We start from the raw sequence: 56,433 nt of genomic DNA, 5'->3' as shown, positions 1-56,433 counted from the left end.
CCTCCGACGCCTGGCAGGAAGGCTGCGCCAACACCCTGCTGGTCGCGCAGCAGATCGACACCGAGGGCATGTTCCAGGAGCGGAACCTGATGCCCAAGTTCGAGGTGCCGGAAGGCTTCACCGAGGTCACCTGGTTCAAGGAAGAGACCATGCGCGGCATGGCCCGCCGCTATCCGAACGGCATCCCGGACGACCGGCAGAAGCAGGTCGAGTACGAGATGGGCATCATCATCGAGATGGGCTTCCCCGGATACTTCCTGGTGGTGGCCGACTTCATCATGTGGGCGAAGAACAACGGCATCGCGGTCGGTCCCGGCCGTGGTTCCGCCGCCGGTTCGATCGTCTCGTACGCGATGGGCATCACCGACCTCGACCCGATCGAACACGGTCTGATCTTCGAGCGGTTCCTCAACCCCGAGCGCATCTCGATGCCCGATGTCGACATCGACTTCGACGAGCGCCGGCGCGGTGAGGTCATCCGGTACGTCACGGAGAAGTACGGCGCCGACAAGGTCGCCATGATCGGCACATACGGCAAGATCAAGGCCAAGAACGCGATCAAGGACTCCGCGCGTGTGCTGGGCTATCCGTACGCCATGGGTGACCGGCTGACCAAGGCGATGCCCGCCGATGTCCTGGGCAAGGGCATTGATCTCAACGGCATCACCGATCCCAAGCACCCGCGCTACAGCGAGGCCGGCGAGATCCGTGGGATGTACGAGAACGAGGCGGATGTGAAGAAGGTCATCGACACCGCCAAGGGTGTCGAGGGCCTGGTCCGGCAGATGGGTGTGCACGCCGCCGGCGTGATCATGTCCAGCGAGACGATCACCGACCATGTCCCGGTCTGGGTCAGGCACACCGACGGCGTCACCATCACCCAGTGGGACTATCCGAGCTGTGAGTCGCTCGGCCTGCTGAAGATGGACTTCCTGGGTCTGCGCAACCTCACGATCATGGACGACGCCGTCAAGATGGTGAAGGCCAACAAGGGCGTCGCCCTCGACCTGCTCGCGCTGCCGCTGGACGACCCCAAGACATACGAACTGCTCTGCCGGGGAGACACGCTCGGTGTCTTCCAGTTCGACGGCGGGCCGATGCGTTCGCTGCTGCGGCTGATGAAGCCGGACAACTTCGAGGACATTTCCGCCGTCTCGGCCCTGTACCGGCCGGGCCCGATGGGCATGAACTCGCACACGAACTACGCGCTGCGCAAGAACGGCCAGCAGGAGATCACGCCGATCCACCCGGAGCTGGAGGAGCCTCTCAAGGAGGTCCTCGGCCTCACCCACGGCCTGATCGTGTACCAGGAGCAGGTGCAGAAGGCCGCGCAGATCATCGCCGGCTACTCCCTCGGCGAGGCCGACATCCTCCGCCGCGTCATGGGCAAGAAGAAGGCCGACGAGCTGGCGAAGAACTTCGTCCTGTTCCAGGCCGGCGCCAAGAAGAACAACTACTCGGACGAGGCGATCCAGGCCCTGTGGGACGTCCTGGTCCCGTTCGCCGGATACGCCTTCAACAAGGCGCACTCCTCCGCGTACGGACTGGTCACCTACTGGACCGCCTATCTCAAGGCGAATTACCCGGCCGAATACATGGCGGCCCTGCTGACCTCGGTCAAGGACGACAAGGACAAGTCCGCGGTCTATCTGAACGAGTGCCGCCGCATGGGCATCAAGGTGCTGCCGCCCAATGTGAACGAATCCCAGGCGAACTTCGCCGCGCAGGGCGACGACGTGATCCTCTTCGGTCTGACGGCCGTGCGGAACGTCGGACAGAACGTGGTGGACTCGATCATCCGCTGCCGCAAGGCGAAGGGCAAATACTCCAGCTTCCCCGACTTCCTCGACAAGGTCGAGGCGGTCGTCTGCAACAAGCGCACCGTGGAATCGCTCATCAAGGCCGGTGCCTTCGACGAGATGGGTCACACCCGCAAGGGGCTGGTCGCCCACCACGAGCCGATGATCGACAACGTGGTGCAGGTCAAGCGCAAGGAGGCCGAGGGACAGTTCGACCTCTTCGGCGGCATGGGCGAGGAGGAAACCAGCGAGCCGGGCTTCGGACTCGACGTGGAATTCTCCGACGTCGAATGGGACAAGGCGTATCTGCTCGCGCAGGAACGCGAAATGCTCGGGCTTTATGTCTCCGACCATCCGCTCTTCGGTATCGAGCATGTGCTGTCCGACAAGTCCGACGCGGCGATCTCCCAGCTCACCGGAGGTGAGCACGCGGACGGCGCGGTCGTCACCATCGGCGGCATCATCTCCGGCCTGCAGCGCAAGATGACCAAGCAGGGCAACGCCTGGGCGATCGCCACGGTCGAGGACCTGGCCGGCTCCATCGAGTGCATGTTCTTCCCCGCCACCTACCAGCTCGTCTCCACCCAGCTCGTCGAGGACACCGTCGTCTTCGTCAAGGGACGTCTCGACAAGCGCGAGGACGTGCCGCGGCTCGTCGCGATGGAGCTGGCCGTCCCGGACCTGTCGTCCGCCGGGACCAACGCGCCCGTCACCATCACCATCCCCACGGTGAAGGTCACGCCGCCGATGGTCAGCAGGCTCGGCGAGATCCTCAGCCACCACCGCGGCAATTCCGAGGTGAGGATCAAGCTCCAGGGCGCGCAGAAGACCACGGTGCTCCGGCTCGACCGGCACCGGGTACAGCCCGACCCGGCGCTCTTCGGTGATCTGAAAGTCCTGCTCGGCCCGTCCTGTCTGGCCGGGTAATCCATCCGGACAACCGGATACCGGATAATCCATCCCGACAACCGGATAGACAACCGGATAAAGGGGCACAGAGCAGGCCCCGGACAAGTGAGGGGCACGCCCGGAATCGGGCGTGCCCCTCACTCATCTGATGTTTCTCTGGTTCCCCGCGCGTCAGTTGTGGCCGAAACGCTTCTGCCGCCCCTTGTGAGGAGCTTCCGCCGGCGCGATCCTCGACTGCATCTGCTCAGCCTGGTCCTCCATGGAGGACTTCGCCTGCTCGGCGCCCCGCTGGACGGCCGACCGGCTTTGCTGCTTATTGCGATCTCGGTTCTTGTTCTTGGCCATGATGTGCCTCCTGCGCGGATTAGCGGCCAGGACCGCGTTCAGAGTCACATAGGGTTTGAACAGTCGCATTTTGGATCATTGCCGTGTGTAGTGGGAGCCTGTCAGCGCGTTGTCCGGAGATACGCCACGCCGATGATCGAGTTCCGGACGTTAAGCCTGTTGCCGTCGGGCAGACTCGAAGGAAACCCGAAGCAACTTCCGATGATCCCGAGGTTCCCGAAAGAAGGTGGAACACGTGGACCGCTGCGTCGTCCTGGTGGACGCCGGCTATCTGCTGGGCGCCGCCGCGAGTCTCCTCGCCGGAGAACCGGCCCGTTCCCGTATCACCGTCGACCACACCGCACTCATCCAGGGCCTGCGCGAGCGCGCGGAAGCCGATACGGAACAGCCGCTGCTGCGCATCTACTGGTTCGACGGCGCTCCCGACCGGGTCCCGCAGCCCGAGCACCGGCGGCTGCGCGTCATGTCGCGGGTCACCGTACGGCTCGGCGCTCTCACCCGCAGCGACGGCCGCTGGGCGCAGAAAGGCGTCGACGCGGCCATGCACGCGGAACTGACCGAACTGGCCAGAAACCGCGCCTGCTCGGATGTGGTGCTGGTGACCGGAGACGGCGATCTGCTGCCCGGTCTGATGTCCGCCAAGGAGCATGGCGTCGCCGTCCACCTCTGGGCGGTACAGGCCGCCGACGGCGACTACAACCAGTCCGAGGACCTGGTCGCCGAGGCCGACGAACGGCGCGTGCTCGACCGGGCCTGGATCACCAAGGCCGTCCGTGCCAAGGAACTGACCGGCGTCTGCGCGCCGCCGCCGGCCCCGCGGCCGGAAATCGCGGCGATCCTCTCCGCCCCGCTGCCCGAGTCGGCGCTCGCCGCCTCCGCCGAGCGCGCGGCGGAGGCCCAGTCCCCGGCCGCGCGCAACGGCTCGTCGGCCCCGCCGGAGCAGCACGGCTCGGAGGCCCATCCCGTCCCTTCGGGTACCAAGGGCGTCCCCACGCCCAAGGACCTCGCGAGCCTGCGCGGCCCCGGATCCCCGCCGCCCGCCCAGCAGCCGGCGGGCGCGACGCTCCGCTGGTCCTCCGACAAGGGCTGGGTCGAGCGCCCGGGCGGTGTCGGTGGCGAGCCGCCGGAGACCGCCACACTGCCCACGCTCGCCCAGCTCACCAGCGCCGAGCAGCGCTGGGCCGACCGCGAAGAGGACATCACCGCCGTCGGCGGCGACCCCTTCGAGGTCGGACAGGTCTTCGCCCGCCGCTGGATGGAACGGCTGCCGGACGCGAACCATGTCCAGAGACTGTCCGTGATGTACCCGCGCGTCCCGCACCGTATCGACGGCGAGCTGCTGCGCTACGCGGCGCGCTTCGGACTGCTGGCACACAAGGACGACCAGATCGACGAGCACGACCGCTATGCGATCCGGGCCGGCTTCTGGCGCGAGATCGACGTCAGGGCGGCCGCGGATCACGCGTCCACGGCGGAGTGAGGCCCGCCGGGCCGCTTTTTCGCGGCTCGGTCCGCCTCCGGGGCGTGGGACCCGAAATGGGGCCTGCCGGCCGGACCCCGTAGGCTCGTCCCTCGTGAGTACGGTGTGCGTGGTGCGCGATCTGGTCAAGACGTACCCCGCCGCGCGCGGCAGACGCGGTGCCGGCGGGATGCCGGAGGTACGCGCCACCGACGGGATCTCCCTCGATGTGCGGCGCGGCGAGATCTTCGGCCTGCTCGGACCCAACGGCGCCGGCAAGTCGACGCTCGTGCGACAGCTCACCGGCCTGATGCGGCCCGACTCCGGCACCGTCGAGGTCCTCGGCCACGATCTGGTGCGCCATCCCGAGCGGGCCTCCCGGCTCATCGGCTACCTCGGCCAGGAATCGACCGCGCTCGACGAGCTGACCGTCGCCCTCGCCGCCGAGACCACCGGCCGGCTGCGCGGACTCGCGCTGCGCGCCGCGCGGGCCGAGCGCGACACGGTGCTCGCCGAGCTGGGTCTCACCGAGATCGCCGGGCGTCCTCTGAAGAAGCTCTCCGGCGGCCAGCGGCGGCTGGCCTGCTTCGCCGCCGCGCTGGTGGGAGAGCGGCCCGTGCTCGTCCTCGACGAACCCACCACCGGTATGGACCCCGTCGCGCGGCGCGCGGTGTGGGCCGCCGTGGACCGGCGGCGGGCCGAGCACGGCGCGACCGTACTGCTCGTCACGCACAACGTCATCGAGGCCGAGACCGTGCTCGACCGGGTCGCCGTGCTGGAGCGCGGCAAGGTCATCGCCTGCGACACCCCGTCCGGCCTCAAGGAACAGGTCGCCGGTGAGGTACGGGTCGAGCTGGTGTGGCGTGAGCGCGCGCCGCTCGACGTGCCCGAGGTCGCGGCCCTGCGCGGCTCCGCCCAGGAGTCGGGACGGCGCTGGGTCCTGCGGCTCGCCCCGGACGAGGCACGCGCGGCGGTCGCCGCGGTGACCGGCGGCGCGGCCTTCGCGGCACTGGACGACTTCACCTTGGCCACGCCCAGCCTGGAGGACGTCTATCTGGCGCTCGGCGGCCGTGCGCCGGGGCTGGTGAAAGCGTGAGCGGCGCTCCGGGCGGCGCCCGGAGCGGTACGGCGGCCCCGGACCACTCCATGACACCGTGGGGCCGGACGGCCGCACCTCCGCGCCGTAACGTGGCCCGCACCCGCCCGTACCGAACGAGGAGCAGCGCCAGGTGAGCATCGTGCCTGTGGAGGCCGTGGCCGGCAGCGTCCGGACGGCAGGAGAGAGCCCGGCCGGGACGGCCGCCGCGCCCGCGCCCCTCGCGCCCAGGGCCCGGCTGCTGCCCTCGCTCGCCGCCGTCTACCGCGCCCAGCTCTCCCGGGCCCGGGTCGCCCGGATACCGCTGCTCTTCGTCGCGACCTTCCAGTCCGTCGGGATCATGGTCCTGATGCGCGGCGTCGTCGACGGCGGTGACGAGGCACGGGCCGTCGTCGCCGGGTCGAGTGTGCTTGTCGTCGCGTTCGTGGCGCTCAATCTGCTCGCTCAGTACTTCGGCCAGCTACGGGCCGGCGGAGGCCTCGACCACTACGCCACGCTGCCCGTGCCGCCCGCCGCGGTGGTGCTCGGTACGGCCGGTGCGTACGCCTCCTTCACGGTGCCGGGGACGGCCGTCACCGCCGTCGCGGGAAGCGTGCTCTTCGATCTGCCCCTGACCCATCTGTGGGTGCTGGCCGCGGTCATTCCGCTGGCCGGCGCGGCCCTCGCGGGTCTGGGCGGAGCGCTCGGCCTGCTGGCGCCGCGCCAGGAGCTGGCCACTCTGCTCGGCCAGCTCGGGATGTCCGCGGCGCTGCTGCTGGGTGTGCTGCCGGCGGACCGGCTGCCGGGACCGGTCGCGTACGCGCGGGATCTGCTGCCGTCCACCTATGGCGTCGAGGCGCTCGCCCGTACGTTCGACGCGCATCCCGACTGGGCCGCCGTCGGTCTCGACCTCGCGGTCTGCGCGGCTGTCGGCGTCTTCTCGCTGGCCGTCGCGACCTGGGCGTACCGGCGGGCAGCGGTCCGGTGAGGCGGCCCCTGGCCGGGCCTGGCACGATGGCGGAGTGACCGCACCTCTGACGCCGCCCCACCAGCCGCCGCACGACCCCTGGCAGACGCCGGAGGACGGGGGATCACACCCCGCTTCCCTCGCCGCGGCGAAGGAGGGCCCCGACATGAAGACCGAGGTACGCCAGGCCGTCCTGGTGACGGTGGCGGTCGCGGTGGCGGGCGTGGCGCTCGGCCTGCTGTGGCTGTGGCTGGCGCCGCGCATCCCGTTGATCTCGGACGACACGGCGGTCTTCCTCAAGGACACGGAGGGCGAGGAGGCGATCGGCGCGGACGGTACGTTCGCGCTGCTGGCCCTCGCCTTCGGCGCGGTCAGCGCCGCACTGGTCTTCCTGGTGTTCCGCAAACGCGGCGGTGTCGGACTGGTGGTGGGCCTGGCGCTGGGCGGAGTGCTCGGCGGGCTGCTGGCCTGGCAGTTCGGCGCGTGGCTCGGTCCCACCTCGGACGTGGTGGCGCACGCCAGGGCGGCGGGCAAAGGAGTCACCTTCGACGCGCCGCTCGAACTGAACGCGAAGGGCGCGCTGCTGGCGTGGCCGGTCGCCGCGATGGTGGTCCATCTGGCACTGACGGCCCTGTTCGGCCCGCGGGACCCGGAGCCGGAATGGGACTGGGGCACGGCGTACGGTCCCCGGCCCGGCGAGGAGAACAACAGGGCGTGGGGCGGCCCGGAGAAGTAGCCGGTGTCAGGCGCGGCCGATGGGAGCCAGCACCGCCGCCGTGAGCGCCGCCAGGTCCGCCGGGGACAGTTCGACCTCCAGACCGCGGCGGCCCGCCGAGACACAGATCGTCGGATGGGTCTGGGCCGAGGCGTCCAGGACCGTGCGCAGCCGCTTGCGCTGGCCGAGCGGAGAGATACCGCCGCGGACATAGCCGGTCGTACGCTCCGCGGCCGCCGGGTCCGCCATCGACGCCCGTTTGCCGCCGACCGCCGCCGCGAGGGCCTTGAGGTCCAGTGAGCCGGCGACCGGGACGACGGCCACGGTCAGCTCGCCGTCGACGTCCGCGACCAGGGTCTTGAAGACCCGGTCCGGAGAGACGCCCAGCGCCTCGGCCGCCTCCTCGCCGTAGGAGGCCGAGGCGGGATCGTGCTCGTACGCGTGCAGGGTGTACGCCGTGCCGGCGGCCGTCAGCGCGACCGTCGCCGGAGTGCCGCCGGACTGCTGCTGTTTCTTGGCCTTCTTCGCCAACGCGCTTGTCCCTTGTGTCAGTTGGGGCTGGTCGGTGTCTGGGTCAGATCCACGGCGGGCAGCGAAGGGAGATGACGGATCACCGCGGTCTCGGAGCGCAGCAGCTTCAGCTCCGCGCGCAGCCGGGCCGCGACGTCCGGTGCCTCCAGCAGCCGCTGCCTCGTCGCGGTGTCGAGCATGGCCGCCGCGGCGACCAGATAGGACACCACCGAGGGCTCGTCCGGCAGTTCGTCGCTCGTGGAGAGCGAGCGCTCGCGCGCTCCGGCCAGTCTCTTCTGGTAGTTGACGAACGCCCGCATCACGCCTTCGGCGAGCGCGCCGGCGCCGTCTCCCGTCTCCTCCGGCAACTCCTCGGTCTCGGCCGTCAGATACGGGCCGCTCGCGTCGACCGAGAGCAGCCGGACCCGGGTGGTGCCGGTGGCCAGTACCTCGAAGCTGCCGTCCGGGCGCTCGCGGATCGTCGCCGCGTCGGCGACACAGCCGACCGGGTGGAAGGAGTCGAGCGGCGCGGGACCGAAGCCGGCGGCGGGGCCGCGGTGGAGCGCGGCTGCCGGGTCCGGCATCCCGGGTGCGGTCATCGCGAGCTCGTGGCCGTCGCGGATGGCGACCACGGCGAACAGGCGCGGTTCGGACTCGTCCGTCTTGAGCAGCTCACGCATCATCGCGCGATAGCGCTCCTCGAAGACGTTCAGCGGCAGGACGAGGCCCGGGAACAGCACCGCGTTCAGCGGGAAGAGAGGGAGGCGTGCGGTGGTCACAGCGGTCAAGCGTAATGGCCGCCGGGCCCTCTCCGGTCGGCCCGGCTCCGCAAAGGCATCGCGGAGGCCACCTGGAGCCGCACGCCGTCGCGTGTTTCAAGGAACTGACCGAGCGGATCGTCGGTGACCGAGGTCCAGGGAAAGGAGGTCGCGTACGGTCCGATCAGCCGGAACTGTTCCAGCGCGGCGGTCCAGCGGCCCCGCCCCACCAGCACGTACGCCAGCAGATTGCGGACCTCGGCCGGCCAGGGGTCGCCGGCGTCGTACTCGGCGGAGACCGCGATCGCGAGATCGGCCGCCGCGTCGATGCGGTCCGCCTGCACGGGCGTGGTCGGATCGCCGTTCAGTATCTGGGTGAACGCGGCCCGGACGGGCAGCGCCCGCACCAGGGAGCCGGGCAGGGCGTCGTGCGCCGCCTGTTCGGCGAAGTCGAAGCACTCCCGGTGCGAGCCGTACCACTGCGCCGACAGATACTGCAGCGCCGCGACATGGCAGCCGTAGTGGTGCGAGGAGCGGCGCACGGCCTGCGCCCACAGCGACTCGAAGGCGGTGTGGCCGGCGTGGGTGCCGCGCGCGTGGTCGAGCGCGATACGCCAGGGCACCGGATCGCGCGGATCGCCGTCGGCCGCCGCGTCGATCAGCGGGCCGGTCTCCCGCAGCCGTTCCGCGCGCGCCGGTGACTCCCAGGCCCTGCGGACGGCCAGTTCGGCCCTGACGAGAAGCGCGTCCGGGTCACGCGGCGCGGCGCGCAGCCACGCGGCCAGCCATGTGTCACGGCCGTGGGCGAAGGCGGCGAGCCGTGTCACATAGCGGTCACGGTTCTCCCACTCGGCTGATTCGCGTGTGGTGGCGAGCAGTTCCGCCGCGCTCTCGTACTCGCCGAGAGCGGCCGAGACCAGCGCGGGAGCGAGCCGCCCGTCGGGGGCGTCGAGCAGCACCGCGTCGTCCGGCGGCAGCCCGGCGGCGAGCTGCGGGGTGTGCCGGACCATACGCGCGGTGCTGATCAGGGCGCGGAGCAATGACATGGTGCGGACCATTGAAAACCGCAGGTCGCGGACGCGCCAGTGGGTGGCTGTGAAGCTTTCGTATCGGGCGGAAAGGTTGTCCTGGCCGAAGTCAAGGGAGAGTAAAGAAAGCAGGTTCAGCCGCGACGCAGGAGACGGGAGGTGCCCGCGGCGACCGTTGTGGCGAGAACCCAGCCGAGCAGGATCAGCGCCGCCGCCGCCCACTGCCAGCCGCCTTCCAGCCGCCAGTAGCCGTCCTGGCCGAGATTGATCACCGGCACCAGCAGATCCAGGGCGTAGAGCGCCGGATTCCACTCGGGATGCTGATCGGCGTGGAGCGCCGGCGGCGGATGGAGGTCGAAGGCGACGGTGCCCGCGCCCCACAGCACCGCCATCCACAGCGCCGCCCGTCCGGGCCGGTAGCCGTAGGCGACCGTCCAGTCCTGGAGGTAGCCCCAGAGCTTCGGCGCCAGCGGCATCGTCTCGCGCCGCCGGCGCTGCTTGGCGAGCAGCACCTCACGGGCGTCGGCGTCCTCGCCGCTGTTCCGCAGCACCTGTGCCAGCCGCTCGTAGGGCTCGGGAGCGTATTCAGGGGTCGCCGCGGCCAGCCACTCCAGCCGCCGGGCGAGCGGAAAATGCCCGAACGGTACGAGGTTCTCGTACACCAGCCCGCCCATGGCGAGCCCGCCGGGACCGGGCCAGCTCGTCGACATGTCGACCAGCGTGACGATCTTCGCGCCGTTCAGCACGACCCGGCCCTCCTCGACGCGTTCGCACTTGAACCGCAGCTCGGGTGTGACGATTCTGCGCAGCGACAGCTCCTCCGTGGCCGTCATGGTGAACCGCGCCTGTTCCAGATCGACCGCGTCGCCGAACCGGCCGTCGTCCAGCCGCACTCCGCCCCGGCATTCGAAGCGCCGCAGCCGGGTGCCGTCGCCCGGTGCGGCCGGATAGGTGAGGCCGTGCGGAGGAGTCGTGCCCGCCGGGCCGGTCTCCTCGGTCACCCACGCGCCCGTCATATGGAGTGTCCGCTCGACCGTCAGCCGCGGCGCGTTCAGCGCCCGCAGCTCGCGCGCCGCGCGCAGTCTGCTGCCGCGCAGGCTCAGCGACACGCCGACCTTCGCGCCGCGGAGACTGACCTCGCCATAGGTCTCGATCCGGTCGGCCTGGAGATCCTGCGCGACACACAGCCCGTCGGCGGCGATCGCGCGGCCCTTCCGGTCCGGACGCACCCGGATCTGGCTGATCAGCAGATCCGTACCGATCTGGGCGTCGGTGAGCCGGATGCCGCGCTCCACCCTGCAGCGCGGCAGATGGAGATCGCCCTCGGTGCGCAGCCGCGCGGCCTCCAGCCGGGGCAGCGCGCAGCCCACCATGCGCAGCGTGGTGAAGTGCGACTCGGGCAGCACCACCTCGTTCTCGAAGAGACAGTCGTTCAGCTCGACATACGGGTTTATCGTGCCGCCCGCGAGATTGAGCGTCCCGGTGATCCGCACCCCGCTGAGCTTGAGCGCCGCGACCCGGCCGGGCAGCGCCGGCGGACCGCTGAGCAGCAGCAGGGCGATGACCCGGGCGCGCACACTGCGCTCCGTGCCCCAGGCGGGCGCGGAGAAGGGATCGTCCAGCGCCGGGTCCGACGTGCTCAGGTCGTACGTGCCGCCGTTGCGGAACGCGTGCCACATGCCCAGCTCCGCGGCGCTGAGCCAGTCGGGAGATTCGTCGTTCCGCGGCTCGGTCACGGCCGCCCTCCGCTTCCCGTTTGCGTACAGATCGTTACAGATGGGTCCGTACTCCTTTTGTGCCCACTGGGTGACGTGCTGAACGCGAGGAGTGAGAGGCGGTGTCCACGGCGAGTATCAGCCAGTGATACTGGCGTCCGGCCGCCCGATCCGGTCTGCGAGAATTGACCCCGTGATCTCACGAATCGATCTGCGCGGCGACGCCCTTCCCGAGGGCGGAACGCTGCGTGACCTGCTGCCCCGAGCCGAGTTCGACGTGGAAGCCGCACTGGAGAAAGTGCGTCCGATCTGCGAGGACGTACATCATCGGGGCACGGCGGCGCTGATCGAGTACGCGGAGAGGTTCGACGGCGTGAAGCTGGAGCGGGTGCGGGTGCCCGCGACCGCGCTCGCCGACGCGCTGGAGCGGCTTGATCCGGCCGTACGGGCCGCTCTGGAGGAGTCGGTCCTGCGGGCCAGGCTCGTCCACCGCGCGCAGCGGCGCGAACCGCACACCACGCAGGTCGTGCCCGGCGGCTCGGTCACCGAGAAATGGGTGCCGGTCGGCCGCGTGGGCCTCTACGCGCCGGGCGGACTGTCCGTCTATCCGTCGTCCGTGATCATGAATGTGGTTCCCGCGCAGGAGGCGGGCGTCGAGTCCATCGCCCTCGCCTCACCGCCGCAGCGGGAATTCGGCGGTCTGCCGCACCCGACGATCCTGGCCGCCTGCGCGCTGCTGGGCGTCGACGAGGTGTACGCGGTGGGCGGCGCCCAGGCCGTCGCGATGTTCGCGTACGGAACGGACGAGTGCGCCGCGGCCAATATGGTCACCGGCCCCGGCAATATCTGGGTCGCCGCCGCCAAGCGCTACTTCACCGGCCGGATCGGCATCGACACCGAGGCGGGCCCGACCGAGATCGCGGTCCTCGCGGACGCGACCGCCGACCCGGTGCATGTCGCCGCGGATCTGATCAGCCAGGCCGAGCACGACCCGCTCGCCGCGGCCGTCCTCGTCACGGACTCGGCGGAGCTGGCCGACGCCGTCGAGAAGGAGCTGGAGCCGCAGGTCGCGGCGACCAAGCACGGCGACGACCGGATCCTCCCGGCCCTGTCCGGCAGGCAGTCCGCGATCGTCCTGGTCGACTCCGTCGAGGACGGCCTGCGGGTCGTCGACGCGTACGGCGCCGAACACCTGGAGATCCAGACCGCCGACGCGGCCGCGGTCGCCGCGCGGGTCCGCAACGCCGGCGCCGTCTTCGTCGGCCCGTACGCCCCGGTCTCCCTCGGCGACTACTGCGCGGGCTCCAACCACGTACTGCCGACCGGCGGTTGCGCCTGCCACTCGTCCGGTCTCTCCGTCCAGTCCTTCCTGCGCGGCATCCACATCGTGGACTACAGCAGAGAGGCGCTCGCCGGTGTCGGCCACCATGTGGTGACGCTGGCCGAGGCGGAGGACCTGCCCGCACACGGCGCGGCGGTCCGGGCCCGGTTCGGATGGCAGGTGCCCGGCAAGTGACCGACCCCGCGACCTTCGGCATCGACGACCTGCCGGTACGGGACGAACTGCGCGGCAAGACCCCGTACGGCGCGCCGCAGCTCGACGTCCCCGTACAGCTCAACACCAACGAGAACCCGTACCCGCTGCCCGAGCCGCTGGTCGAGCGGATCACCGAGCGCGTCCGCGAGGCGGCCCGAGGACTCAACCGCTATCCGGACCGGGACGCCGTCGAGCTCCGCACCGAGCTGGCCCGCTATCTGACCCGCACCGGCAAACACCCGCTGACCCACGCGAACGTCTGGGCCGCCAACGGCTCCAACGAGGTCATCCAGCAGCTCCTGCAGACCTTCGGCGGCCCGGGACGCACGGCGATCGGCTTCGAGCCCTCGTACTCGATGCACGGTCTGATCGCGCGCGGCACCGGCACCGGCTGGCTCTCCGGACCGCGCCACGAGGACTTCACCATCGATGTGGCGGCGGCGCGCAAGGCGATCGACGAGCACCGTCCCGATGTCGTCTTCATCACCTCGCCCAACAACCCGACGGGCACCGCCGTCGACGCGGAAACGGTCCTCGCGCTGTACGAGGCCGCCCAGGCGGCCAAACCGTCACTCGTCGTCGTCGACGAGGCATACGTCGAATTCAGCCACCGGCCCTCGCTGCTCCCGCTCATCGAGGGCCGGCCGCGGCTGGTCGTGTCCCGCACGATGTCCAAGGCCTTCGGCGCGGCCGGGCTGCGCCTCGGCTATCTCGCCGCGCATCCGGCCGTGGTGGACGCCGTCCAGCTCGTACGCCTGCCGTACCACCTCTCCGCCGTCACCCAGGCCACCGCGCTGGCCGCGCTGGAGCACACCGATACGCTGCTGGGATACGTCGAACAGCTCAAGACCGAGCGGGACCGCCTGGTACGCGAGTTGCGGGCGATCGGTTTCGAGGTCACGGAATCGGACGCGAACTTCGTGCAGTTCGGCCGCTTCGAGGACGCCCACGCGGCCTGGCGGCGGATTCTCGACAGAGGTGTCCTGATCCGCGACAACGGCGTACCGGGACGGCTGCGGGTCACCGCGGGCACTCCGGCCGAGAACGACGCGTTCCTCGACGCGGTACGAGACATGCTGAGTTACGTGGGAAACACGCCCACACCCCCGAAGGAGCAGAGCGCATGAGCCGCATCGGCCGCGTGGAGCGCAGTACCAAGGAGACCTCCGTCGTCGTCGAGATCGATCTCGACGGCAGCGGCAGGGTCGATGTGTCGACCGGGGTCGGATTCTTCGACCACATGCTCGACCAGCTCGGCCGGCACGGCCTCTTCGACCTCACGGTGAAGACCGAGGGCGATCTGCACATCGACTCGCACCACACCATCGAGGACACGGCCCTGGCCCTCGGCGCCGCCTTCAAGCAGGCGCTCGGCGACAAGGTCGGCCTCTACCGCTTCGGCAACTGCACCGTCCCGCTGGACGAGTCGCTCGCCGAGGTCACCGTCGATCTCTCCGGCCGTCCGTATCTGGTGCACACCGAACCGGCGAACATGGCGCCGATGATCGGCGGCTATGACACCACGATGACCCGGCACATCCTGGAGTCCTTCGTCGCGCAGGCCCGGATCGCGCTGCATGTCCATGTCCCGTACGGCCGCAACGCGCACCACATCGTGGAGTGCCAGTTCAAGGCGCTCGCCCGTGCCCTGCGGTACGCCTCCGAGCGCGATCCGCGCGCGGTGGGAATTCTTCCGTCTACCAAGGGCGCCCTGTGACCGGTCTGTCCACCATTCTGATTGTCGTGGGACTCTTTCTGGCCGGAGGTGTCTACTCCTTCTCCAAGCAGAAGCTGCCCAAGGGCGTGATCGGGCTGCTGGCCCTCTGCTCGGTGCTCTGTCTGGTCGCGGGAGTCCTGCGTATCCAAGGGATCTGGGAATGAGCAAGAGCGCCAGCGTCGTCGTATTCGACTACGGATTCGGCAATGTCCGTTCCGCGGAACGCGCCCTGGCCCGGGCCGGTGCCGATGTCGAGATCACCCGTGACTTCGACCGGGCCATGAACGCCGACGGACTGCTCGTTCCCGGTGTCGGCGCCTTCTCCGCCTGTATGCGCGGGCTCAAGGCCGCCCGTGGTGAGTGGATCATCGGCCGCAGGCTGGCCGGCGGCCGTCCCGTCATGGGCATCTGCGTCGGTATGCAGATCCTCTTCGAGCGTGGCATCGAACACGGCGTGGAGACCGAGGGCCTCGACGAGTGGCCCGGCACGGTCGGTCCGCTCCAGGCCCCGGTCGTCCCGCACATGGGCTGGAACACGGTCGAGGCGCCGGAGGACAGCGAGTTGTTCGCCGGGCTCGACGCCGATGCCCGCTTCTACTTCGTGCACTCGTACGCGGTGCACCAGTGGAGCCTGGAAGTCACCAACCCCAAGATCCGTGGCCCCAAGGTCGCCTGGTCCTCCCATGGCGAGCCGTTCGTGGCCGCCGTGGAGAACGGCGCGCTGTGGGCCACCCAGTTCCACCCCGAGAAGTCCGGCGACGCCGGTGCCCGGCTGCTGACCAACTGGATCGGAACCCTCTGAGATGTCATCTGTGCCGAAGCTCGAACTCCTCCCCGCCGTCGACGTCCGCGACGGCCAGGCCGTGCGGCTCGTGCACGGCGAGTCCGGTACGGAGACGTCGTACGGCTCTCCGCTGGAAGCGGCCCTCGCCTGGCAGCGCGCCGGCGCCGAGTGGCTGCATCTCGTCGACCTCGACGCGGCCTTCGGCACCGGTGACAACCGTGAGCTGATCGCCGAGGTCACAGCGTCCTTCGCGGACCTGAACCTCAAGGTCGAACTGTCCGGCGGTATCCGTGACGACGCCTCGCTCGCCGCCGCCCTCGCCACCGGCTGCACCCGCGTCAACCTCGGCACGGCCGCGCTGGAGACACCGGAGTGGGTCGCCAAGATCATCGCTGAGCACGGCGACCGGATCGCGGTCGGCCTCGACGTACGCGGCACCACACTGCGCGGCCGCGGCTGGACCCGCGACGGCGGCGACCTCTACGAGACCCTGGCCCGCCTCGACGCCGAGGGCTGCGCGCGCTATGTCGTCACCGACATCGCCAAGGACGGCACCCTCCAGGGCCCCAACCTGGAACTGCTGAAGAGCGTCTGCGCCGCGACCGACAAGCCGGTCGTCGCCTCGGGCGGAGTCTCCTCGCTGGACGATCTGCGCGCGATCGCCACGCTGGTGCCCGCCGGTGTCGAAGGCGCCATCGTCGGAAAGGCGCTGTACGCCGAGGCGTTCACTCTGGAAGAGGCGCTCGCGGCGGTGTCCGGATGAACGACGTGCGGAAGATCTCGTCGGGCGGCCCGTGGGAGGAGACCTTCGGTTACTCCCGGGCCGTGGAGCTCCCGAACGGCCTTGTCCTGGTGTCCGGTTGCACCTCGGTGGTCGGCGGCAGGATCGCGGAGGGCGGACCGTACGAGCAGACGAGGACCGCCTTCGGCGTCGCCGTCAAGGCGCTGGAGGAGCTGGGCCTCGGTGTGGCGGACGTGGTACGCACCCGGATGTACATCACCCACGCCCGGGACGCGGACGACATCGGCCGCGCCCACAAGGAACTCTTCGACGCCGTACGGCCGGCCGCTTCGATGGTCATCGTCGCCGGCCTCATCGATCCGAGCCTGGTCGTCGAGGTCGAGGTCGAAGCCTTCCGGGGAGCGCCGGCATGACACTCGCGGTCCGAGTCATTCCCTGCCTGGACGTGGACAACGGCCGGGTCGTCAAAGGCGTCAACTTCCGTAATCTGCGCGACGCCGGAGACCCGGTCGAGATGGCCAAGCTCTATGACGCCGAGGGCGCCGACGAGCTGACGTTCCTCGACATCACCGCCTCGTCCGGCGACCGCGAGACGACGTACGACGTGGTGCGCCGCACCGCCGAGCAGGTCTTCATCCCGCTCACCGTCGGCGGTGGTGTCCGCGCGCCCGAGGACGTCGACAAGCTGCTCAGGGCAGGCGCCGACAAGGTCGGTGTCAACACGGCGGCCATCGCCAGGCCCGAGCTGCTCCGGGAGATCGCCGAACGCTTCGGGCGCCAGGTGCTGGTGCTCTCGGTCGACGCGCGCCGGACCGCCTCGGGCTCCTTCGAGGTCACGACACACGGCGGCCGCCGGGGCACCGGCATCGACGCGGTCGAGTGGGCGCACCGGGCGGCGGAGCTGGGCGCGGGAGAGATCCTGCTCAACTCGATGGACGCCGACGGCACGAAGGACGGCTACGACACCGAGATGATCGCGGCCGTGCGCAAGCATGTGACCGTGCCCGTCATCGCCTCCGGCGGAGCGGGACGGCTCGCGGACTTCCCGCCGGCGATCGACGCGGGCGCCGACGCCGTACTGGCCGCGTCCGTCTTCCACTTCGGCGATCTGCGGATCTCGCAGGTCAAGGACGCGCTGCGGGGAGCGGGACACCAGGTCCGCTGACACCTGGTGCCGGCCGCCGGGCGCGAGAACCGCGCTCGGCGGCGCTCCGGTGTTCCGGTTTTTTGGCGTACACCTCCGCCTTCGCGTACCAGATCGTGCAACTTTTATTGTGCAATTTATATTGCGCAACTTTTCTTTTCTGTCTAGGCTCACGGTCATGCCGGACACCAATCCCCGCAGGATCACGGATCTCGACACCCTCAAGGCGTTCGGGCATCCGCTGCGCATGAAGCTCTACCGAGCGCTGTACATCGCGCGTACGGCCACCGCCTCGCAACTCGCCGACCAGGTGGACGAGGCCGTGTCGCTGGTCAGTTACCACCTGCGCAAGCTCGCCGACCACGGACTGATCGAGCAGGCCGAGCCGCAGGGCAGGGACGGGCGCGAGCGATGGTGGCAGCTCGCGTCGCAGGGGCTGAGCTTCCATGACGAGGACTTCAGCGACGCGCCCGAGAAGGCCGCCACCCATGCCGCCGTCGGCCGGATGTCCTTCGAACAGCGCTCCGATCTCTACCGCCGCTATCTCGACACCCAGAGCGCCTGGGACGCCGACTGGCGCCGCGCCGCCTTCAGCAACGAATACCTGGCACCGCTGACGGCGGCCGAACTCGTCGCGTTCACCAGTGAGATGCACCAGCTCGCCAAGAAGTACGAGGCCGCGGGCCGGGCCGCCGAGGAGGCCGGTGACACCGACGGACGCGAGCACGTCGCGCTGCACCTGTACGGATTCCCGTTCCGGACCTGAACCGGCGAGCCCGGAAGGATCACCTGACCATGAGCGAGACCGCCCTGCCCGTCTCCGCACTCGCGTCCGCACCCGTCGCACCGGCTCCCCAGCGGCCCGCCCACCGTGACGGCAATGTCCTGCGCTGGCTCAGCGCGTACACCGCCTCGATGGTCGGCGACAGCGTCTACTACCTGGCGCTGTCCTGGGCCGCGACCCGCACCGGCAGTCCCACCCAGGCCGGCCTCGTGCTCGCCGTCGGAGCCGTACCGCGCGCCGTGCTGATGCTCGGCGGCGGAGTCCTCGCCGACCGGTTCGGTCCACGCCGGGTGGTCATCGGCAGCGACGCGGCGCGCTGCCTCTTCATCCTGGGCATGGCCGCCGCGCTGCTGTTCACCACTCCCACCCTCTGGCTGCTGGCCACCGTCGCGCTGGTCTTCGGCGCCGTGGACGCGCTCTTTCTGCCGGCCGTCGGGGCTCTGCCGCCTCGTATCACCACGCCCGGCCAGCTCGCACGAGTGCAGGGACTGCGCGGACTCGCGGCCCGCGTCGCCAATGTGACCGGGGCGCCGCTCGGCGGACTCGCGGTGGCCCTCGGTGGCTCGGTGACCGCGTTCGCCGTGGCCGGGGCGCTGTTCGCGGTGTCGCTGCCGCTGCTGCTCGCGCTACGGATCGCTCCGGAGCCCGCCAGGGAGGCGGCCGGCCAGGCCGGCACCGCCTGGAGCGAACTGGTCGACGGCCTGCGCTACATCCGCCGCCACCGGGTGCTCGCTCCGCTGCTGCTGGTCGTCGCCGTCGGCGAACTGGGCTTCGTGGGTCCGCTCAACATCGGTCTGACCCTGCTCGTCCAGGAACGCGGCTGGGGCGCCGACGGCATGGGCTGGATCGTCGCGGCCTTCGGCGCCGGCGCCGGCGCGAGCTCCCTGGCCCTGGCGGTGAAGGGACGAGTGCCACGCGCGGGACTCGTCCAGGCCATCGTGCTCAGCGCCGGATCGGCCGCCGTCGCCGCACTGGCCTTCGCGCCCTCCATCGGCGCGGCCGTCGTCGTGGGCGTCCTCATCGGACTGCTGGCCGGCCTGAGCGGCGCGCTGAACGGAGCCCTGCTCCAGACCGCCTCCGACCCCGCCTACCTGGGACGGGTCACCTCGGTCGCGACCCTCTTCATGCTCGGGATCGCGCCGCTCTGCTATCCACTCACCGGCGCGGCGGTGAGCCTGTGGGGCACCGGGCCGGTCTTTGTCGTCAGCGCCGCCGTCTGCGGCACGGGCGGCCTGCTCGGCTTCGCGTTCCCGGCCGTCCGCCGCGCCGAACTCCCGGACTGACGGCCACGCACCGCGCCCACGGCACGCCGCGGCGGGCTCAGACGCCCAGCTTCGCTTCCTGAAGCCGCGCGACCGCGTCCTTGTCGCCGTCCAGCCGCACATCCGCCGCGCCCTGCCGGCCGAAGGCGAAGAGCACCAGCTCGCCCGGCTCGCCGGTGACGGTCACCACCGGAGCGCCGCGATGGGCGACGGCCGTCTGGCCGTCCGGGCGGCGCAGCACCAGACCGACCGGCGACTTCCGGCCCAGCAGCCTGGCGGCCTTCTCCAGCCGCGACCACAGCGTGTTCGCGAACACGCTGTCCAGCTCCCGAGGCGACCAGTCGGGCTGCGCCCGCCGGACATCCTCCGCGTGGACATAGAACTCGACGGTGTTCGCCGCCTCGTCGACCTGCTTGATGCCGTACGGCGACATCCGCGGCGGTCCCGTACGGATGAGCTGGATCAGCTCCTCGTACGGCTTCGAGACATACTCGCCGTGCACCCGGTCCAGCCGGTTCCTGAGCAGCGAGACCATCGTCCCGCCGGCCGCGTCCGGGCGGCGCTCGCGCACCACCACATGGGCCGCCAGATCCCGGGCCAGCCAGCCGTCGCACAGCGTCGGAGCATCGGGGCCCGCCGCCTCCAACAGGTCGGCGAGCAGGAGTCGTTCACGCTTGGCATGGGTCGACATGTCCGTAACCCTACGGTGGCCGCACCGAGTCCGGCCAGTGGACGTCCGGCCCGGTGACCCGAGCGGGCGCGGCACAATGGCCGTATGACCAGTACGACCGCGGCCCAGGGCCCGACCGCCGGACTCGCCCCCGCCATCGCCGACCGCCTCAAGCGCAGCGCAGACGGACTGATCCCGGCCATCGCGCAGCAGTACGACACCGGCGAGGTGCTGATGCTCGGCTGGATGGACGACGAGGCGCTGCACCGCACGCTGACCACGGGCCGCTGCACCTACTGGTCGCGCAGCCGCCAGGAGTACTGGGTCAAGGGCGACACCTCGGGCCATGTCCAGCACGTCAAGTCCGTCGCCCTGGACTGCGACGCCGACACCGTCCTCGTCCAGGTCGACCAGGAGGGCGCGGCCTGCCACACCGGAGCGCGCACCTGCTTCGACGCGGATGTCCTTCCGCTCGGCCGGTGACCGGCCGGAGTGTGGCCTTCCCAGCGACTTCCCAACGAGTAGGGTCAGCGGCCATGGATCTTGAGACCTTCCGCAAGCTGGCGGTGGACCGCCGTGTCATCCCCGTCAGCCGACGGCTGCTCGCGGACGGCGACACTCCGGTCGGCCTGTACCGGAAGCTGGCCGCCGAGCGTCCCGGCACCTTTCTGCTGGAGTCCGCGGAGAACGGCCGCTCCTGGTCCCGCTACTCGTTCATCGGCGTGCGGTCCTCCGCCACGCTCACCGAGCGCGACGGACGCACACACTGGCTCGGCACTCCGCCCGTCGGCGTGCCCGTCGACGGCGACCCGCTCACCGCGCTGCGCGCCACCGTGGAGACGCTGCACACGCCGCGCGACCTCGCCGCCGGAATGCCGCCCTTCACCGGCGGCATGGTCGGCTATCTCGGCTACGACATCGTCCGCCGCCTGGAGAAGATCGGCGATCACGCCCGCGACGATCTGCGCATCCCCGAGCTGACCATGCTGCTCACCTCGGACCTGGCCGTCCTCGACCACTGGGACGGCACGGTCCTGCTGATCGCCAACGCGATCAACCACAACGACCTGGACACCGGTGTGGACGAGGCGTACGCCGACGCCGTCGCCCGCCTCGACGCCATGGCCGCCGACCTCGCCCAGCCCGCGCACTCGGCGCCCACCGCGCTGCCCGCCTCCGAGCTGCCCGCGTACACGGCGCTCTGGGGCGGCGCCGCCTACCAGGCCGCCGTCGACGACATCAAGGAGCGGATCCGCGCGGGCGAGGCGTTCCAGGTCGTGCCCTCCCAGCGCTTCGAGACCCCGTGCACCGCGAGCGCGCTGGATGTCTACCGGGTGCTGCGGGCCACCAACCCGAGCCCGTACATGTATCTCTTCCGCCTTCCCAGCGAGGACGGCGGGGCCTTCGACGTCGTCGGCTCCAGCCCCGAGGCGCTGGTCAAGGTCGAGAACGGGCACGCGATGGTCCACCCGATCGCCGGGACCAGGCCGCGCGGCGCCACTCCGCAGGAGGACCAGGCGCTCGCCGACGAGCTGCTCGCCGACCCCAAGGAGCGCGCCGAACATCTGATGCTCGTCGACCTCGGCCGCAACGACCTGGGCCGGGTCTGCGAGCCCGGCAGCGTCGAGGTCGTCGACTTCATGTCCGTCGAGCGCTACTCGCATGTGATGCACATCGTCTCGACCGTCACCGGACGGGTCGCCGAGGGACGCGGCGCCTTCGACGTGCTGACCGCCTGCTTCCCGGCGGGCACGCTCTCCGGTGCGCCCAAGCCGCGCGCCATGCAGATCATCGACGAGCTGGAGCCCACGCGGCGCGGACTGTACGGCGGCTGCGTCGGCTATCTCGACTTCGCCGGAGACTCCGACACCGCCATCGCCATCCGTACCGCACTGCTCCGCGACGGCACGGCATATGTGCAGGCGGGAGCGGGCGTCGTCGCCGACTCCGACCCGGTCTCCGAGGACACCGAATGCCGCAACAAGGCGGCCGCGGTGCTGCGCGCCGTGCACACCGCGAACCGGCTGAACGAGGTCTGACCCCGAGGCCGCCCGGTGTCCGGCGGCCCGAGGGACAACCCGGGCCTCCGGACGCGCGGACCGGTAGGGGATAGTGGGGGTCGTGAGTGCCGTACCCGTACCCCAGCCCCGCACCGCCGTCCCGGCCGACAACGCCGCGAGCGGCCGTCGCAGTCTCGCGATCGCGCTGCTCCTCGGAGCTCTCGGCGCCGCCGTGGTGCTGATCGCCTCCGGCCAGATCTGGGCCGAGGGCACGGCGGCCGTCGGCGGCGGCTCCGTACCGCTCGACGCCAACGGCCGTGACATCACCGGCGTCCCCGCGGCCCTCGCCGTCGTCGGCCTCGCGGCCCTCGTCGCCGTCTTCGCCGTGCGCAGCGCGGGACGGCTGCTGGTCTCCGCGCTGCTCGCACTGAGCGGCGCGGGCGCGGCCGCCGCCGCGTACACCGGCGCGTCGGACAGCGCGGCCCTGGACGAGAAGGCCGCGCAGACGACCGGCGACGCGGCCGCCACCGTCGAGGCCCTGACGCACACCGCGTGGCCCTATGTGACCGCTGTCGGCAGTGTGCTGATCCTGGCGGCGGGGCTGCTGGCCGTCGGCTACGGCCGGCGCTGGCCCGCCATGTCCCGCCGTTACGAGCGTCCCGGCGCGGGCGTGGCCGCCGACGGGCACGGGCCCTCCCGCGCCGCCGGCCGGGCGCCCGTCGTGGATCCCGACCGTCCCGAGGACCTGTGGAAGGCACTGGACCGCGGCGAGGATCCGACGCGCGAGAGCTGAGCCCACGACCGGCCGAGCGGAACCATCCGTACGGACTGGGCCGTATGGGGTGTGCCACATGTGGTGGTTCCGGCCGACCCCCCGGCGCTGTACGAGGCGCGTATGCGGGACAATGTTGGTTGAGTGTCCGACTCACATAGCGCAACAGCAACTGAGGAGCAACTCATGGCGGGCAGCAGCCACGGACATACCCCGGCGGCCTGGACCGGTGTCACCATCTCCTTCTTCGGCTTCTGCATCGCGGGAGTCTTCATGGTGGCGGCGAACCAGGCCGGGTTCTGGGCCGGCATCGCGGTCATCCTGCTCGGCGGCGTCGTCGGTCTGGCCATGAAGGCCGCCGGTCTCGGCATGCCCAAGGAGTCCGCCGCGATGGTGCAGGCCAGGGCGCAGGCCGCGAGCGAGCAGGTGCAGGCGCGGTCCGAGCCGGGGACCCAGGGCCAGACGCAGGCGCAGACCGTCTGATCCGGCAGAGGCTCCACAGCGGGACACGGTGCGCGGGAGCCGGCAGAGGCGGTCTCCGGGAGCCGCGGCCCGGAGCGTGCTGCGACTTTCGGTACGGGCGGCGACAATCACCGGATGGACCCCATGCCAATCCCCGCAGCGCCGGAGCCGGACGGGCCCGGCCGGGCCGCGCCGGGCCCGCCGTACTCCGGCGACGGGCCCGTCCCGGCCTCCTGGTCCCCGGCTCCGTCTCCGCCCGCCGGGCCGCCGGCCTCGCTCGTCCGCCGGCTGCTGCCGCCGCTCGCCACCCTCGCCGTGGTCGCCGCCGCGTTCACCTACGTCGGCCTGGTCGATCCGAATGAAACCGGCCACTATCCGGTCTGCCCGCTCTACGGCCTCACCGGCGTCTACTGTCCCGGCTGCGGCGGGCTGCGCAGCGCGCACGCCGTCGCGCACGGCGATCTGTCCGGGGCCCTCGGCGACAACGCGGTGGCCGTCCTCGGTTACGCGGCCTTCGCCGTCCTGTGGGTGGCGTGGGTGGTACGGGCCCGGAAACGGCTGCCTCTGCGGATCGCTCTGGCGCCCGCCTGGTGGTGGGCGCTCGGCGGGCTGGTCCTCGCCTTCAGCGTCGTCAGAAACCTGCCCTTCGGCTCGTCACTCGCACCGTGAAGGCCCAGGTGGTGGCATGCTCGGCCAACCGGATGCGGGTCCTTCGGCCTCTTCCGGCTAGCATCGATATGGCTGATCCTGATCCAATGACTGACTTGATCACCACACGTACGTGATTCGCTCCCGGGTCCATGCCGTATCCGGTTCCGAACCAACATCCCAACATCACTGTCCTGGAAGGGGGCCCGCTCGCGTGAGTGTGCTCGACGAGATCATCGAAGGCGTCCGCGCCGACCTCGCAGAGCGGCAGGCGCGCGTCGGCCTTGACGAGCTCAAGGAGCGCGCGGCCAAGGCGCCCCAGGCCAAGGACGGCGTCGCCGCGCTGCGTGGCGAGGGCGTCCGGGTGATCTGCGAGGTCAAGCGGTCCAGCCCGTCCAAGGGCGCGCTCGCCGCGATCGCCGACCCGGCGGCGCTCGCCGCCGACTACGAGGCGGGCGGCGCCGCCGTCATCTCCGTACTGACCGAGCAGCGGCGCTTCGGCGGTTCGCTCGCCGACCTGGAGGCCGTACGGGCCAAGGTCGACATCCCGGTCCTGCGCAAGGACTTCATCGTCACCTCCTACCAGCTCTGGGAGGCGCGGGCCTACGGCGCCGACCTCGTGCTGCTGATCGTCGCCGCCCTCGACCAGCCGGCCCTGATCTCACTGATCGAGCGGGCCGAGTCGATCGGGCTCACGCCGCTCGTCGAGGTGCACGACGAGGACGAGGTGGAGCGGGCGGTGGACGCCGGCGCGAAGATCATCGGGGTCAACGCGCGTGATCTGAGGACGCTGCAGGTCGACCGAGGCACATTCGAGCGGGTCGCTCCCGAGATCCCGGCCGGCATTGTGAAGATCGCCGAGTCCGGTGTGCGCGGACCGCACGACCTGATCGCCTACGCCAACGCCGGGGCCGACGCGGTGCTTGTCGGCGAGTCGCTGGTCACCGGGCGCGACCCGAAGGGCGCGGTGGCCGATCTGGTCGCCGCGGGAGCGCACCCCGCGCTGCGGCACGGGAGGGACTGACCGCACCGTGAGCGCCGCCGTCGCAGTCCGTATGCCTGGTAACCGGCCGAGCCCGCGCTCGGCCGGGGCCCCGGCACGCGTACCGCACGCGCCGCTGGCGCGCGGCTGCCGCCCGCGCGGCTGCCGGGCGCCGGCCAGGCGCGTGCACGGACGGCGGGTCCGCTATGTGATCGGTGACGAGCCCGGTCAGGTCAACGGGATGCGATGGCGCGGGTAGCCGCGCTCCGAGCCTGAGCCGTGCCGGAGGCGCGGACGGCCGCCGTCGTGCGCGCCGGACCGCCTTCCGAGGTGTGGCGCCGCGCGTTTCGCGTACGGCGCCGTGCCGCTCGCCCGGCTCTTGGACCGTGCGGTGATCGGTACGCGCCCATGCCACCGGTCCCGCGAGTCGTGGCGTCGAATCGCCGGTCACCCGCGTATATCCAGGTGACCGGTATCCGGGCAATCCGGGCATCGGCCGCCGCGGTCCGTCCATCTCCGCGTGTCCTTCGCCGGGCCCGGGGCTGTTCCGCTCAGCGCGCATACGGTGAATCCCGCCCGTACCTCCCGAGGAGTTTCTTCCGTGTTCTCCGAGTCCTCCGTGACCTCAGAGTCTTCTCAACCGCCCGCGCCGTCCGGCTTCTTCATCCCGGACCCGGAGGGCCTTACGCCCGGCGCCGACGGGTACTTCGGTGCCTTCGGCGGCAAGTTCATCCCGGAGGCGCTGGTCGCCGCCGTCGACGAGGTCGCCGTCGAGTACGAGAAGGCCAAGTCCGATCCGGCCTTCGTCGCCGAGCTGAACGACCTCATGGTCAACTACACCGGCCGGCCCAGCGCGCTCACCGATGTCCCGCGGTTCGCGGCGCACGCCGGAGGCGCCCGGGTGTTCCTCAAGCGCGAGGACCTCAACCACACCGGTTCACACAAGATCAACAATGTGCTGGGCCAGGCGCTGCTGACCAAGCGCATGGGCAAGACCCGGGTCATCGCCGAGACCGGCGCGGGCCAGCACGGTGTCGCGACCGCGACCGCCTGCGCCCTGTTCGGGCTTGAATGCACCATCTACATGGGCGAGATCGACACTCGCCGCCAGGCGCTCAATGTGGCCCGGATGCGGATGCTCGGCGCCGATGTCGTGCCGGTCGCGTCCGGCAGCCGGACGCTGAAGGACGCCATCAACGAGGCGTTCCGGGACTGGGTCGCCAATGTGGACCGTACGCACTATCTGTTCGGCACGGTCGCCGGGCCGCATCCCTTCCCCGCGATGGTGCGTGACTTCCACCGGGTCATCGGCGTGGAGGCGCGGCGGCAGATCCTGGAGCGCGCCGGGCGGCTCCCGGACGCGGCCGTGGCGTGTGTGGGCGGCGGGTCCAACGCGATCGGCCTCTTCCACGCCTTCATCCCCGACGAGGGCGTGCGGCTGGTGGGCTGCGAGCCCGCCGGACACGGGATCGAGACCGGCGAGCACGCCGCCACACTGACCGCGGGCGAGCCGGGCATCCTGCACGGATCACGGTCGTACGTCCTGCAGGACGAGGAAGGCCAGATCACCGAGCCGTACTCGATCTCGGCCGGACTGGACTATCCGGGCATCGGCCCGGAGCACGCGTATCTCAAGGACAGCGGACGCGGTGAGTACCGGGCGGTGACCGACGCCGCCGCGATGGAGGCACTGCGGCTGCTCTCCCGTACCGAGGGGATCATCCCGGCCATCGAGAGCGCGCACGCGCTGGCCGGCGCGCTGGAGCTGGGACAGGAACTGGGCGAGGACGGCCTGATCGTCGTCAATCTCTCCGGGCGTGGCGACAAGGACATGGACACGGCCGCCCGGTACTTCGGGCTGTACGACGGCGAGGACGCGAAGTGAGCGGGAACATTCAGCTACTGGCCGACACGCTCGCGAACGCCCGTGCGGAGGACCGGGCCGCGCTGATCGCCTATCTGCCGGCCGGCTTCCCGACCGTCGACGGCGGGATCGCCGCGGTGAAGGCGGCCTTCGACGGCGGCGCGGACGTGGTGGAAGTGGGTCTGCCGCACAGCGACCCGGTGCTGGACGGGCCGGTCATCCAGACCGCCGACGACATCGCGCTGCGCGGCGGTGTGAAGATCGCCGATGTGATGCGCACGGTCCGCGAGGCGTACGAGGCGACCGGCAGACCGGTGCTGGTGATGACGTACTGGAATCCGGTCGACCGGTACGGCGTCGAGCGGTTCACCGCCGAGCTGGCCGAGGCGGGCGGCGCCGGCTGCATCCTGCCGGACCTGCCCGTCGAGGAGTCCGTGCTGTGGCGCGAGCACGCCGAGAAGCACGGTCTGGCCACGGTCTTCGTGGTCGCGCCGAGCAGCCGGGACGAGCGGCTGGCGAAGATCACGGCCGTGGGCACCGGCTTTGTCTACGCCGCTTCCCTGATGGGCGTCACCGGTACGCGCGCGTCGGTGGGCGCGCAGGCCCAGGACCTGGTACGGCGCACCCGCGCCACCACCGGGCTGCCGGTCTGTGTCGGCCTCGGAGTGTCCGACGCCGGGCAGGCGGCGGAGGTCGCGGGCTTCGCGGACGGTGTGATCGTCGGCTCGGCCTTTGTGAAGCGCATGCTGGACGCGCCGGACGAGGCGGCGGGGCTGGTGGCGGTGCGCGCGCTGGCGGGTGAGCTGGCCGAAGGCGTGCGTAAGCGCTGAGCGACGGCATAGCCCGTACGGGTGGATTTGCGGCCGGGGAGGTGCGGACATGCCTCCCCGGCTCGTTGCTGTGTGCGTGAGCGAGAAGAACCGTGAGGAAACCCGGAGCGCGAGAGAGCGGCTCCAGCAGGAACGTGACGAGCAGAATGTGAGCGAGAAGCGCAGGCGCACCCTGATCGTGTCCGCGGCGGTCGTCGGAGCGCTCGGCCTGGCCGCCGTGATCGGGCTGGTCGCCGCGAACGCCGGCGAGGACAAGGAAGTCGACGTGGCGCGACCGGCCGCCGCGCCGTCGGGCGCCAACGGCAAGGACGATCTGGCGATCCCCGTCGGGGCGTCGGACGCGCCGTCCACGCTCACGGTGTGGGAGGACTTCCGCTGCCCGGCCTGTGCCCAGTTCGAGAACGCCTTCCGGAGCACGATCAACAAGCTGGAGAAGGCGGGCAAGCTCAAGGTCGAGTACCACCTCGTCACGATCATCGACAACAACATGGGCGGCAGCGGCTCGCTGAACGCGGCCAATGCCGCGGCGTGCGCGCAGGACGCCGGTGAGTTCGCGCGGTACCACGACGTGCTGTTCAAGAACCAGCCGCCGGAGACGGAAGACCTCTTCGCCAGGAACAGCCGTCTGCTGGACCTGGCCGGCAAGGTCGACGGGCTGGAGACGGCGCGCGGTTTCCGCCAGTGTGTGGAGGGCGGGCTCCACAACGGCTGGGTGAACAAGTCCGCCGCGGCGTTCCGGGCGGGCCGCTTCTCCGGCACGCCGACCGTGCTGCTCAACGGGGAGCCGGTCTTCCCGAAGAAGGGCAGCGAAGAGATCACTCCGGCCAATCTGCAGAAGTGGGTCGCGGCGGCCGACAAGGGCAAGAAGCCGGGCACGGTCTCGCCGTCCGCCCCGAGCTCGGTCCCGGCCGCTTCGGCTCCGTCGGCCTGAGCTCGTTATCCAGAAGTTGCCGGGCGGGTTGCCCTACGTCCCGCCCGGCACTGTAGCGTCGGTTCCGCCATGAATCTTGCCTACATTCCCAGCCCCTCGACCGGAGTGCTCCATCTCGGACCACTACCGCTCCGTGGCTACGCGTTCTGCATCATCATCGGTGTCTTCGTCGCGGTCTGGTACGGCGGCAAGCGCTGGGTCGCCCGGGGTGGCAAACCCGGCACCGTGGCCGACATCGCCGTCTGGGCGGTGCCCTTCGGTCTGGTCGGCGGCCGGCTCTACCACGTCGTCACCGACTACCAGCTCTACTTCAGTGATGGTGAGGACTGGGTCGACGCCTTCAAGATCTGGGAAGGCGGCCTCGGGATCTGGGGCGCGATCGCGCTGGGCGCGGTCGGTGCCTGGATCGGCTGCCGGCGTCGCGGGATTCCGCTTCCGGCGTACGCGGACGCCATCGCGCCGGGCATCGTCCTCGCGCAGGCCATCGGCCGCTGGGGCAACTGGTTCAACCAGGAGCTGTACGGCAAGCCGACGGATCTGCCGTGGGCGCTGAAGATCAGCGCGGGCGCGAACCGGGAGGCCGGTCTCTACCACCCGACGTTCCTGTACGAGTTCCTGTGGTGCGTGGGTGTGGCGCTGCTGATCGTCTGGGCCGACCGCCGCTTCAAGCTCGGCCACGGGCGGGTCTTCGCCCTGTATGTCGCGCTGTACTGCGTGGGCCGCTCCTGGATCGAGTACATGCGGGTCGACGAGGCGCACCACATTCTGGGCGTGCGGCTGAATGTCTGGACGGCGGCGGTCGTCTTCGTGCTGGCGGTCGTCTACTTCGTCCTCTCGGCGCGGATCCGGCCGGGACGCGAGGAGATCGTGGAGCCGGAGGCGGCGGGCACGCCCAAGGCCACCGACGAGGCCGCGGCCACCGAGGACGCCAAGGCGGCTGTCGGCGACGCGGACGACGCCAAGGACGCTTCCGGGAAGACCGATGGGGCCGTCGTGGCCGACTCCACCGGCGCCGAGGCGGCCGAGAAGACCTGACGGGCACCGCCCGTGTCACCGGGGCCCGCCGGACCGAGAGGTCCGGCGGGCCCCGGTGTCTTCCCGGAGAACCGGCCGGGCGGGACCTCTCAGAACACGCTGTGGCGAGCGGCCAGGGACAGGGTGCGGCGGGCCGCCGCCACGATCGCCGCGTCCACGAAACGGCCGTCGGCCAGCGCGAGCGCTCCCGCGCCGTCGGCCGCCGCCTCGATGATCTCCTCGGCCTCGGCGATCTCCTGTGGAGTGGGCAGATAGGTCCGCTCGATGACAGGGAGCTGACGCGGATGGATCGCGGCCCGGCCGAGGAGGCCCAGGGACCGGCCGTGGACACAGGACGCCGCCAGCCCGTCCAGGTCCCTGACGTCCGGGAACACCGACTGGACCGGCGGAGCCAGACCCGCCGCGCGGGCCGCCACCACGGCCCGGCTGCGCGACCAGTCCAGGCCGGTGTCGTCCCGTACGCCCAGATCGGCGCGGAGATCCGCCTCGCCGAGCGCGATGCCGCGGACCGCGGGATGCGCGGTCGCGATGGCGTAGGCGTGTTCCACGGCGAGGGCCGATTCGAGCAGCGGATACAGCGCGGTGTCCGGCGCGCGTGCGGCGACGCGGTGGACATCGGACGGGTGGGTGACCTTCGGCAGGCGCAGTCCGGTCAGCCCGTCCAGGCCGACCAGCGACGGGACATCGTGTTCGTCGGTGATGCGGACATGGACCGGGACGGTCCGGGCCTCGGCCAGAAACTCCGTCGTGGCGGCGCGCGCGTACTCCTTCCGGTCCGGCGCCACCGCGTCCTCCAGGTCCACGATGACGACGTCCGCGCCGTAGGAGAGCGCCTTCGTCATGACCTCCGGGCGGTCTCCGGGAACATAGAGCCAGGTGAGAGCGACGGTCACAGCGCTCCGCCCGAGCGGAGCGCGGCGACCTCCGCCGTGGACAGACCCAGCTCGGCCAGTACCGCGTCGGTGTCCGCGCCATGCGGCCGGCCGGCCCAGCGGATCGCGCCAGGGGTCTCGGAGAGCCGGAAGAGGACGTTCTGCATCCTGAGCGGGCCCAGCTCGGGATCGGGGACCTCGACGATGGTGCCGAGCGCCTGGTATTGCGGGTCCTCCAGCACATCGCGGATGTCGTAGACGGGCGCGATCGCCGCCTCGGCCTTCTCGAACGCGGCCATGGCCTCCTCACGGGTGTGGCGTCCGATCCAGCCGCCGACCGCCTCGTCCAGTACGTCCGCGTGGCCGGCCCGGCCGCCGCCGGTGCTGAACCAGGGTTCCTCGGTCAGCTCGGGGCGGCCGACGAGCCGCATGACCCGTTCGGCGATGGACTGGGCGGAGGTGGAGACGGCCAGCCAGGAGCCGTCGGCGGTGCGGTAGGTGTTGCGAGGAGCGTTGTTGCGGGAGCGGTTGCCCGTACGCGGCTGGACATAGCCGAGCTGGTCGTACCAGAGCGGCTGCGGCCCGAGGACGGTGAGGATCGGCTCGATGATCGCCAGGTCCACCACCTGGCCCCGGCCCGTCACGGCCCGGCCGTTCAGCGCGGTCATCACCGCGTACGCCGTGGCCAGCGCGGCGATCGAGTCGGCCAGGCCGAAGGGCGGCAGCGTGGGCGGTCCGCCGGGCTCGCCGGTCGCGGCGGCGAATCCGCTCATCGCCTCGGCCAGCGTGCCGAATCCCGGCCGGTGCGAGTACGGGCCGAACTGGCCGAAGCCCGTGACCCGGGCGAGGACGGTCCGAGGATTGGCGGTGGAGAGCTCTTCCCAGCCCAGGCCCCATTTCTCCAGGGTTCCGGGGCGGAAGTTCTCGATGATCACGTCGGCGTCGGCGGCGAGCCGGAGCAGCAGATCGCGGCCGCCCGAGGTGGAGAGATCGAGGGTGATGGCGCGCTTGTTGCGGCCGAGCAGTTTCCACCACAGGCCCACGCCGTCCTTGGCGGGGCCGTGGCCGCGCGACGGATCGGGCCGGGTGGGGTGTTCGACCTTGATCACGTCGGCGCCGAAGTCGCCGAGCATGGTGGCGGCCAGCGGACCCGCGAAGAGCGTCGCGAGGTCGAGGACGCGCAGACCGGCGAGAGGCGGCGGGAGCGGCGCGTCGGTGGAAGCGGAAGCGGCGTGGGCGGGAGCGGGAGCGGTCATCAGACCTCGATCTCGGTGCGGTACGGCATGGAGGTGGACGCGCCGGGGCGCTGGACGCAGAGCGACGCCGCCGCCGAGGCCCAGGCCATCGCCTCCGGCATCGGCCGGCCCTCGCCCAGCGCGACGGTGAGGGCGCCGACGAAGGTGTCGCCCGCGCCGGTGGTGTCCACGGCGGTGACGCGCGGCGCGGGCACGGTCACCGGCTCCATGCCCCGGGCCGTGTACAGGCTGCCCGCCGCGCCGAGGGTGATCACCACCTCCGGGACCTGGCGCAGCAGGGCGTCGGCCGCCGCTCGCGGGTCGGCGACGCCGGTGAGCATGGCCGCCTCGTGTTCATTGGGAACGAGCAGATCGACGGCGGCGAGCAGTTCGGGCGGCAGCGGCTGGGCGGGCGCGGGAGTGAGGACGGTCCGTACGCCGTGGCGGCGGCCGGCCTCCGCGCCGGCCAGGACGGCGCTCAGCGGCAGTTCGAGCTGGAGGAGCAGTGAGTCCGCGGCGGCGATCAGGGTCTCGTCACCGGGGCCGAGACAGGTGACGGTGCCGTTCGCGGCGGGAATCACGACGATCGAGTTGCCGCCCTCGTCGTCGACGACGATATGGGCGGTGCCGGAGGGGCCTTCGGCGGTGCGCAGGAGATCCGTGTCCACACCGGAGGCGACGAGCGTGTGCCGGAGCTGCTCGCCGAACTCGTCGGCGCCGACCGCGCCGACCATCGCCACGTCTCCGCCCGCGCGCGCGGCGGCGACGGCCTGGTTGGCGCCTTTGCCGCCGGGGATCGTGCGGAACTCACGGCCGGTGACGGTCTCGCCGAGCTTCGGGGCCCGCGCGACATAGGTGACAAGGTCCATATTGGTGCTGCCGAGCACCACGATGGCGGTCATGGGCGGAGTGCCTCCCTGGTGGTCGCGGTGCGGGTCAGTTCCGCGAGGACATCAAATCCGATGCCGTCGAAACCGCCGACGGATGTGGCGAGCCGGTTCTTGAGCGGAGCCGTCCAGTGCTCCGGCAGTCTGGCCGGATGGCCGGCCAGCAGGCCGGCGACGGAACCGGCCGTCGCGCCGTTCGAGTCGGTGTCCCAGCCGCCGGACACGGCACGGCAGATGGAGCCGCCGAAGTCGCCGTCGGCATGGGCCAGGGCCGCGGCGACCAGAGCGGTGTTGGGGACGGCGTGGACCCAGTGGTAATGGCCGAGCCCGGCGTGCAGTGTGTCGACGACGGTCTCGAAGTCCGCGTGGGCGCGGGCGGATTCGATACCGAGCCGGACGGCACCGGCGAGCCGGGAACGCGGCGGTACGACGGACAGACCGGCCCGGAGGCAGCCGTGCACATCCGTGCCACCGGCCGCCGCGGCGATCACGGCCGCGGTGAACATCGCGCCGTACACGCCGTTGCCGGTATGCGTGAGTGTGGCCTCCCGGTGTGCCTGCTCGGCGGCGGCCGCGGGGTCTCCGGGATGCGTCCAGCCGTGCACATCGGCCCGGATCACCGCGCCGATCCACTCCCGGAACGGATTGTGGTACCGGGCGGTGTACGGCGGCTCCATCCCGGAGAGCAGATTGCGGTACGCGACCCGCTCGGCCGTGAACGTACGTCCGGCCGGCAGCTCGTCGAGCCAGACTCCCGCCACCTGCGCGGTGGTGAAACCCCGGCCGTGGCGCTGGAGCAGCAGCACATTGAGGAGGGGATAGTTGAGATCGTCGTCCTCGGGCATCCCGTCGATGTTCTCCGCGAGCGAGGTCGGCGCGGAACGCCGGTTCCAGGGATACGCGTGGGCGAGGCCGGGCGGCAGGCCCCGGGCGGTGAACCAGGTGCGCAGCGGCCAGTTGCCGGTGGCGCGGGCGAGGGCCCGGATGCCCTGGAGCGGCAGCTTCTCGACGGGCTTCCCGAGCAGACATCCCACGGCCCGGCCGAGCCATGCGGCATGCAGCCGGGCGACGGAGAGGCCTGGGCGCGTGTCCTGAGGACGAGGGCCCGGGCCGCCGGCGTCGTTGTGGTGAGAGGCATGGGAGGCGGAGCCGTGGGAAGCGTGGGCCCGCGGTCCTTCGGGCCAGGACGGGCACGCTCCACGGATCGCCGGCAGCTCCGTCGGCTCGGACTCGGCGGCCGGCGAGGGCAGCAGCGACAGCTCGTCCAGCAGCCTCTCGGCCAGAGCCCGCAGCCGTGGCGGCGCCGGCTCCCGCGAGGCGCCGGCGCGCTCGGGAGCGCGGTGGCCGCCGGCCGAGCGCCAGCGGTACGCGATCCAGGCGGCGTCGCGGCCGTCCTCCGACGCCTGGCGCAGTTCATGGCCGATCAGGTCCTCGGGCTGGACCCAGGTGAGACGCAGGCCGCTCACCGGGATTCCGTCAGCCGGGCGAACGCCTTCTCGTGCGCGCGCCGCCGCTCCGTGTCCCGCGCGAAGACCTCGGACGCCACGCGCGTCAGCGCGCGCGCCGGAGCGTGCAGATCGAGACGGCTCGCCTCGGCCACGCGTGCCGCCCAGTCGGCGGGCACACAGGACTCGCCGCTCAGCGCCCCGGCCAGGGCGCCGCTCATGGTGGCGATCGAGTCGCAGTCCCGCCCGTAGTTGACCGAGCCCAGCACCGTACGGCGGAAGTCGCCCGCGCCGACCAGCAGCATGCCGAGCGCCACCGGCAGTTCCTCGATGGAGTGGAGCCGGGAGGGGCGGCGGGCGCCCAGTGACGGAGCGCGGTAGTCCGGGCCGACGGTGTCGAAGGGCGCGACGGCGTCGCGCAGCGCGCGCAGCGCGGACTCCGTGTCGTGGTGCCGGGACGCCTCGTCGCACACCGCTTCGATCGCGGCGCGCGTGCCGTCCTTGGCGAGGCCGAGACAGGTCTCGACGACCGTCGTGGGAGTGGCGCCGGGGAGGCAGGCCGCGGCGACCGCCGCGGCGAACACTCCGGCGGCCTCCCGCCCGTACGAGGACTGGTGCGCGCCCGCGACATCGATCGCCTCGGCGTACGCGGCCGCCGGATGCGCCGCGTTGACCAGTCCCACCGGCGCCATGTACATCGCCGCACCGCAGTTGACGATGTTCCCGGTGCCCGCCTCGCGCGGGTCGGCGTGTCCGTAGTGCAGGCGGGCGACGATCCACTTCTCGGCGAGGAAGATCCGCTGGAGCGGAAGCGCCTCGGCCTCCAGCTCCGGGATCCAGCGAGGGGTGGAGATGAGGTCGGGTACGAGATGGCCGGCCACCGCGTAGGCGTCGAGATGGTCGCGGACGGCCTCGTACACGCGGATCAGCGCATGCGTCATCAAGGTGTCGTCGGTGACATGGCCGTCGCCCTTGTGGTACGGAGCGAGAGGGCGGGCCGTGCGCCAGTCCTCGTGCCACGGGCCGACGATGCCGGACACCCGGCCGCCGTGGCGCTCGGCGATCTGGTCGGGGGAGTAGCCCTCGACCGGTCCGCCGAGCGCGTCACCGACGGCCGCTCCGATCAGACAGCCGGTGATCCGGTCAGCGAGTGTGAGGGCGGGCGCCGTGGTGGCCGGGGCCGTCGAGAGCGCCGGGTGCGAAGAGGTGCTGAGCGTCGTCATGTCGGAATTGTCCCTCTGGAATGGTCAGTTCCGTGTCTGCCAGCAGCCCGGCGAGTTCGACGAGATCCGTCCCGGCCAGCCGGGGGAGGGCGCAGCCGGCCAGGGTGCGGCAGGCGTCCCGCCAGGTGGCCGGCACGCTGTCCGCGCCGCCGAGCGCGCCGGTCAGCGCGCCGGCGAGGGCGGGCGCGGAGTCGGCGACCCGGGACAGGCAGGCGGCGGCCGGCACCGCCGCGGCGACCTCGCCGCGCGCCGCGAGCGTCAGCGCGAGAGCGACGGGCATGGTCTCGGCCGCGGCGATGCCGTAGCTGTACACATGGTCGACGATCTGATGCTCCAGCAGCGGGACGAGGGCGAAGGCGCCGGCCGGCTCCTCGGCGAAGTCGTGCGCCAGCTTGACGGCGTGGCGGGCGTTGCGGCCGATCTCCGTGGTCTCCGGAAGCTGGGCGAGGGCCGCGTCCACCGCGCTTGCGGGATCCGCGCCGCCGAGTGCGGCGGAGACGGCGGCGGCCATGGCGCGGGCGCCGTGCACTCCGTCGCCGTCCTGGGTGTACCGGGCGTCGAATTCGGCGAGTTCGGCCGCCGCCGCCGGGTCGCCCGGGTGGACGACCGCGAGGACGGCGGCCCGTACGCAGGCCGCGTCGTCGAAGTAGTGCGGATTGTCATGGCCGGTGGCGGGCGGGCGCAGCCCGGTGGCGAGATTGCCGAGACCGGCGCGCACCGAGATCCGCGCCCGCAGAGGCGGTACGGCGGACTCGACCTCGGGCGCGCGGTCGGCGGCCGCCGCGATCTCGCCGGCCAGGGAGTTCCAGGCGAGATCGACGGCGGCCCGCATCCGGCGTTCGGCGCCGAGACCGCGGAAGAGACCGCCGGCGGCGGTGAGCACGGTCTCGGCGGCGAAGGCGGCCCATTCGGCGTCGTCGGAGGGCCCGAGCCGGAGAGGTTCCGGCGGCTGGTTGAGCGCGATCGGTACGGGCAGCGTGGTCGTCGCGTTCTGCTCGGCGAAGGTGTCCAGCTCCCGGGTGAGCCGCCGGGTCCACTCGGGCATCCGGGCGGCCCGGTGCCGCGCGGCGGGCCAGCCGGCGGCGTCTCCGGCGGCCAGTCCGAGGAGCAGACCCTCGATACGGCGGACCGGGACGGCGCCACGGCCCGGCGGACGCGGAGCGCCGGGCCGTGCGGCGGCGGACGGCGTACCGTCCCCGCTCGCCGGGCAGGGGCGGTGTGCCGTCTGGTCCGCTGTCATGAGGCCGCCTGTTCTTCGTCGTCGTACGGAGTGAGCAGATCCGCGATGTCCAGCACGTGGTAGCCGCGCATCGAGGGCAGACAGCTCCCGCGCGCCGGGCCGATGACGGAGGACCATTCGGCGGGGATGGACCCGGCGCCCGACATGGCTCCGGCCAGCGCGCCCGCGACCGCGGCGGTGGTGTCCGCGTCGCGGCCCATGTTGACGGCCGTCAGCACCGACGTACGGAAGTCTCCTCGGGCCGCCGAGAAGGCGCCGAAGGCCAGTCCCACCGCCTCCGGGGCCAGATCGGTCCAGGGATAGCCGCCGATGACCACCGCGGAACGGACCGCGCGTTCCATGGCCGGTGTGTCGAGGTGGTCGCACTGGGCGGCGACGACCGCGCGGCGCAGCGAGCGGGCCGTCCACGAGTCCATGGGGATGACGGAGAGCGCGGCGGCGATCACCGAGGCGGGCCCCGCGCCGGTCATCGCGACGGCGACGCCGGCCGCCACCGCCCGGCCGCCGTAGATGCCCTCGCCGTCGTGGCTGACCGTGCCGTCGACGGCGACCAGCCGCGCGGCCTCACCGGGATCGCCCGCCGCGAAGACCCCGAAGGGAGCGGCGCGCATCGCGAGGCCGTCGCTCCAGGCGTGGCGGTGCTGGGCGGTGATGGGCGCGGCGAGACCGCGTCTGAGGTTCTCCAGCGTGCCGCGCTCGCTGAAACCCGCACCGCGGAACGGGCCCTCGTCGAGGTCCGCGAGCCAGTGGTGCCAGGCATTCTCGACATGGGCGACGGTCAGCGCCGAGCCGTGCCGGGCGAGCAGCAGGCCGGAGAAGATGGCGTACTCCGTGTCGTCCGTACCCACCGGATTGTCGGAGACGAAGCCTTCGATACGGCCCCAGCGGCGGCGGATCTCGGAGGGCCGCATGTTCTCCGCGGGCGCGCCCAGCGCGTCACCCACCGCGAGACCGAGCAGCGCGCCGCGCGCCCGGTCACGGAGCGCCGCGATCTCATCGGCGGCCGGATCGCAAGCGGTCAACTCCATCGTGTGGCCCTTTCACGCGCGACGAGCCCCGAGCCGGCCGGTGACCGGTGGCCGGCGGATCCCGGCGGCCGTGTCCCGTCCCGCCTCCGGTCACCGGCCGGTCTCCGTTCCTGGATCTCTGCCACGCGGAACGCCCGAGGAGTCCGGGAAACGCCGCTGTCACCCGGCTGACAGCGGCGTTTTCTCCTGGATCGTGCCTGGTAAGTACGGCCTTCCTTGCTGGCGGCAACGTTTTTCCGTGCGTATTTTCGAGGATCGGAAGGGGTGGAGACCGGCCCGAGGAGGGCTCGGATCCACTCCAGCGGAAAAGAGGAGAAGCATGTCCATCATCGAGACCGAGGCGACGCTGCACGTGGCGCACCGCGACAATCACACGCACCGCGATGTGAACGGTGGCTGGCTGCGCCCCGCGGTGTTCGGCGCGATGGACGGACTGGTCTCCAATCTGGCGCTGATGACCGGTGTCGCGGGCGGCGCGGTCTCCCAGCACACTCTTGTGATCACCGGGCTGGCGGGACTCGCGGCGGGCGCCTTCTCGATGGCCGCGGGCGAGTACACCTCGGTGGCCTCGCAGCGGGAGCTGGTCCAGGCGGAGCTGGATGTGGAGCGCCGGGAACTGCGCAGCCATCCGGCCGACGAGATGGAAGAGCTCGCCTCGCTGTACGAGTCGCGGGGCGTGGCGCCCGAGCTGGCCCGCGAGGTCGCCAGGCAGCTCTCGAAGGATCCCGTGCAGGCCCTGGAGATCCACGCGCGCGAGGAGCTCGGGATAGACCCGGACGATCTGCCGTCACCGCTGGTCGCCGCCGTGTCGTCGTTCGGCTCCTTCGCCCTGGGCGCGCTGCTTCCGGTACTGCCGTATCTGCTGGGCGCCACCGCGCTGTGGCCCGCGTTGCTTCTCGCGCTGATCGGGCTGTTCTCCTGCGGCGCGCTGGTGGCGCGAGTGACCGCGCGTAGCTGGTGGTACAGCGGACTGCGTCAGCTCGTCCTCGGCGGGACGGCCGCGGCGCTCACCTACGGGCTGGGTGCGGCATTCGGCGCGGCGCTCTGACCTGCGGGAATCCTATGGAGAGCCGGGCGGCGGATCATCCGCCGGCGCCGCCAGGAGGGAACGCCGGCCTGTGACACATCTCCCCAAGCGCTTGCGTCCTCCGAATGAGACACTATTCTTCGGCGCCCATATGTAGCCGTTACCCGGCGGTTTCGAATCCTTAATCACCGGGCATGAGCCGTAGGCGCTGCGGGCAACGAAGCCTACTTCGCCAAGCCGATCGGACGACGATCTGTCCGTCTGCGTCCCTCATCCACCGCTTTGCGCGGTGTCCGCATGTTGGAATGAGCTATCCGCTTCCTGAGAAGCCGCCCATCATGTAACCTGCACGAAATTTCTCGGAGGGCCAGCGTCGTCCCTCGGTACCGCATATGCCACGACGACGACGGGAGAGCCAATGCGTTCCGACGCCTGGTCGCCCATGGACGGTCGCCCCGCCTCGCAGGGGATGTACGACCCCCGTAACGAACACGACGCCTGTGGTGTCGGGTTCGTGGCCACCCTCACCGGTGTACCCAGCCACGCGCTGGTGGAGCAGGCGCTGACCGTACTGCGCAATCTTGAGCACCGCGGCGCCACCGGCTCCGAACCCGACTCCGGCGACGGCGCCGGGATACTCCTCCAGGTACCGGACGCCTTCCTGCGCGAGGTCGCCGGATTCGAGCTGCCCGAGGCCGGTTCGTACGCCGTCGGCATCGGCTTCCTGCCCGCCGGCGACGCCACGGCGGCCGTCTCGCGGATCGAGACGATCGCCGCCGAAGAGGGCCTGACCGTCCTCGGCTGGCGCGAGGTCCCCGTCGCACCCGAGATGCTCGGCGCCACCGCCCGCTCGACGATGCCGGCCTTCCGCCAGCTCTTCGTCACGGACGGCGCCAGCACCGGCATCGTCCTGGACCGCAAGGCGTTCCTGCTGCGCAAGCGCGCCGAGCGCGAGGCCGGGATCTACTTCCCGTCGCTCTCCGCCCGCACGATCGTCTACAAGGGCATGCTCACCACCGGCCAGCTTGAGCCGTTCTTCCCGGACCTCTCCGACCGCCGCTTCGCGACCGCGATCTCGCTGGTCCACTCGCGGTTCTCCACGAACACCTTCCCGAGCTGGCCGCTCGCCCACCCGTACCGCTTCGTCGCGCACAACGGTGAGATCAACACGGTCAAGGGCAACCGCAACTGGATGCGCGCCCGTGAGTCCCAGCTCGGCTCCGCTCTCTTCGGCACCGAGAAGCTGGAGCGGATCTTCCCGATCTGCACACCCGACGCCTCCGACTCGGCCACCTTCGACGAGGTCCTTGAGCTGATCCACCTCGGCGGCCGGTCGCTGCCGCACTCCGTGCTGATGATGGTCCCCGAGGCGTGGGAGAACCACGACTCCATGGACCCGGCCCGGCGCGCCTTCTACCAGTTCCACGCCACGATGATGGAGCCCTGGGACGGTCCGGCCTGTGTCACCTTCACCGACGGCACCCAGGTCGGCGCGGTCCTCGACCGCAACGGTCTGCGGCCCGGCCGCTACTGGGTGACCGACGAAGGACTGGTCGTCCTCTCCTCCGAGGTCGGCGTCCTCGACATCGACCCGGCCAAGGTCGTCCGCAAGGGCCGCCTCCAGCCGGGCCGGATGTTCCTCGTCGACACCGCCGAGCACCGCATCATCGAGGACGACGAGATCAAGGCGTCCCTCGCCGCCGAGAAGCCCTACCAGGACTGGCTGGGAGCCGGCGAGATCGAGCTGGAGGACCTGCCCGAGCGCGAGCACATCGTGCACACCCACGCCTCGGTCACCCGCCGCCAGCAGACCTTCGGCTACACCGAGGAAGAGCTGCGCGTCCTGCTCGCCCCGATGGCCCGCGCCGGCGCCGAGCCCATCGGCTCCATGGGCACGGACTCGCCGATCGCCGCGCTCTCCGCGCGGCCCAGGCTGCTCTTCGACTACTTCACCCAGCTCTTCGCCCAGGTCACCAACCCGCCGCTGGACGCCATCCGCGAGGAACTCGTCACCTCGCTGCGCTCCTCCCTCGGCCCGCAGGGCAATCTGCTGGAGCCGACCGCCGCGTCCTGCCGCAGCGTCACCCTGCCCTTCCCCGTGATCGACAACGACGAGCTGGCCAAGCTCGTCCACATAAACGCCGACGGCGACATGCCGGGCATGAAGGCCGCCACGCTCTCCGGGCTCTACCGGGTCGGCGACGGCGGAGAGGGCCTCGCCGCCCGGATCGAGGAGATCTGTGCCGAGACCGACGGCGCGATCGAGAGCGGCGCCCGGATCATCGTCCTCTCCGACCGGCACTCGGACGCCGAGCACGCGCCCATCCCCTCTCTGCTGCTCACCGCCGCCGTGCACCACCACCTCATCCGCACCAAGCAGCGCACCCAGGTGGGCCTGCTGGTCGAGGCCGGTGACGTCCGCGAGGTGCACCATGTGGCCCTGCTCATCGGATACGGCGCCGCCGCCGTCAACCCGTACCTCGCCATGGAGTCCGTCGAGGACCTCGTCCGCGCCGGTACGTTCATCGAGGGCCTGGCGCCCGAGCAGGCGATCCGCAACCTGATCTACGCGCTCGGCAAGGGCGTCCTCAAGGTGATGTCCAAGATGGGCATCTCCACCGTCGCCTCCTACCGGGGCGCGCAGGTCTTCGAGGCCGTCGGCCTGGACCAGGCGTTTGTCGACAAGTACTTCAACGGCACCGCCACCAAGATCGGCGGCGCCGGTCTCGATGTCGTCGCCACCGAGGTCGCCGCCCGGCACGCCAAGGGCTATCCGGCGTCCGGGATCTCCGCGAGCCACCGCAAGCTGGAGATCGGCGGCGAGTACCAGTGGCGCCGCGAGGGCGAGCCGCACCTCTTCGACCCGGAGACCGTCTTCCGGCTCCAGCACGCCACCCGCTCACGCCGTTACGACATCTTCAAGAAGTACACCGGCCGTGTGAACGAGCAGTCCGAGCGGCTGATGACACTGCGCGGCCTGTTCAACCTCGCCTCGGACCGGACACCGATCTCCATCGACGAGGTCGAGCCGGCCTCCGAGATCGTCAAGCGCTTCTCCACCGGCGCCATGTCGTACGGCTCGATCTCCCGCGAGGCACACGAAACCCTCGCCATCGCCATGAACCAGCTCGGCGCCAAGTCCAACACCGGCGAGGGCGGCGAGGACGCGGACCGGCTGTACGACCCGGCCCGCCGCTCCTCCATCAAGCAGGTCGCCTCCGGCCGCTTCGGCGTCACCAGCGAATACCTGGTCAACGCGGACGACATCCAGATCAAGATGGCGCAGGGCGCGAAGCCCGGCGAAGGCGGCCAGCTTCCCGGCCACAAGGTCTATCCGTGGGTCGCCAAGACCCGGCACTCCACACCCGGTGTCGGTCTGATCTCTCCGCCGCCGCACCACGACATCTACTCCATCGAGGATCTCGCCCAGCTCATCCACGACCTCAAGAACGCCAACCCCGGCGCCCGCATCCATGTGAAGCTGGTCTCCGAGGTCGGTGTCGGCACCGTCGCCGCGGGCGTCTCCAAGGCCCACGCCGATGTCGTACTGATCTCCGGACACGACGGCGGCACCGGCGCGTCCCCGCTGACCAGCCTCAAGCACGCCGGCGGTCCCTGGGAGCTGGGCCTCGCCGAGACCCAGCAGACCCTGCTGCTCAACGGCCTGCGCGACCGGATCGTCGTCCAGACCGACGGCCAGCTCAAGACCGGCCGTGACGTGGTCATCGCCGCGCTCCTCGGCGCCGAGGAGTTCGGTTTCGCGACCGCGCCGCTCGTCGTCTCCGGCTGCGTCATGATGCGCGTCTGTCACCTGGACACCTGTCCGGTCGGTATCGCCACCCAGAACCCGGTGCTGCGCGAGCGGTTCTCCGGCAAGGCCGAGTACATCGTCAACTTCTTCGAGTTCATCGCCGAGGAGGTCCGTGAACTCCTCGCCGAGCTGGGCTTCCGCACCCTCGAAGAGGCCGTCGGCCACGCCGAACTGCTGGACACCGAGCGGGCCGTGAACCACTGGAAGGCCCAGGGCCTCGACCTCAGGCCGCTCTTCCATGTGCCGGCCCTGCCCGACAACGCCGTACGCCACCGCGTGATCAGCCAGGACCACGGCCTGGAGAAGGCCCTGGACAACCAGCTCATCAAGCTCGCCGCCGACGCCCTCGGCGCCGACAGTGCCGAGGCCGCGCAGCCCGTGCGCGCCCAGATCGGGATCCGCAACATCAACCGCACCGTGGGCACCATGCTCGGCCACGAGGTGACCAAGAAGTTCGGCGGCGCGGGCCTGCCCGACGACACCATCGACATCACCTTCACCGGATCGGCCGGCCAGTCCTTCGGCGCCTTCCTGCCGCGCGGCGTGACACTGCGGCTGGAGGGCGACGCCAACGACTACGTCGGCAAGGGCCTCTCCGGCGGCCGGATCGTCGTCCGTCCCGACCGCGGCGCCGACCATCTCGCGGAGTTCTCCACCATCGCGGGCAACACCATCGCCTACGGCGCGACCGGCGGCGAGCTGTTCCTCCGCGGCCGCACCGGCGAGCGCTTCTGCGTCCGCAACTCCGGCGCCACCGTCGTCTCCGAAGGCGTGGGCGACCACGGCTGCGAGTACATGACCGGCGGCCACGCCGTGGTCCTCGGCGAGACCGGACGCAACTTCGCCGCCGGTATGTCCGGCGGCACCGCGTACGTCATCGACCTCGACCCGGACAACGTCAACGCGGGGAATCTGGCGGCCGTCGAGCCGCTCGACGACTCCGACAAGCAGTGGCTGCACGCCGTGGTGCACCGCCACCAGGAGGAGACGGGCTCCACCGTCGCCGGAAAGCTCCTCGCCGAGTGGGACACCGCGGTGGACCGCTTCAGCAAGATCATTCCGACCACGTACAAGGCAGTGCTCGCCGCCAAGGACGCCGCCGAGCTGGCCGGTCTCTCGGAGACCGAGACCACCGAGAAGATGATGGAGGCGGCGACCCATGGCTGACCCGAAGGGCTTTCTCACCACCGGGCGCGAGGTCGCCCCGACCCGTCCCGTCGAGGAGCGCGTCAAGGACTGGAACGAGGTCTACGTTCCGGGCTCGCTGCTCCCGATCATCAGCAAGCAGGCCGGCCGCTGCATGGACTGCGGCATTCCGTTCTGTCACAACGGCTGTCCGCTGGGGAATCTGATCCCCGAGTGGAACGACTACGCGTACCGCGAGGACTGGACGGCGGCGAGCGAGCGGCTGCACGCCACCAACAACTTCCCGGAGTTCACCGGCCGGCTCTGTCCCGCACCCTGCGAGTCCGCGTGCGTGCTCGCCATCAACCAGCCCGCCGTCACCATCAAGAACGTCGAAGTCTCCATCATCGACAAGGCGTGGGACAGCGGCGACGTCACTCCGCAGCCGCCCGAGCGGCTCTCCGGCAAGACCGTCGCCGTCATCGGCTCGGGCCCGGCGGGCCTGGCCGCCGCCCAGCAGCTCACCCGGGCGGGACACACCGTCGCGGTGTACGAGCGGGCCGACCGCATCGGCGGACTCCTGCGCTACGGCATCCCCGAGTTCAAGATGGAGAAGGTGCACATCAACCGGCGCATCGAGCAGATGCGCGCGGAAGGCACCAAGTTCCGCACCGAGGTCGAGGTCGGCCGCGACATCGACGCGGCGAAGCTCCGCAAGCGGTACGACGCCGTGGTCATCGCGGCCGGCGCGACGGTCTCGCGCGACCTGCCCGTCCCCGGCCGTGAGCTGAAGGGCATCCATTTCGCGATGGAGTACCTGCCGCTCTCCAACAAGGTGCGGGAAGGCGATCTGACGGTCTCGCCGATCACCGCCGAAGGCAAGCACGTGGTGGTCATCGGCGGCGGCGACACCGGCGCGGACTGCGTCGGCACGGCCCACCGCCAGGGCGCCGCCTCCGTCACCCAGTTGGAGATCATGCCGCGGCCCAGCGACGAGCGGCCCGGCCACCAGCCGTGGCCGACCTTCCCCATGCTCTACAAGGTCACCTCCGCGCACGAGGAGGGCGGTGAGCGGCTCTACTCCGTCTCCACCACCCACTTCGAGGGCGACGAGGACGGCAATGTCCAGTCGCTGCACCTCATCGAGGTCGAGTTCACCAACGGCAAGCTGGAGCAGAAGCCGGGCACCGAACGCTCGATCCCGGCGCAGCTCGTCACGCTCGCCATGGGCTTCACCGGCACGGACCAGGAGAACGGACTGGTCGAGCAGTTCGGCCTGGAGCTCGACGAGCGCGGCAACATCGCGCGGGACGCGGACTTCGCGACCAATGTGCCCGGTGTGTATGTCGCCGGTGACGCGGGCCGCGGCCAGTCACTGATCGTCTGGGCCATCGCGGAGGGCCGCTCGGCCGCCCGCGGCGTGGACCGCCATCTCACGGGCGCCAGCGATCTGCCGGCCCCGATCCGTCCGACGGACCGCGCTCTGACAGTCTGATCCCACCGTCGGCCGCTCCTCGTGAGCGGCCGGCCCGAAGAGACGTCCCGTACAACGGCGTACGGGCGGTGTCGGCCCGGGGAACGCTCCCGGGCCCTCCGCAGGACGCGGCGCCTGCCCCCAGTCCCCGACCGGACCGACGGCAGGCGCCGTGGCATGTGGCCCAGGACCCGCCGCGGCTACGCCGGACCGGCCGTCAGCGCGGATGTCTTGAGCACCACCAGCACGATCAGCAGGACCAGCAGCGCCGTACCCGCCGCGACCTGGACCGCCGTCCGGTGCTTCGCCGGGCCGTAGGCGAGCGCCAGTGTCACCGCGCCGCCCGCCAGCAGCCCGCCCAAGTGTCCCTCCCACGAAGCGAAGCCGGCGGAGATCAGCATCCAGATCAGAAAGCCCGCCATGAAGCGGTTCACTTCACGCATGTCGTGATGCAGCCTGCGGTGCGTGACATAGAACGCCGCTCCGAGACCGAACAGCGCTCCCGAGGCGCCCACCACGGTGTCCAGCGGCGCGATCAGATACACCAGCACCGAACCGCCGAGCGCGGACAGCAGATACACCGCGAGATAGCGGGCCCGTCCCAACTGCTCCTCCGCTAAGCGCCCCAGACTCCACAACGCGAACATGTTGAAGATGACGTGCGTCACCCAGAAGCCGCCCTCGGTGGCGGGCATGTGCAGAAACGCGCCGGTGATCAGCCGGTACCACTCGCCGTCGGCCACACCGACCGTCCGCAGCTCCGGGAAGCCCGGCTCGTACAGATACGCGGCGCCGTCCGGGCCCACCATGCCCCGGCCGAGCATGCCAAAGCGGTCGACGAGCTCCGGCCTGGCCAGCTCGGCCAGATAGACCAGGACATTGACCGCGATCAGCGCGATCGTCACCACCGGAGCGGAAACCCCGGACACCCGGCCGCCGAAGACCGTACGCGCCTGCCGGACCGACCTCTGTCCCTCCCGTACGCACTCCACGCACTGATGGCCGACAGCGGCCTCCCGCATGCAGTCCGGGCATATGTACCGGTCGCACCGCGCACAGCGCACGTATGTCTCGTACGTGGGATGGCGATAACAGGTGGTGACAGCGGCCTCCATGGCCGGCTCCTTCATGACGGGTCGGACAGCGAGCCGGTGGGGCGGCGCCGATCAAGTTAGCGAACCGCACTGACAGCGCACCACCGGCGCCGGCTCGTCCGGGCGGGCATCGCGGCGCCGTCCCTCGCGTAACCTCGACGACGCCCGAGCGTCCACCGGATGGAAAGCCTGTTGGGGGTCCTGTCATGACGCCACGCGTCCTGCGTGCCGAAGGACGGCCGGCGATGCCGTGGAAGAACGGCGGCGGAGTCACCCGCGAGATCGCGTCCTGGCCCGAGGACGCCGGCTCCGGCGGCTCCGGCGGCTTCGGCGGTTTCGACTGGCGGATCAGTCTCGCGGAGGTCGCGGCCGACGGTCCTTTCTCCGCCTTTCCCGGTGTCGACCGGACACTGACCGTGGTCGAGGGCGCCGGCCTGGACCTCACCGTCGACGGCGGACGCCGGCTCGCCGCCGAGCGCTACGCGCCGCTGCGCTTTCCCGGCGATCTGCCCGCCGACTGCGTGCTGCGGGCGGGACCGGTGGTCAACGTCAATGTCATGTGCCGCAGAGGCCGTACGACCGCGGTGATCGCGGTCGTACAGGGCAGCCGCCAGCTCGTCGTGCCACCGGGAGCGACCGTCGTGGCAGTCGCCCTGGAGGGTCCGACGGCGCTCGGGGACTCCATCCTGGCCCGCTACGACGCGGCGGTCCTCACTCCGGGAGAGCCGGGCGCCGGACCGGCGACGCTGCGCACCGGAGGATGCGCGGCACTCGTCACGCTCCGGCCCGCCTGAACGCGGAACCGGTACGCCGGCCGGTCGGGCCCGGCTCGAAAAGCCGGGCCGAAAAGCAGACAGAAGATGTCCGGTATCCACGGTTGGCTGGGACCATGAATCTCACCTGGGCGGATTTCCGGTCCGCGGAGCCGGTCTTCGCCGATACCGTGCGAGAGCGGTTCGAGAAGCACACCCACCATGTCCTGGCGACACTCCGCAAGGACGGTTCGCCGCGGGTCACCGGGCTCGAAGTGTTCTTCCGCTTCGGTGAGCTGTGGCTCGGCATGATGCCGCATTCCCGCAAGGCCGAGGACCTGCTGCGCGATCCGCGCTTCGCCGTCCAGGCGAACCCGGGTGAAGGCGACGGTATGGAGAGCGGCGACGCCCGGGTCGGCGGCCGGGCGGTGGAGGTGACCGACGAGAGCGTGATCGCCCGGTTCGTCGCGGAGGCCGGGCCGCCGCTGCCCTTCCATCTCTTCCGCGTCGAGCTCTCCGAGGTCGTACAGACCCGGGTCGAGGGCGAGGAGCTGGTGGTACGGGTCTGGCGGCCGGGCCGCTCCCTGCGCACCGTACGGCGCGGAAACGGCGACAGCCCGGCGCGCGTGGACCCGTGATCACCGGACCCGGCGGCCCCGGGACGCCGGGCTCGCCGGTGCTCACGGGCCGCCGCTGCCCGCGATCATCCGGCGCTCCGGCCGCCGGGCATCCGCGATCACCCGAGTGCCCGGGTCAACCGGCCCGTGCCCCTCGACGTCCGGCCGACGTGGCGTGCTAGGCTGACTCCGTTGCAGTTTTGGTACCCATGAACTTTATGTGCGCCTGACGGGAATGTTCCTCAGGCGCATTATTGTTTTCGCCGGCTTCTCCGGATGGGGCTCAATGCGGCGACGAGGAATTCGTAAAGTGCGGATTTCCGGCTCTGCACCTGTTTTAGGAGAATGACATGGCTACTGGCACCGTGAAGTGGTTCAACTCGGAAAAGGGCTTCGGCTTCATTGAGCAGGACGGCGGCGGCGCCGACGTCTTCGCCCACTACTCCAACATCGCCACCCAGGGCTTCCGCGAGCTCCAGGAGGGCCAGAAGGTCTCGTTCGACGTCACGCAGGGCCAGAAGGGCCCGCAGGCGGAGAACATCGTCCCGGCCTAATTTCCGGACGTGTACCTCGCAGCCGGGGCCCGCACCGTGCAGGTGCGGGCCCCGGCTCGCGCTGTCCTCAGGCCCAGGAAGGCTTTTTTCCGAATGACTCGATCCGAACGCCCGGCCCGTGCTGCCCGACCCGCCGGCAAGCGCCCGGTGAATTCCCGCGCCAACGGACCGGCGAAAGGCTCGGCGAAAACTCCCGCCCGCCGCGCGTCCGTACGCCCGCAGGAATTCACGCTGCCGGAGACCATCACCCCCGCACTGCCCGCCGTCGAGGCGTTCGACGAGCTGGACATGCCCGGCGGCCTGCTGAAGACCCTCACGGCCCAGGGCGTGACCGACCCGTTTCCCATCCAGGGCGCGACCCTGCCGAACTCCCTCGCGGGCCGGGACATCCTCGGCCGCGGGCGTACCGGCTCCGGCAAGACCCTCGCCTTCGGCCTGGCGCTGCTCGCGCGTACCGCCGGCCGGCGCGCCGAGCCCCGCGCGCCGCTCGCGCTGGTGCTCGTGCCCACGCGTGAGCTGGCCCAGCAGGTGACCGACGCGCTCACGCCGTACGCGACCGCGGTGAACCTGAAGCTGGCCACGGTGGTCGGCGGCCTCTCGATCAGCAAGCAGGCCGGCGCGCTGCGGCGCGGCGCCGAGGTGCTGGTCGCGACGCCCGGACGGCTCAAGGACCTCATCGAGCGCGGCGACTGCCGGCTCGACCGGGTCTCGATCACCGTGCTCGACGAGGCCGACCAGATGGCCGACATGGGCTTCATGCCGCAGGTCACGGCGCTGCTCAAGCAGGTCGAGCCGGACGGTCAGCGGATGCTGTTCTCGGCGACCCTGGACCGCAATATCGACCGGCTCGTCCGGCTGTATCTGACGGACCCGGTCGTCCACTCCGTCGACCCGTCCCAGGGCGCGGTCACCACGATGGAGCACCATGTGCTGTATGTGGCGGACGAGACCGACAAGAAGGCCGTCACCGCACGGATCGCGGCGCGCGACGGCCGGGTGCTGCTCTTCCTGGACACCAAGCGGTCGGTGGACCGGCTGGTGAAGCGGCTGCTGGCCAGCGGCGTACGGGCCGCCGGGCTGCACGGCGGCCGCTCCCAGCCGCAGCGCAACCGGACCCTCGACCAGTTCAAGAGCGGCCAGGTCACCGCGCTCGTCGCGACCAATGTCGCGGCCCGTGGCATCCATGTCGACGATCTCGATCTCGTGGTGAACGTCGACCCGCCGGTGGACCACAAGGACTATCTGCACCGTGGCGGACGCACCGCCCGTGCGGGCGAGTCCGGCAGCGTGGTGACACTGGTACTGCCCGAGCAGCGGCGCGAGATGACCCGGCTGATGTCCGACGCAGGCATCGCACCCAGATCGGCGCGGATCAAGTCCACGGACGAGGAGCTGGCGCGGCTCACCGGCGCGCGGGAGCCCTCCGGGATCGCCGTCACCATCGAGGTGCCCCAGCCCGCCGCGCAGACGAAGCAGAAGCCGAGGACGACGTCACGTCCGGCGCGCAAGGGCACGGGCACCGGCGGTGGCTCGGCCGCCGGCGGCGGCGCTCCCCGGCTGGGCGGCGCCGCACGCGGCGGCCGTGGACGGCGGGGCCGTCCGGGCCGAGGCGCCGAAGGCGGCCGCCGCACCGCGGCCTGACCCCGGACCGCCCGCGACACGGACACCGGTCCGCGCCCGCGGACCAGGACGAAAGCCCGGCACCGCGCCTCGCGCGCCGCCGGGCTTTCGTGCGTCCCGCCGGGGTGCGGAACATCAGCCACAGCCGCTCCGCCGTGGGACGTCCGGCGACGCTATCGTTGCCTCGCATGATCCACACCGAGATCGAGGTCACCGCGGAGTTGGTCCGGGATCTGCTGCGCGACCAGCACCCCGGCCTGGCCGATCGCCCGCTGAGGTTCGGTGCGCGTGGCTGGGACAGTCAGATGTGGCGGCTCGGCGACGACCTCGCCGTCCGGTTGCCCTGGGCGACACAGTCCGCGGACGCGCTGCTGCGCAAGGAGCACGCCTGGCTGCCCGTGCTCGCCCCGCACCTTCCTCTCCAGGTCCCTGTCCCGCAGCACCTCGGCGAGCCCTCCGAGCGGTTTCCGCGCTCCTGGATCGTGACCACCTGGGTGCCGGGCGCGCCCGCCGACCAGGCCCCCGCCACGCGCGCCGAGGAGGCGGCCGACACCTTGGCCGCCTTCCTGACGGCGCTGCACCGCCCCGCCCCGGACGGGGCGCCCGCCGGTCGTGGCCGCGGAGGGCCGCTGGCCGACTACGCCGAGCAGTTCGCCGAGCAGCTCAACTCCGCTACTGAGCTGGGCTTGATCCCGGACCCGGACGCCGTCCGCGCGGTCTGGGAAGACGCCGCCGCCGCGCCCGGCTGGGCGGGCCCGGCACTGTGGCTCCATGGCGACCTGCATCCGGCCAACGTTCTCACCGCGGACGGCACCTTCTGCGGCGTGATCGACTTCGGCGACCTCTGCGCGGGCGATCCGGCCTGCGACCTCGCCGCTCCTTGGGTACTGCTGCCGGACGGCGCCGCCGACCGTTTCCATGCGGCCTATCAGCCGACCCCGGACGCCGCGACCTTGCGTCGCGCCCGCGGCTGGGCGGTGCTGCGCGCTCTCGTCTGTGTCCTCGTCGGAGACGCCGGTGTCCACGGCCGCCCCGGTGGCAAGCCCACCTGGGGCCCGCCCGCTCACGCCACGCTGCGACGCCTCATCGCGACGGCCCGCTGAACGACCGGCCCGCTGAACGACCGGCCCGCTGAACGACGGCCCGCTGAACGACCGGGCCGAGCAGGCCGCCCGTCAGGGCTGCCGGGGTGACGGTTCGCCGGTGGATTCCGCGTCCCGCTCCTGTCCGGTCGTGGCGGACCAGCTCGCGAGCAGCTTCAGGCCGTCCTCGGCGGCGGTTCCGGGTGGCGCGCTGTAGACGACCACGCTCAGGCCGCTTTCGTCCGGCAGGCTCATGGTCTCCTGATCGAGTTCCAGGTCGCCGACGAGCGGATGGTGGAGGAGTTTCGTGCTCTGGCGGAAGACATGCACGTCCTGGGATCCCCACATCACGCGGAAGGCGTCGCTGCGGGTGGACAGTTCACCGATCAGGTTCGACAGGTCCCGGTCGTAGGGGTTCTTCCCCGCCTCGATGCGCAGCGCGCCCACGGCGAAGCGCGCCATGCGCTCCCAGTCGGTGTAGAACCGCCTGGCCGCGGCGTTGAGGAACGCGAACCGGGCGACGTTCGCCCCGCAGGTCGGGTCGGCGTACATCTCCGAGTACAGGGCCCGGCCCAGCCGGTTGGCGGCCAGCGTGTCGAGGCGGTTGTTCATCACGTACGCGGGCAGCTCCGGCATGCCTTCGACGATCCGCGCGACGCTCGGCCGCACCGTCGGCCGGACCTCCCGCCGGGTCCGCGCGGCGGGCACCGGTCCCGCGGCGCGGGCGAGGTCGTACAGGTACATGCGCTCGGTGTCGCCGAGCCGCAGGGCCTGGGCGAGGGCGTCCAGCACGCTGTCGGAGACACCTCTGAGATTGCCGCGCTCCAGGCGCGTGTAGTACTCGACGCTCACCCCGGCGAGCGTCGCGACCTCACCGCGGCGCAGTCCTGGCACCCGCCGCTGACCGTACACCGGCAGACCCGCCTGCTCGGGAGTGATCTTGTCGCGGCGGGAGCGGAGGAATGAGCTGACTGCGTCCCGGTGGTCCATGAGGACAGCGTAGGCAGACCGCGCGGCGGGTGGGGGACCCTGCCAGTACCCCTCACAGCGAAGACTCCTCCGGCACGGCCGTCTCCCGTTGCATGGTGCGTGCCCCGGTCCTCCGGGGCCCGACCGGTGCGAGGACGTACGCGCCCCGGTCGGCCGACCGTCTCCCGAGCGAGGACCGCCATGACCGGCAAGAGCCCGACGATCACCTTGAACAACGGCGTCCGGATGCCCGCCCTGGGCCTCGGCGTCTACCAGAGCACCCCTCAGGAAACCGCCGGCGCGGTGGCGACCGCGCTGCGCGAGGGCTACCGCCTGATCGACACCGCCGCCGCGTACTTCAACGAGAAGGAGGTCGGCGAGGGCATCATCCGCTCCGGCGTCGACCGCGACGAGGTCTTCGTCACCACCAAGCTGTGGCTGACCGACTACGGCTACGACACCACTCTGCGCGCCTTCGACACCAGCCTGGCCGGCCTCGGCCTGGACCACCTGGATCTCTACCTGCTCCACTGGCCGGTCCCCGCCTCGTTCGACGAGACGGTGGCCTCCTGGCGGGCGGCTCAGAAGCTGCTCGCCGACGGCCGTGTGCGCGCCATCGGCGTCAGCAACCACAAGACCGAGCACCTGCGCCGCCTCATCGACCGCACCGGCGTGGTGCCCGCTGTCAACCAGGTCGAACTCCACCCGTACTTCGCGCAGCGCGCGCTGCGCGAGGCCGCCGCCGAACTCGGCGTCGTCACCCAGGCATGGTCCCCGCTGGGCGGAGTGAACATGTACTGGGAGGACGGCCGCAACGCGGCCAGGAACCCGCTCGATCACCCCACCGTCACCGAGATCGCCGCCCGGTACGGCAAGACGGCGGCCCAGGTCGTGCTGCGCTGGCATCTGGAGCACGGCCTGTCCGCGATCCCGAAGTCCGTCCGCCCGCACCGCATCGCGGAGAACTTCGACGTCTTCGACTTCGCGCTCACGGCCGACGAGGTCGCGGCGGTCGACGCGATCGACACCGGAGTGCGCGGCGGGCCCGACCCCGACGCGGTGGGGCCCGCCGACTTCAGCTGAGTCGCCGCCTCGCGCCTCGCTCCGGCGCTGCCCGCGGAGCCGATCGGCTCCCGGCGGACGGCCGTCGGCACGACCGCCGGAGGCCCGCGCGACTCCAGGTCACAGCCGCGGCCGGGCCCGAGAGGGCTCGGCCGCCGGTTTTCGTCCGACGGCCGGTACGGCTCCGCCCGGCCGGTGTACGGCGCGCGAAGGTCCCACGGCGGCCGGTTAACTTCCCGGAAATTCCCTGGAGTTGGCATTGACGTGTACGCGTCTACGCGCGTCATCATGGTGCTCATGCGAATTCCCCCACGTATCGCCGCCCTCGGCGGCCTCGCGGCCCTGGCCTCCACGCTCCTTGTCGGCGGAGTCTCCGCCACCGCTACCGCCGCTCCCTCCGCGGTCGGCAGCATCTGCTACTCCAAGCTGCCGACCCAGGCGCACCACACCCTCGACCTCATCGAGGCCGGCGGCCCCTACCCGTACTCGCAGGACGGAGGCGTCTTCCAGAACCGGGAGCGTCTGCTGCCGAGCCAGTCGAGCGGCTACTACCACGAGTACACCGTCGTCACGCCGGGCTCTCCGGACCGTGGCGCCCGCCGCATCATCACGGGCAACAAGAACAACGAGGACTACTACACCTCCAACCACTACGCGTCGTTCTCCCTCGTCAACTACGGCTGCTGAGCGGAAGGTAATCTCCGCCTCATGACGGTGACGTATGTGATCGACGGGGCGGAGGTCACCGACCTCGATCGCTTCTGGCAGGTGATCGGCGCGGCCGTGAACGGGCCCGGCGGATATTTCGGGCGGAATCTCGACGCGCTCGCGGACTGTCTGCACGGCGGGTACGGAACGCCCGACGACGGCGACTTCGTCATCGAATGGCGCCGGCACGAACTCTCCCGCAGGTCACTCGGCCAGGAGGAGACCGCGCGTACGCTCCAGCGGCGGCTGGCGCGTGCGCATCCCGACAACAGGGCCGCTCTCCAGGCCCGGCTGGACGAAGTCCGGGCGGGCCGGGGGAGCACCGTCTTCGACGAGCTGGTGAGGCTCATCGAGGAGGAAGCGCCCGGGGTGCTGCGGCTGAACTGATCAGGTGTCACGGATCGGTTCGGCCGCGGTGGCGGTCGCCACGGACCACCGCTCGGCCCGGGACCGGGCCGCCCGGCCCCCGGCGCTCGCCTCGGCGGATCCGTCACCAGCGGCGCGAAGCACGCGAGTTCGCGGAATCCTGGAGCTGGAACAGTCGTGATCCTGGCTCCGCCACCACTGATGCTCTCGTGGCCCCGGCCGGACACCTCGCTCCGTTACCGTGCGCCCGGATCGACGACCGGTGCGAGAAGGAGTGAGCGATGAACACGGCGGGGGTCCCGGCGGGGGCGGGCGCGATGAAGCGGCGCCTCGGTGTGCCTGACGCCGTGATGATCGGCTTGGGCTCCATGATCGGGGCCGGGATCTTCGCCGCGCTCGGCCCCGCCGCCGGCGCCGCCGGTTCCGGTCTGCTGATCGCTCTGGCCCTGGCCGCGGTCGTGGCCTACTGCAACGCGATGTCCTCGGCCCGGCTGGCCGCCCTGTATCCGCGGTCCGGCGGTACCTACGTCTACGGCCGTGAACGCCTGGGCGACTTCTGCGGCTACCTCGCCGGCTGGGCGTTCGTCGTCGGCAAGACCGCCTCCTGCGCGGCCATGGCCCTCACGGTCGGTGCCTACCTGTGGCCGGGCCAGGCGCACGCGCTGGCGGTGGCCGCCGTGCTGGCGCTGACCGCGGTGAACTACACCGGGGTGCGGAAGTCCGCGCTCCTCACCCGAGTCATCGTCGCGGGCGTCCTGGCCGTGCTCGCCGCTGTGGCCGTCGCCGCACTGACCTCCGCCGCCGCGGACGCCTCGCGGCTGGACATCGGCGCGGACGCCACCGTCGGCGGGGTGCTCCAGGCAGCGGGACTGCTGTTCTTCGCCTTCGCCGGATACGCCCGCATCGCCACTCTCGGCGAGGAGGTCCGGGACCCCGCCCGCGCCATCCCCCGCGCCATCCCGATCGCGCTCGGCATCACCCTCGCCGTCTACGCCCTCGTCGCCACCGCCGTCCTCACTGTGCTGGGCTCCGGCGGACTGGCGGACGCCACCGCCCCGCTGCCGGACGCCGCACGGGCCGCGGGCGCCGACTGGCTGTCGCCGGTCGTCCGCGTGGGTGGTGCCGTCGCCGCGCTCGGCTCACTGCTCGCGCTGATCCTCGGGGTCTCCCGCACCACTCTGGCGATGGCCCGGGACGGGCACCTGCCGCACCTCCTGGCGGCCGTCCACCCTCGATTCGGGGTCCCGCACCGCGCCGAACTGGCTGTCGGCGCCGTCGTCGCCGTACTGGCCGCGACCATCGACGTACGCGGGGTGATCGGCTTCTCCTCCTTCGGCGTCCTGGCCTACTACGCCGTCGCCAACGCCTCCGCCTGGACCCTCACCCGGGAAGAGGGCCGGCCGAACCGCCTTGTCCCGGTCATCGGCCTGGCCGGCTGCGCGGCCCTTGCCTTCGCGCTGCCGCCGGTCACTGTCATTTCCGGCGCCGTGGTCCTGATGCTCGGAGCTGCCGTCTACGGCGTGCGGAAGGCCAGGACGAACGGCTCGCGCCACTGACGATTCCCCTGTCCCGGCGTCAGTCGACCGTAACCCGGTGCTCGGGTGGGCGGGGCTGAGACTGATGCCGTTCGCGGAGGCCGATCTCCTCGGAGGGTGACCGGGACGCGCGGCATCGCGTCCGTGTCTCGTGTCATGTCTCATGGCGGCGAAAGCCCGGTGTACGCCATTCCCGGCCGTCGGGCAGGACGGCGAGAGCTTCGTAGCCGTCCAGTGCCTCCAGCCACTCCCGCGCGCCGTCGCCTCGGGCGAACGCGGCGGTGGCGTAGCTGTCGGTCAGAGTCAGGCGGGGGCCGACGAGGGTGAGGGAGGCGAATGTGGTGACGGGTGTGCCACGGTGCGGGTCGAGGATGTGGGCGCCGCGTTCGGCGGTGCCGGAGGTGGCGACGGCCAGGTCGCCATGGGCGGTGACGACCGTGGCCAGTTCGCCGTGACGCAGCGGGTGCGCGATGCCGATGCGCCACGGCGTGCCGGGGGCCGGCCGGCCGCGGAGCTGGATGTCGCCGCCGCCGTTGACGCAGGTGTGGTGCGCGCCCGCGTCGTGGAGGAGCCGGGACGCGGCTTCGGTGGCCCAGCCTTTGACAAGCCCCGAGGGATCGAGGGTTCCTGCGGGGATGACGCTGAACCAGCCGTCGGTGTCGTGGGTGGCCTGTGCGCACAGGAACAGGACTTCGTGGACTTCGGGCGGGCAGTCGCCGAGACGGAGGTCGCCGCGGTCGAGGCGGCTGATGTGACTGTCGGGCCGGTAGGTGGAGAACACCGCGTCGATGCGGTGGAGCTGTCGCACGGCCTCGGCGAGGGCGTGGTGGATGGCGGGGGTCGGCTTGTCCCTGATGTCGAAGGAGAAGACGGTGCCCATGACGTGCTCGACGTGGCGCAGTCCGCGTGTGGTGTCAGTCATGGACCTGGTCCAGGGCGCTCTGGAGGGACTGGATGTAGCCCTCGCTGGTGTAGCTGGCTCCGGAGACGGCGTCGATGTGCGCGCTCTGGGCGCCGATCGCCTCCTGGCTGAGGCGGGGCAGGGCATAGGAGGCGATCTGCTGGTCGCGGCCGCTCCGGTCGGGGGCCTGGAGGACTCTGATCGAGGTGATCCTTCCCCGGGTGAGGGTGGCGGCCACCTGAACGGTCCCGTACGGGGTGTCGATGGGATCCCCGGTGAACGTGCCCGTACCGGTGGGCGTGCCCGGCGCGGTCGGGGGCGTGCTTTTATACACATTTTAAGTTACAAAAAAAAACCCTTTG

The 56,433-nt window shown here is 71.2% G+C and carries 55 protein-coding genes (1 of these 55 only partly in view); 38 read left to right on the top strand and 17 right to left on the bottom strand.

What is annotated here, in order from left to right:
* Positions 1-2,726, top strand: the 3' portion of a protein-coding gene (gene dnaE, locus PV679_RS19745; protein ID WP_319681635.1) for a DNA polymerase III subunit alpha. It extends 814 nt beyond the left edge of the window; 2,726 of the gene's 3,540 nt are visible here — the last part of the coding sequence; its start codon lies off the left edge, out of view; it ends in the stop codon at positions 2,724-2,726.
* Positions 2,727-2,879: 153 nt separating this feature from the next.
* On the opposite strand, the gene PV679_RS19740 is transcribed toward dnaE, so the two are convergent.
* A complete protein-coding gene (locus PV679_RS19740; protein ID WP_319681634.1) occupies positions 2,880-3,053 on the bottom strand; it encodes a hypothetical protein in 174 nt (57 codons plus the stop codon).
* 226 nt (positions 3,054-3,279) lie between these two features.
* On the opposite strand from PV679_RS19740, the gene PV679_RS19735 reads away from it, so the two are divergent.
* From PV679_RS19735 to PV679_RS19720, 4 genes are all read left to right on the top strand, one after another.
* Complete coding sequence (locus PV679_RS19735) at positions 3,280-4,533, top strand: NYN domain-containing protein (RefSeq protein WP_319681633.1); 1,254 nt, start codon at positions 3,280-3,282, stop codon at positions 4,531-4,533.
* 103 nt (positions 4,534-4,636) lie between these two features.
* Entirely contained in the window at positions 4,637-5,608 is a 972-nt protein-coding gene (locus tag PV679_RS19730; RefSeq protein ID WP_319681700.1) for an ABC transporter ATP-binding protein, read from the top strand.
* 133 nt (positions 5,609-5,741) lie between these two features.
* Complete coding sequence (locus PV679_RS19725; protein WP_319681632.1) at positions 5,742-6,575, top strand: ABC transporter permease; 834 nt, start codon at positions 5,742-5,744, stop codon at positions 6,573-6,575.
* A 34-nt stretch (positions 6,576-6,609) separates the two neighbouring features.
* On the top strand, positions 6,610-7,290 hold the full coding sequence (locus PV679_RS19720; protein WP_319681631.1) for a hypothetical protein: 681 nt from the start codon (positions 6,610-6,612) through the stop codon (positions 7,288-7,290).
* A 6-nt stretch (positions 7,291-7,296) separates the two neighbouring features.
* On the opposite strand, the gene ybaK is transcribed toward PV679_RS19720, so the two are convergent.
* The 4 genes from ybaK to PV679_RS19700 all read right to left on the bottom strand — a co-directional run bounded on the left by ybaK (position 7,297) and on the right by PV679_RS19700 (position 11,244).
* Positions 7,297-7,800, bottom strand: a complete 504-nt coding sequence (ybaK, locus tag PV679_RS19715) for a Cys-tRNA(Pro) deacylase (RefSeq protein WP_319681630.1) — start codon at positions 7,798-7,800, stop codon at positions 7,297-7,299.
* A gap of 17 nt (positions 7,801-7,817) precedes the next feature.
* Complete coding sequence (locus tag PV679_RS19710; RefSeq protein ID WP_319681629.1) at positions 7,818-8,558, bottom strand: LON peptidase substrate-binding domain-containing protein; 741 nt, start codon at positions 8,556-8,558, stop codon at positions 7,818-7,820.
* Between the two features lie 5 nt (positions 8,559-8,563).
* Positions 8,564-9,595, bottom strand: coding sequence for a hypothetical protein (locus PV679_RS19705; RefSeq protein WP_319681628.1), 1,032 nt, complete (start codon positions 9,593-9,595; stop codon positions 8,564-8,566).
* Positions 9,596-9,699: 104 nt separating this feature from the next.
* Positions 9,700-11,244: an oxidoreductase gene (locus tag PV679_RS19700; RefSeq protein ID WP_416069757.1), complete on the bottom strand. Its 1,545-nt coding sequence runs from the start codon at positions 11,242-11,244 to the stop codon at positions 9,700-9,702.
* 229 nt (positions 11,245-11,473) lie between these two features.
* Between PV679_RS19700 and hisD the strand changes: the two genes are divergently transcribed.
* From hisD to PV679_RS19650, 10 genes are all read left to right on the top strand, one after another.
* Positions 11,474-12,796 (top strand): histidinol dehydrogenase, encoded by a 1,323-nt coding sequence (hisD, locus tag PV679_RS19695; RefSeq protein WP_319681626.1) that lies wholly within the window; start codon positions 11,474-11,476, stop codon positions 12,794-12,796.
* Positions 12,793-13,944, top strand: a complete 1,152-nt coding sequence (locus tag PV679_RS19690) for a histidinol-phosphate transaminase (RefSeq protein WP_319681625.1) — start codon at positions 12,793-12,795, stop codon at positions 13,942-13,944. Before hisD ends, PV679_RS19690 begins: the two co-directional genes overlap by 4 nt.
* Complete coding sequence (gene hisB / locus PV679_RS19685; protein ID WP_319681624.1) at positions 13,941-14,534, top strand: imidazoleglycerol-phosphate dehydratase HisB; 594 nt, start codon at positions 13,941-13,943, stop codon at positions 14,532-14,534. The genes PV679_RS19690 and hisB overlap by 4 nt, the downstream gene beginning before the upstream one ends.
* Positions 14,531-14,698: a hypothetical protein gene (locus tag PV679_RS19680; protein WP_319681699.1), complete on the top strand. Its 168-nt coding sequence runs from the start codon at positions 14,531-14,533 to the stop codon at positions 14,696-14,698. The genes hisB and PV679_RS19680 overlap by 4 nt, the downstream gene beginning before the upstream one ends.
* On the top strand, positions 14,695-15,336 hold the full coding sequence (gene hisH, locus PV679_RS19675; RefSeq protein ID WP_416069752.1) for an imidazole glycerol phosphate synthase subunit HisH: 642 nt from the start codon (positions 14,695-14,697) through the stop codon (positions 15,334-15,336). Before PV679_RS19680 ends, hisH begins: the two co-directional genes overlap by 4 nt.
* Before the next feature lie 10 nt (positions 15,337-15,346).
* The gene (priA, locus tag PV679_RS19670; RefSeq protein ID WP_319681623.1) at positions 15,347-16,081 is read left to right on the top strand and encodes a bifunctional 1-(5-phosphoribosyl)-5-((5-phosphoribosylamino)methylideneamino)imidazole-4-carboxamide isomerase/phosphoribosylanthranilate isomerase PriA; all 735 of its coding nucleotides are present in this window, start codon (positions 15,347-15,349) and stop codon (positions 16,079-16,081) included.
* Entirely contained in the window at positions 16,078-16,473 is a 396-nt protein-coding gene (locus PV679_RS19665) for a RidA family protein (RefSeq protein WP_319681622.1), read from the top strand. Before priA ends, PV679_RS19665 begins: the two co-directional genes overlap by 4 nt.
* A complete protein-coding gene (gene hisF / locus PV679_RS19660) occupies positions 16,470-17,225 on the top strand; it encodes an imidazole glycerol phosphate synthase subunit HisF (RefSeq protein WP_319681621.1) in 756 nt (251 codons plus the stop codon). The genes PV679_RS19665 and hisF overlap by 4 nt, the downstream gene beginning before the upstream one ends.
* Positions 17,226-17,382: 157 nt before the next feature.
* Entirely contained in the window at positions 17,383-17,970 is a 588-nt protein-coding gene (locus tag PV679_RS19655; protein ID WP_319681620.1) for a helix-turn-helix domain-containing protein, read from the top strand.
* A gap of 29 nt (positions 17,971-17,999) precedes the next feature.
* Positions 18,000-19,271: an MFS transporter gene (locus tag PV679_RS19650; RefSeq protein ID WP_319681619.1), complete on the top strand. Its 1,272-nt coding sequence runs from the start codon at positions 18,000-18,002 to the stop codon at positions 19,269-19,271.
* Positions 19,272-19,308: 37 nt separating this feature from the next.
* Here PV679_RS19650 and PV679_RS19645 read toward each other — a convergent pair whose 3' ends face one another.
* Positions 19,309-19,941 carry a TIGR03085 family metal-binding protein gene (locus PV679_RS19645; RefSeq protein ID WP_319681618.1) on the bottom strand — a complete coding sequence of 211 codons (633 nt, stop codon included), beginning with the start codon at positions 19,939-19,941 and terminating at the stop codon, positions 19,309-19,311.
* Between the two features lie 84 nt (positions 19,942-20,025).
* Here PV679_RS19645 and hisI point away from each other — a divergent pair, with 84 nt between their 5' ends.
* The 11 genes from hisI to lgt all read left to right on the top strand — a co-directional run bounded on the left by hisI (position 20,026) and on the right by lgt (position 29,444).
* Entirely contained in the window at positions 20,026-20,403 is a 378-nt protein-coding gene (gene hisI, locus PV679_RS19640) for a phosphoribosyl-AMP cyclohydrolase (RefSeq protein ID WP_319681617.1), read from the top strand.
* A gap of 53 nt (positions 20,404-20,456) precedes the next feature.
* Positions 20,457-21,959 (top strand): anthranilate synthase component I, encoded by a 1,503-nt coding sequence (locus tag PV679_RS19635; RefSeq protein ID WP_319681616.1) that lies wholly within the window; start codon positions 20,457-20,459, stop codon positions 21,957-21,959.
* A gap of 73 nt (positions 21,960-22,032) precedes the next feature.
* Complete coding sequence (locus tag PV679_RS19630; RefSeq protein ID WP_319681615.1) at positions 22,033-22,713, top strand: TIGR02234 family membrane protein; 681 nt, start codon at positions 22,033-22,035, stop codon at positions 22,711-22,713.
* A 165-nt stretch (positions 22,714-22,878) separates the two neighbouring features.
* Entirely contained in the window at positions 22,879-23,175 is a 297-nt protein-coding gene (locus tag PV679_RS19625; RefSeq protein WP_319681614.1) for an HGxxPAAW family protein, read from the top strand.
* A 114-nt stretch (positions 23,176-23,289) separates the two neighbouring features.
* Positions 23,290-23,823: a DUF2752 domain-containing protein gene (locus PV679_RS19620; protein WP_319681613.1), complete on the top strand. Its 534-nt coding sequence runs from the start codon at positions 23,290-23,292 to the stop codon at positions 23,821-23,823.
* Between the two features lie 193 nt (positions 23,824-24,016).
* Positions 24,017-24,826, top strand: coding sequence for an indole-3-glycerol phosphate synthase TrpC (gene trpC / locus PV679_RS19615; RefSeq protein WP_319681612.1), 810 nt, complete (start codon positions 24,017-24,019; stop codon positions 24,824-24,826).
* Between the two features lie 31 nt (positions 24,827-24,857).
* On the top strand, positions 24,858-25,043 hold the full coding sequence (gene trpM, locus PV679_RS19610) for a tryptophan biosynthesis modulator TrpM (RefSeq protein ID WP_319681697.1): 186 nt from the start codon (positions 24,858-24,860) through the stop codon (positions 25,041-25,043).
* Positions 25,044-25,385: 342 nt separating this feature from the next.
* Positions 25,386-26,669, top strand: coding sequence for a tryptophan synthase subunit beta (gene trpB, locus PV679_RS19605; protein ID WP_319681611.1), 1,284 nt, complete (start codon positions 25,386-25,388; stop codon positions 26,667-26,669).
* Positions 26,666-27,478: a tryptophan synthase subunit alpha gene (gene trpA, locus PV679_RS19600; RefSeq protein ID WP_319681610.1), complete on the top strand. Its 813-nt coding sequence runs from the start codon at positions 26,666-26,668 to the stop codon at positions 27,476-27,478. The genes trpB and trpA overlap by 4 nt, the downstream gene beginning before the upstream one ends.
* Before the next feature lie 76 nt (positions 27,479-27,554).
* Positions 27,555-28,409, top strand: a complete 855-nt coding sequence (locus PV679_RS19595; RefSeq protein WP_319681609.1) for a DsbA family protein — start codon at positions 27,555-27,557, stop codon at positions 28,407-28,409.
* 69 nt (positions 28,410-28,478) lie between these two features.
* Positions 28,479-29,444, top strand: a complete 966-nt coding sequence (gene lgt / locus PV679_RS19590) for a prolipoprotein diacylglyceryl transferase (protein ID WP_319681608.1) — start codon at positions 28,479-28,481, stop codon at positions 29,442-29,444.
* Positions 29,445-29,533: 89 nt separating this feature from the next.
* Here the strand turns inward: lgt and PV679_RS19585 are convergent, their stop codons facing one another.
* The 7 genes from PV679_RS19585 to PV679_RS19555 are packed head-to-tail and all read right to left on the bottom strand — an operon-like array spanning position 29,534 to position 37,374.
* A complete protein-coding gene (locus PV679_RS19585; RefSeq protein ID WP_416069756.1) occupies positions 29,534-30,286 on the bottom strand; it encodes an HpcH/HpaI aldolase/citrate lyase family protein in 753 nt (250 codons plus the stop codon).
* 47 nt (positions 30,287-30,333) lie between these two features.
* Positions 30,334-31,572: a CoA transferase gene (locus PV679_RS19580; RefSeq protein ID WP_319681606.1), complete on the bottom strand. Its 1,239-nt coding sequence runs from the start codon at positions 31,570-31,572 to the stop codon at positions 30,334-30,336.
* Positions 31,572-32,453: a ribokinase gene (gene rbsK, locus PV679_RS19575; RefSeq protein WP_319681605.1), complete on the bottom strand. Its 882-nt coding sequence runs from the start codon at positions 32,451-32,453 to the stop codon at positions 31,572-31,574. Before rbsK ends, PV679_RS19580 begins: the two co-directional genes overlap by 1 nt.
* Complete coding sequence (locus tag PV679_RS19570) at positions 32,450-33,904, bottom strand: ADP-ribosylglycohydrolase family protein (protein ID WP_319681604.1); 1,455 nt, start codon at positions 33,902-33,904, stop codon at positions 32,450-32,452. Before PV679_RS19570 ends, rbsK begins: the two co-directional genes overlap by 4 nt.
* Positions 33,901-35,106: an ADP-ribosylglycohydrolase family protein gene (locus PV679_RS19565; protein WP_319681603.1), complete on the bottom strand. Its 1,206-nt coding sequence runs from the start codon at positions 35,104-35,106 to the stop codon at positions 33,901-33,903. The genes PV679_RS19570 and PV679_RS19565 overlap by 4 nt, the downstream gene beginning before the upstream one ends.
* Positions 35,027-36,346: an ADP-ribosylglycohydrolase family protein gene (locus tag PV679_RS19560; protein WP_319681602.1), complete on the bottom strand. Its 1,320-nt coding sequence runs from the start codon at positions 36,344-36,346 to the stop codon at positions 35,027-35,029. Before PV679_RS19560 ends, PV679_RS19565 begins: the two co-directional genes overlap by 80 nt.
* Positions 36,343-37,374, bottom strand: a complete 1,032-nt coding sequence (locus tag PV679_RS19555; RefSeq protein WP_319681601.1) for an ADP-ribosylglycohydrolase family protein — start codon at positions 37,372-37,374, stop codon at positions 36,343-36,345. The genes PV679_RS19560 and PV679_RS19555 overlap by 4 nt, the downstream gene beginning before the upstream one ends.
* Positions 37,375-37,693: 319 nt before the next feature.
* Here PV679_RS19555 and PV679_RS19550 point away from each other — a divergent pair, with 319 nt between their 5' ends.
* The 3 genes from PV679_RS19550 to PV679_RS19540 all read left to right on the top strand — a co-directional run bounded on the left by PV679_RS19550 (position 37,694) and on the right by PV679_RS19540 (position 44,832).
* Positions 37,694-38,422: a VIT1/CCC1 transporter family protein gene (locus PV679_RS19550; RefSeq protein ID WP_319681600.1), complete on the top strand. Its 729-nt coding sequence runs from the start codon at positions 37,694-37,696 to the stop codon at positions 38,420-38,422.
* Positions 38,423-38,819: 397 nt separating this feature from the next.
* Positions 38,820-43,379: a glutamate synthase large subunit gene (gltB, locus tag PV679_RS19545; protein ID WP_319681599.1), complete on the top strand. Its 4,560-nt coding sequence runs from the start codon at positions 38,820-38,822 to the stop codon at positions 43,377-43,379.
* Positions 43,372-44,832, top strand: a complete 1,461-nt coding sequence (locus tag PV679_RS19540; RefSeq protein ID WP_319681598.1) for a glutamate synthase subunit beta — start codon at positions 43,372-43,374, stop codon at positions 44,830-44,832. Before gltB ends, PV679_RS19540 begins: the two co-directional genes overlap by 8 nt.
* 179 nt (positions 44,833-45,011) lie before the next feature.
* On the opposite strand, the gene PV679_RS19535 is transcribed toward PV679_RS19540, so the two are convergent.
* Positions 45,012-45,926: a rhomboid family intramembrane serine protease gene (locus PV679_RS19535; RefSeq protein WP_319681597.1), complete on the bottom strand. Its 915-nt coding sequence runs from the start codon at positions 45,924-45,926 to the stop codon at positions 45,012-45,014.
* Between the two features lie 224 nt (positions 45,927-46,150).
* On the opposite strand from PV679_RS19535, the gene PV679_RS19530 reads away from it, so the two are divergent.
* From PV679_RS19530 to PV679_RS19510, 5 genes are all read left to right on the top strand, one after another.
* Complete coding sequence (locus PV679_RS19530; protein WP_319681596.1) at positions 46,151-46,699, top strand: HutD family protein; 549 nt, start codon at positions 46,151-46,153, stop codon at positions 46,697-46,699.
* A gap of 95 nt (positions 46,700-46,794) precedes the next feature.
* The gene (locus PV679_RS19525; protein WP_319681595.1) at positions 46,795-47,295 is read left to right on the top strand and encodes a pyridoxamine 5'-phosphate oxidase family protein; all 501 of its coding nucleotides are present in this window, start codon (positions 46,795-46,797) and stop codon (positions 47,293-47,295) included.
* 329 nt (positions 47,296-47,624) lie between these two features.
* The gene (locus PV679_RS19520; RefSeq protein WP_015607926.1) at positions 47,625-47,828 is read left to right on the top strand and encodes a cold-shock protein; all 204 of its coding nucleotides are present in this window, start codon (positions 47,625-47,627) and stop codon (positions 47,826-47,828) included.
* 93 nt (positions 47,829-47,921) lie between these two features.
* Positions 47,922-49,469: a DEAD/DEAH box helicase gene (locus PV679_RS19515; RefSeq protein WP_319681594.1), complete on the top strand. Its 1,548-nt coding sequence runs from the start codon at positions 47,922-47,924 to the stop codon at positions 49,467-49,469.
* A gap of 167 nt (positions 49,470-49,636) precedes the next feature.
* Positions 49,637-50,551: an aminoglycoside phosphotransferase family protein gene (locus PV679_RS19510; protein ID WP_319681593.1), complete on the top strand. Its 915-nt coding sequence runs from the start codon at positions 49,637-49,639 to the stop codon at positions 50,549-50,551.
* A gap of 72 nt (positions 50,552-50,623) precedes the next feature.
* Here PV679_RS19510 and PV679_RS19505 read toward each other — a convergent pair whose 3' ends face one another.
* Positions 50,624-51,520 (bottom strand): helix-turn-helix transcriptional regulator, encoded by an 897-nt coding sequence (locus PV679_RS19505; RefSeq protein ID WP_319681592.1) that lies wholly within the window; start codon positions 51,518-51,520, stop codon positions 50,624-50,626.
* Between the two features lie 180 nt (positions 51,521-51,700).
* On the opposite strand from PV679_RS19505, the gene PV679_RS19500 reads away from it, so the two are divergent.
* The 4 genes from PV679_RS19500 (at position 51,701) to PV679_RS19485 (ending at position 55,191) form a co-directional block, all read left to right on the top strand.
* Positions 51,701-52,582, top strand: coding sequence for an aldo/keto reductase (locus PV679_RS19500; RefSeq protein ID WP_319681591.1), 882 nt, complete (start codon positions 51,701-51,703; stop codon positions 52,580-52,582).
* A gap of 276 nt (positions 52,583-52,858) precedes the next feature.
* Positions 52,859-53,248, top strand: coding sequence for a ribonuclease domain-containing protein (locus tag PV679_RS19495; RefSeq protein ID WP_319681590.1), 390 nt, complete (start codon positions 52,859-52,861; stop codon positions 53,246-53,248).
* A gap of 21 nt (positions 53,249-53,269) precedes the next feature.
* On the top strand, positions 53,270-53,656 hold the full coding sequence (locus PV679_RS19490) for a barstar family protein (protein ID WP_319681589.1): 387 nt from the start codon (positions 53,270-53,272) through the stop codon (positions 53,654-53,656).
* Positions 53,657-53,916: 260 nt separating this feature from the next.
* Positions 53,917-55,191, top strand: coding sequence for an APC family permease (locus tag PV679_RS19485; protein WP_319681588.1), 1,275 nt, complete (start codon positions 53,917-53,919; stop codon positions 55,189-55,191).
* A 133-nt stretch (positions 55,192-55,324) separates the two neighbouring features.
* On the opposite strand, the gene PV679_RS19480 is transcribed toward PV679_RS19485, so the two are convergent.
* Together PV679_RS19480 and PV679_RS19475 are read right to left on the bottom strand one after the other, a co-directional pair.
* Positions 55,325-56,092, bottom strand: a complete 768-nt coding sequence (locus PV679_RS19480) for an FAD:protein FMN transferase (protein WP_319681587.1) — start codon at positions 56,090-56,092, stop codon at positions 55,325-55,327.
* The gene (locus PV679_RS19475; protein ID WP_319681586.1) at positions 56,085-56,405 is read right to left on the bottom strand and encodes an FMN-binding protein; all 321 of its coding nucleotides are present in this window, start codon (positions 56,403-56,405) and stop codon (positions 56,085-56,087) included. The genes PV679_RS19480 and PV679_RS19475 overlap by 8 nt, the downstream gene beginning before the upstream one ends.
* Positions 56,406-56,433: the final 28 nt, after the last annotated feature.

Origin of the sequence: Streptomyces sp. AK02-01A, assembly GCF_033795305.1 — a bacterium.
Taxonomy (GTDB): domain Bacteria; phylum Actinomycetota; class Actinomycetes; order Streptomycetales; family Streptomycetaceae; genus Streptomyces.
Note: the sequence above shows the minus strand (reverse complement) of the source record. Positions and strands in the feature narration are given on the sequence as shown.

Coding starts and splice junctions, on each gene's coding strand:
- PV679_RS19515 (WP_319681594.1), top strand. CDS start 47,922: ATGACTCGATCCGAACGCCCGGCCCGTGCTGCCCGACCCGCCGGCAAG.
- PV679_RS19495 (WP_319681590.1), top strand. CDS start 52,859: ATGCGAATTCCCCCACGTATCGCCGCCCTCGGCGGCCTCGCGGCCCTG.
- PV679_RS19555 (WP_319681601.1), bottom strand. CDS start 37,374: ATGGAGTTGACCGCTTGCGATCCGGCCGCCGATGAGATCGCGGCGCTC.
- PV679_RS19705 (WP_319681628.1), bottom strand. CDS start 9,595: ATGGTCCGCACCATGTCATTGCTCCGCGCCCTGATCAGCACCGCGCGT.
- PV679_RS19620 (WP_319681613.1), top strand. CDS start 23,290: ATGGACCCCATGCCAATCCCCGCAGCGCCGGAGCCGGACGGGCCCGGC.
- PV679_RS19505 (WP_319681592.1), bottom strand. CDS start 51,520: ATGGACCACCGGGACGCAGTCAGCTCATTCCTCCGCTCCCGCCGCGAC.
- PV679_RS19635 (WP_319681616.1), top strand. CDS start 20,457: ATGGATCTTGAGACCTTCCGCAAGCTGGCGGTGGACCGCCGTGTCATC.
- PV679_RS19580 (WP_319681606.1), bottom strand. CDS start 31,572: ATGACCGCTCCCGCTCCCGCCCACGCCGCTTCCGCTTCCACCGACGCG.
- PV679_RS19585 (WP_416069756.1), bottom strand. CDS start 30,286: ATGACGAAGGCGCTCTCCTACGGCGCGGACGTCGTCATCGTGGACCTG.
- PV679_RS19530 (WP_319681596.1), top strand. CDS start 46,151: ATGCCGTGGAAGAACGGCGGCGGAGTCACCCGCGAGATCGCGTCCTGG.
- PV679_RS19560 (WP_319681602.1), bottom strand. CDS start 36,346: ATGACAGCGGACCAGACGGCACACCGCCCCTGCCCGGCGAGCGGGGAC.
- PV679_RS19520 (WP_015607926.1), top strand. CDS start 47,625: ATGGCTACTGGCACCGTGAAGTGGTTCAACTCGGAAAAGGGCTTCGGC.
- gltB (WP_319681599.1), top strand. CDS start 38,820: ATGCGTTCCGACGCCTGGTCGCCCATGGACGGTCGCCCCGCCTCGCAG.
- PV679_RS19645 (WP_319681618.1), bottom strand. CDS start 19,941: ATGTCGACCCATGCCAAGCGTGAACGACTCCTGCTCGCCGACCTGTTG.
- PV679_RS19490 (WP_319681589.1), top strand. CDS start 53,270: ATGACGGTGACGTATGTGATCGACGGGGCGGAGGTCACCGACCTCGAT.
- PV679_RS19480 (WP_319681587.1), bottom strand. CDS start 56,092: ATGACTGACACCACACGCGGACTGCGCCACGTCGAGCACGTCATGGGC.
- PV679_RS19485 (WP_319681588.1), top strand. CDS start 53,917: ATGAACACGGCGGGGGTCCCGGCGGGGGCGGGCGCGATGAAGCGGCGC.
- PV679_RS19625 (WP_319681614.1), top strand. CDS start 22,879: ATGGCGGGCAGCAGCCACGGACATACCCCGGCGGCCTGGACCGGTGTC.
- PV679_RS19550 (WP_319681600.1), top strand. CDS start 37,694: ATGTCCATCATCGAGACCGAGGCGACGCTGCACGTGGCGCACCGCGAC.
- PV679_RS19700 (WP_416069757.1), bottom strand. CDS start 11,244: ATGTGGCACGCGTTCCGCAACGGCGGCACGTACGACCTGAGCACGTCG.
- PV679_RS19665 (WP_319681622.1), top strand. CDS start 16,078: ATGAACGACGTGCGGAAGATCTCGTCGGGCGGCCCGTGGGAGGAGACC.
- lgt (WP_319681608.1), top strand. CDS start 28,479: ATGAATCTTGCCTACATTCCCAGCCCCTCGACCGGAGTGCTCCATCTC.
- PV679_RS19540 (WP_319681598.1), top strand. CDS start 43,372: ATGGCTGACCCGAAGGGCTTTCTCACCACCGGGCGCGAGGTCGCCCCG.
- PV679_RS19525 (WP_319681595.1), top strand. CDS start 46,795: ATGAATCTCACCTGGGCGGATTTCCGGTCCGCGGAGCCGGTCTTCGCC.
- hisF (WP_319681621.1), top strand. CDS start 16,470: ATGACACTCGCGGTCCGAGTCATTCCCTGCCTGGACGTGGACAACGGC.
- PV679_RS19655 (WP_319681620.1), top strand. CDS start 17,383: ATGCCGGACACCAATCCCCGCAGGATCACGGATCTCGACACCCTCAAG.
- hisI (WP_319681617.1), top strand. CDS start 20,026: ATGACCAGTACGACCGCGGCCCAGGGCCCGACCGCCGGACTCGCCCCC.
- PV679_RS19510 (WP_319681593.1), top strand. CDS start 49,637: ATGATCCACACCGAGATCGAGGTCACCGCGGAGTTGGTCCGGGATCTG.
- PV679_RS19565 (WP_319681603.1), bottom strand. CDS start 35,106: ATGACGACGCTCAGCACCTCTTCGCACCCGGCGCTCTCGACGGCCCCG.
- hisB (WP_319681624.1), top strand. CDS start 13,941: ATGAGCCGCATCGGCCGCGTGGAGCGCAGTACCAAGGAGACCTCCGTC.
- trpM (WP_319681697.1), top strand. CDS start 24,858: ATGCCTGGTAACCGGCCGAGCCCGCGCTCGGCCGGGGCCCCGGCACGC.
- rbsK (WP_319681605.1), bottom strand. CDS start 32,453: ATGACCGCCATCGTGGTGCTCGGCAGCACCAATATGGACCTTGTCACC.
- PV679_RS19740 (WP_319681634.1), bottom strand. CDS start 3,053: ATGGCCAAGAACAAGAACCGAGATCGCAATAAGCAGCAAAGCCGGTCG.
- PV679_RS19650 (WP_319681619.1), top strand. CDS start 18,000: ATGAGCGAGACCGCCCTGCCCGTCTCCGCACTCGCGTCCGCACCCGTC.
- PV679_RS19535 (WP_319681597.1), bottom strand. CDS start 45,926: ATGGAGGCCGCTGTCACCACCTGTTATCGCCATCCCACGTACGAGACA.
- hisH (WP_416069752.1), top strand. CDS start 14,695: ATGAGCAAGAGCGCCAGCGTCGTCGTATTCGACTACGGATTCGGCAAT.
- PV679_RS19500 (WP_319681591.1), top strand. CDS start 51,701: ATGACCGGCAAGAGCCCGACGATCACCTTGAACAACGGCGTCCGGATG.